The 55,838-nt window shown below is 65.1% G+C and carries 54 protein-coding genes, 2 pseudogenes and 1 riboswitch; of the genes and pseudogenes, 28 read left to right on the forward strand and 28 right to left on the reverse strand.

What is annotated here, in order from left to right; all coding sequences use genetic code 11:
* Window positions 1–168 precede the first annotated feature (168 nt).
* Window positions 169–681, forward strand: coding sequence for a FlxA-like family protein (locus tag AAHM38_RS04565; protein ID WP_103519207.1), 513 nt, complete (start codon window positions 169–171; stop codon window positions 679–681).
* Window positions 682–837: 156 nt separating this feature from the next.
* Window positions 838–2,454: a COG3904 family protein gene (locus AAHM38_RS04570; protein ID WP_116575285.1), complete on the forward strand. Its 1,617-nt coding sequence runs from the start codon at window positions 838–840 to the stop codon at window positions 2,452–2,454.
* Between the two features lie 9 nt (window positions 2,455–2,463).
* On the opposite strand, the gene AAHM38_RS04575 is transcribed toward AAHM38_RS04570, so the two are convergent.
* Entirely contained in the window at window positions 2,464–3,171 is a 708-nt protein-coding gene (locus AAHM38_RS04575) for a GNAT family N-acetyltransferase (protein WP_103519209.1), read from the reverse strand.
* 376 nt (window positions 3,172–3,547) lie between these two features.
* Between AAHM38_RS04575 and AAHM38_RS04580 the strand changes: the two genes are divergently transcribed.
* Window positions 3,548–4,144, forward strand: coding sequence for a hypothetical protein (locus tag AAHM38_RS04580; protein ID WP_257019769.1), 597 nt, complete (start codon window positions 3,548–3,550; stop codon window positions 4,142–4,144).
* 416 nt (window positions 4,145–4,560) lie between these two features.
* Here the strand turns inward: AAHM38_RS04580 and AAHM38_RS04585 are convergent, their stop codons facing one another.
* Both AAHM38_RS04585 and AAHM38_RS04590 read right to left on the reverse strand, forming a co-directional pair.
* Window positions 4,561–5,115: an NADPH-dependent FMN reductase gene (locus AAHM38_RS04585; protein ID WP_116575287.1), complete on the reverse strand. Its 555-nt coding sequence runs from the start codon at window positions 5,113–5,115 to the stop codon at window positions 4,561–4,563.
* A 43-nt stretch (window positions 5,116–5,158) separates the two neighbouring features.
* Window positions 5,159–6,376 carry a cation:proton antiporter domain-containing protein gene (locus AAHM38_RS04590; protein ID WP_116575288.1) on the reverse strand — a complete coding sequence of 406 codons (1,218 nt, stop codon included), beginning with the start codon at window positions 6,374–6,376 and terminating at the stop codon, window positions 5,159–5,161.
* A gap of 239 nt (window positions 6,377–6,615) precedes the next feature.
* On the opposite strand from AAHM38_RS04590, the gene AAHM38_RS04595 reads away from it, so the two are divergent.
* From AAHM38_RS04595 to AAHM38_RS04615, 5 genes are all read left to right on the forward strand, one after another.
* Complete coding sequence (locus AAHM38_RS04595) at window positions 6,616–7,377, forward strand: CoA transferase subunit A (RefSeq protein ID WP_009240443.1); 762 nt, start codon at window positions 6,616–6,618, stop codon at window positions 7,375–7,377.
* A gap of 28 nt (window positions 7,378–7,405) precedes the next feature.
* Entirely contained in the window at window positions 7,406–8,080 is a 675-nt protein-coding gene (locus AAHM38_RS04600) for a 3-oxoacid CoA-transferase subunit B (protein ID WP_116575289.1), read from the forward strand.
* 9 nt (window positions 8,081–8,089) lie between these two features.
* The gene (locus AAHM38_RS04605) at window positions 8,090–8,725 is read left to right on the forward strand and encodes a 2-hydroxychromene-2-carboxylate isomerase (RefSeq protein ID WP_116575290.1); all 636 of its coding nucleotides are present in this window, start codon (window positions 8,090–8,092) and stop codon (window positions 8,723–8,725) included.
* Entirely contained in the window at window positions 8,718–9,422 is a 705-nt protein-coding gene (locus AAHM38_RS04610; RefSeq protein WP_009240440.1) for a Crp/Fnr family transcriptional regulator, read from the forward strand. The genes AAHM38_RS04605 and AAHM38_RS04610 overlap by 8 nt, the downstream gene beginning before the upstream one ends.
* A 93-nt stretch (window positions 9,423–9,515) precedes the next feature.
* Window positions 9,516–9,770, forward strand: a complete 255-nt coding sequence (locus AAHM38_RS04615) for a hypothetical protein (RefSeq protein WP_009240439.1) — start codon at window positions 9,516–9,518, stop codon at window positions 9,768–9,770.
* 196 nt (window positions 9,771–9,966) lie between these two features.
* Here AAHM38_RS04615 and AAHM38_RS04620 read toward each other — a convergent pair whose 3' ends face one another.
* The 4 genes from AAHM38_RS04620 to AAHM38_RS04635 form a co-directional block, all read right to left on the reverse strand.
* Window positions 9,967–10,704: an aspartate/glutamate racemase family protein gene (locus AAHM38_RS04620; protein WP_039375101.1), complete on the reverse strand. Its 738-nt coding sequence runs from the start codon at window positions 10,702–10,704 to the stop codon at window positions 9,967–9,969.
* Between the two features lie 30 nt (window positions 10,705–10,734).
* Window positions 10,735–12,150 (reverse strand): dihydropyrimidinase, encoded by a 1,416-nt coding sequence (gene hydA / locus AAHM38_RS04625; protein ID WP_116575291.1) that lies wholly within the window; start codon window positions 12,148–12,150, stop codon window positions 10,735–10,737.
* A gap of 21 nt (window positions 12,151–12,171) precedes the next feature.
* On the reverse strand, window positions 12,172–12,900 hold the full coding sequence (locus AAHM38_RS04630) for a maleate cis-trans isomerase family protein (protein ID WP_116575292.1): 729 nt from the start codon (window positions 12,898–12,900) through the stop codon (window positions 12,172–12,174).
* A gap of 162 nt (window positions 12,901–13,062) precedes the next feature.
* Window positions 13,063–14,370 carry an MFS transporter gene (locus AAHM38_RS04635; protein WP_103519218.1) on the reverse strand — a complete coding sequence of 436 codons (1,308 nt, stop codon included), beginning with the start codon at window positions 14,368–14,370 and terminating at the stop codon, window positions 13,063–13,065.
* Window positions 14,371–14,585: 215 nt separating this feature from the next.
* Here AAHM38_RS04635 and AAHM38_RS04640 point away from each other — a divergent pair, with 215 nt between their 5' ends.
* Window positions 14,586–15,368 carry a GntR family transcriptional regulator gene (locus AAHM38_RS04640; RefSeq protein WP_009240434.1) on the forward strand — a complete coding sequence of 261 codons (783 nt, stop codon included), beginning with the start codon at window positions 14,586–14,588 and terminating at the stop codon, window positions 15,366–15,368.
* The gene (locus AAHM38_RS04645) at window positions 15,365–16,213 is read left to right on the forward strand and encodes a fumarylacetoacetate hydrolase family protein (RefSeq protein WP_004627818.1); all 849 of its coding nucleotides are present in this window, start codon (window positions 15,365–15,367) and stop codon (window positions 16,211–16,213) included. Before AAHM38_RS04640 ends, AAHM38_RS04645 begins: the two co-directional genes overlap by 4 nt.
* Before the next feature lie 18 nt (window positions 16,214–16,231).
* Here the strand turns inward: AAHM38_RS04645 and AAHM38_RS04650 are convergent, their stop codons facing one another.
* The 3 genes from AAHM38_RS04650 to nirK are packed head-to-tail and all read right to left on the reverse strand — an operon-like array spanning window position 16,232 to window position 19,120.
* Window positions 16,232–16,816: an SCO family protein gene (locus AAHM38_RS04650; protein WP_004627821.1), complete on the reverse strand. Its 585-nt coding sequence runs from the start codon at window positions 16,814–16,816 to the stop codon at window positions 16,232–16,234.
* Window positions 16,813–17,604 carry a formylglycine-generating enzyme family protein gene (locus AAHM38_RS04655; RefSeq protein ID WP_103519220.1) on the reverse strand — a complete coding sequence of 264 codons (792 nt, stop codon included), beginning with the start codon at window positions 17,602–17,604 and terminating at the stop codon, window positions 16,813–16,815. The genes AAHM38_RS04650 and AAHM38_RS04655 overlap by 4 nt, the downstream gene beginning before the upstream one ends.
* Before the next feature lie 16 nt (window positions 17,605–17,620).
* Entirely contained in the window at window positions 17,621–19,120 is a 1,500-nt protein-coding gene (nirK, locus tag AAHM38_RS04660; RefSeq protein WP_009240432.1) for a copper-containing nitrite reductase, read from the reverse strand.
* Window positions 19,121–19,391: 271 nt separating this feature from the next.
* On the opposite strand from nirK, the gene AAHM38_RS04665 reads away from it, so the two are divergent.
* From AAHM38_RS04665 to AAHM38_RS04705, 9 genes are all read left to right on the forward strand, one after another.
* Window positions 19,392–19,682: a DUF2249 domain-containing protein gene (locus tag AAHM38_RS04665; RefSeq protein WP_004627827.1), complete on the forward strand. Its 291-nt coding sequence runs from the start codon at window positions 19,392–19,394 to the stop codon at window positions 19,680–19,682.
* Between the two features lie 32 nt (window positions 19,683–19,714).
* Window positions 19,715–21,991, forward strand: coding sequence for a nitric-oxide reductase large subunit (locus AAHM38_RS04670; RefSeq protein ID WP_116575293.1), 2,277 nt, complete (start codon window positions 19,715–19,717; stop codon window positions 21,989–21,991).
* A 146-nt stretch (window positions 21,992–22,137) separates the two neighbouring features.
* Window positions 22,138–22,860, forward strand: coding sequence for a GntR family transcriptional regulator (locus tag AAHM38_RS04675; RefSeq protein ID WP_116575294.1), 723 nt, complete (start codon window positions 22,138–22,140; stop codon window positions 22,858–22,860).
* 53 nt (window positions 22,861–22,913) lie between these two features.
* Window positions 22,914–23,708, forward strand: coding sequence for an ABC transporter ATP-binding protein (locus tag AAHM38_RS04680; protein ID WP_116575295.1), 795 nt, complete (start codon window positions 22,914–22,916; stop codon window positions 23,706–23,708).
* Window positions 23,698–24,594, forward strand: a complete 897-nt coding sequence (locus tag AAHM38_RS04685) for an ABC transporter permease (protein WP_116575296.1) — start codon at window positions 23,698–23,700, stop codon at window positions 24,592–24,594. Before AAHM38_RS04680 ends, AAHM38_RS04685 begins: the two co-directional genes overlap by 11 nt.
* Window positions 24,595–24,888: 294 nt before the next feature.
* A complete protein-coding gene (locus AAHM38_RS04690) occupies window positions 24,889–25,917 on the forward strand; it encodes an ABC transporter substrate-binding protein (protein WP_116575297.1) in 1,029 nt (342 codons plus the stop codon).
* Between the two features lie 35 nt (window positions 25,918–25,952).
* Entirely contained in the window at window positions 25,953–26,351 is a 399-nt protein-coding gene (locus tag AAHM38_RS04695) for a DUF488 domain-containing protein (RefSeq protein ID WP_103519225.1), read from the forward strand.
* 29 nt (window positions 26,352–26,380) lie between these two features.
* Window positions 26,381–26,911, forward strand: a complete 531-nt coding sequence (locus AAHM38_RS04700; RefSeq protein ID WP_103519226.1) for a DUF3455 domain-containing protein — start codon at window positions 26,381–26,383, stop codon at window positions 26,909–26,911.
* A gap of 135 nt (window positions 26,912–27,046) precedes the next feature.
* Entirely contained in the window at window positions 27,047–27,265 is a 219-nt protein-coding gene (locus AAHM38_RS04705) for a DUF1059 domain-containing protein (RefSeq protein ID WP_116575298.1), read from the forward strand.
* A 7-nt stretch (window positions 27,266–27,272) separates the two neighbouring features.
* Here AAHM38_RS04705 and AAHM38_RS04710 read toward each other — a convergent pair whose 3' ends face one another.
* The gene (locus tag AAHM38_RS04710; protein WP_039374894.1) at window positions 27,273–27,914 is read right to left on the reverse strand and encodes a helix-turn-helix transcriptional regulator; all 642 of its coding nucleotides are present in this window, start codon (window positions 27,912–27,914) and stop codon (window positions 27,273–27,275) included.
* Between the two features lie 116 nt (window positions 27,915–28,030).
* Window positions 28,031–28,468 (reverse strand): multidrug/biocide efflux PACE transporter, encoded by a 438-nt coding sequence (locus tag AAHM38_RS04715; RefSeq protein ID WP_009240422.1) that lies wholly within the window; start codon window positions 28,466–28,468, stop codon window positions 28,031–28,033.
* Between the two features lie 115 nt (window positions 28,469–28,583).
* Here AAHM38_RS04715 and AAHM38_RS04720 point away from each other — a divergent pair, with 115 nt between their 5' ends.
* Window positions 28,584–29,468 (forward strand): LysR family transcriptional regulator, encoded by an 885-nt coding sequence (locus AAHM38_RS04720; protein ID WP_103519228.1) that lies wholly within the window; start codon window positions 28,584–28,586, stop codon window positions 29,466–29,468.
* Between the two features lie 4 nt (window positions 29,469–29,472).
* On the opposite strand, the gene AAHM38_RS04725 is transcribed toward AAHM38_RS04720, so the two are convergent.
* The 5 genes and pseudogenes from AAHM38_RS04725 to AAHM38_RS04745 all read right to left on the reverse strand — a co-directional run.
* The gene (locus tag AAHM38_RS04725) at window positions 29,473–30,354 is read right to left on the reverse strand and encodes a flagellar brake protein (RefSeq protein WP_103519229.1); all 882 of its coding nucleotides are present in this window, start codon (window positions 30,352–30,354) and stop codon (window positions 29,473–29,475) included.
* Window positions 30,355–30,505: 151 nt separating this feature from the next.
* The gene (locus tag AAHM38_RS04730; RefSeq protein WP_004627844.1) at window positions 30,506–30,895 is read right to left on the reverse strand and encodes a RidA family protein; all 390 of its coding nucleotides are present in this window, start codon (window positions 30,893–30,895) and stop codon (window positions 30,506–30,508) included.
* Entirely contained in the window at window positions 30,892–31,869 is a 978-nt protein-coding gene (locus tag AAHM38_RS04735; protein ID WP_116575299.1) for a threo-3-hydroxy-L-aspartate ammonia-lyase, read from the reverse strand. Before AAHM38_RS04735 ends, AAHM38_RS04730 begins: the two co-directional genes overlap by 4 nt.
* Window positions 31,866–32,507: a helix-turn-helix transcriptional regulator gene (locus AAHM38_RS04740; RefSeq protein ID WP_043416503.1), complete on the reverse strand. Its 642-nt coding sequence runs from the start codon at window positions 32,505–32,507 to the stop codon at window positions 31,866–31,868. The genes AAHM38_RS04735 and AAHM38_RS04740 overlap by 4 nt, the downstream gene beginning before the upstream one ends.
* A gap of 298 nt (window positions 32,508–32,805) precedes the next feature.
* Window positions 32,806–32,952, reverse strand: a pseudogene (locus AAHM38_RS04745) (short-chain dehydrogenase); the annotation flags it as partial.
* On the opposite strand from AAHM38_RS04745, the pseudogene AAHM38_RS04750 reads away from it, so the two are divergent.
* The 3 genes and pseudogenes from AAHM38_RS04750 to AAHM38_RS04760 form a co-directional block, all read left to right on the forward strand.
* Window positions 32,950–33,459 (forward strand): annotated as a pseudogene (locus tag AAHM38_RS04750) (LysR substrate-binding domain-containing protein); the annotation flags it as partial. The pseudogenes AAHM38_RS04745 and AAHM38_RS04750 overlap by 3 nt on opposite strands.
* Window positions 33,460–33,667: 208 nt before the next feature.
* Window positions 33,668–34,213: a sunset domain-containing protein gene (locus AAHM38_RS04755; RefSeq protein ID WP_103519232.1), complete on the forward strand. Its 546-nt coding sequence runs from the start codon at window positions 33,668–33,670 to the stop codon at window positions 34,211–34,213.
* 79 nt (window positions 34,214–34,292) lie between these two features.
* On the forward strand, window positions 34,293–36,035 hold the full coding sequence (locus AAHM38_RS04760; RefSeq protein ID WP_116575300.1) for a SulP family inorganic anion transporter: 1,743 nt from the start codon (window positions 34,293–34,295) through the stop codon (window positions 36,033–36,035).
* A gap of 38 nt (window positions 36,036–36,073) precedes the next feature.
* Here AAHM38_RS04760 and AAHM38_RS04765 read toward each other — a convergent pair whose 3' ends face one another.
* The 3 genes from AAHM38_RS04765 to AAHM38_RS04775 form a co-directional block, all read right to left on the reverse strand.
* The gene (locus tag AAHM38_RS04765; RefSeq protein ID WP_103519234.1) at window positions 36,074–37,840 is read right to left on the reverse strand and encodes a virulence factor; all 1,767 of its coding nucleotides are present in this window, start codon (window positions 37,838–37,840) and stop codon (window positions 36,074–36,076) included.
* Entirely contained in the window at window positions 37,837–40,470 is a 2,634-nt protein-coding gene (gene mprF / locus AAHM38_RS04770; protein WP_103519235.1) for a bifunctional lysylphosphatidylglycerol flippase/synthetase MprF, read from the reverse strand. Before mprF ends, AAHM38_RS04765 begins: the two co-directional genes overlap by 4 nt.
* 284 nt (window positions 40,471–40,754) lie before the next feature.
* Window positions 40,755–40,949 (reverse strand): hypothetical protein, encoded by a 195-nt coding sequence (locus AAHM38_RS04775; protein WP_009240412.1) that lies wholly within the window; start codon window positions 40,947–40,949, stop codon window positions 40,755–40,757.
* A 294-nt stretch (window positions 40,950–41,243) separates the two neighbouring features.
* Between AAHM38_RS04775 and AAHM38_RS04780 the strand changes: the two genes are divergently transcribed.
* The 4 genes from AAHM38_RS04780 to AAHM38_RS04795 all read left to right on the forward strand — a co-directional run bounded on the left by AAHM38_RS04780 (window position 41,244) and on the right by AAHM38_RS04795 (window position 45,323).
* On the forward strand, window positions 41,244–42,761 hold the full coding sequence (locus AAHM38_RS04780; RefSeq protein WP_103519236.1) for a sensor domain-containing diguanylate cyclase: 1,518 nt from the start codon (window positions 41,244–41,246) through the stop codon (window positions 42,759–42,761).
* Between the two features lie 87 nt (window positions 42,762–42,848).
* Window positions 42,849–43,013 (forward strand): hypothetical protein, encoded by a 165-nt coding sequence (locus AAHM38_RS04785; RefSeq protein ID WP_165835774.1) that lies wholly within the window; start codon window positions 42,849–42,851, stop codon window positions 43,011–43,013.
* Window positions 43,014–43,109: 96 nt separating this feature from the next.
* Window positions 43,110–44,483, forward strand: a complete 1,374-nt coding sequence (locus AAHM38_RS04790; protein WP_116575301.1) for an amino acid permease — start codon at window positions 43,110–43,112, stop codon at window positions 44,481–44,483.
* 105 nt (window positions 44,484–44,588) lie between these two features.
* Window positions 44,589–45,323, forward strand: a complete 735-nt coding sequence (locus AAHM38_RS04795; protein ID WP_116575302.1) for a hypothetical protein — start codon at window positions 44,589–44,591, stop codon at window positions 45,321–45,323.
* 48 nt (window positions 45,324–45,371) lie between these two features.
* Here AAHM38_RS04795 and AAHM38_RS04800 read toward each other — a convergent pair whose 3' ends face one another.
* From AAHM38_RS04800 to AAHM38_RS04830, 7 genes are all read right to left on the reverse strand, one after another.
* Complete coding sequence (locus tag AAHM38_RS04800) at window positions 45,372–46,676, reverse strand: O-acetylhomoserine aminocarboxypropyltransferase/cysteine synthase family protein (protein WP_116575303.1); 1,305 nt, start codon at window positions 46,674–46,676, stop codon at window positions 45,372–45,374.
* Window positions 46,677–46,916: 240 nt separating this feature from the next.
* Complete coding sequence (locus AAHM38_RS04805; RefSeq protein WP_116575304.1) at window positions 46,917–47,846, reverse strand: amidohydrolase family protein; 930 nt, start codon at window positions 47,844–47,846, stop codon at window positions 46,917–46,919.
* Window position 47,847: 1 nt separating this feature from the next.
* Complete coding sequence (locus AAHM38_RS04810; protein WP_116575305.1) at window positions 47,848–49,173, reverse strand: MFS transporter; 1,326 nt, start codon at window positions 49,171–49,173, stop codon at window positions 47,848–47,850.
* A gap of 76 nt (window positions 49,174–49,249) precedes the next feature.
* On the reverse strand, window positions 49,250–50,620 hold the full coding sequence (locus AAHM38_RS04815) for an MFS transporter (protein ID WP_371316212.1): 1,371 nt from the start codon (window positions 50,618–50,620) through the stop codon (window positions 49,250–49,252).
* A 55-nt stretch (window positions 50,621–50,675) separates the two neighbouring features.
* Entirely contained in the window at window positions 50,676–51,626 is a 951-nt protein-coding gene (locus tag AAHM38_RS04820; RefSeq protein ID WP_116575331.1) for an SMP-30/gluconolactonase/LRE family protein, read from the reverse strand.
* A gap of 5 nt (window positions 51,627–51,631) precedes the next feature.
* Window positions 51,632–52,582 carry an NAD(P)-dependent oxidoreductase gene (locus AAHM38_RS04825; RefSeq protein ID WP_116575307.1) on the reverse strand — a complete coding sequence of 317 codons (951 nt, stop codon included), beginning with the start codon at window positions 52,580–52,582 and terminating at the stop codon, window positions 51,632–51,634.
* Window positions 52,582–53,280 (reverse strand): RraA family protein, encoded by a 699-nt coding sequence (locus tag AAHM38_RS04830; protein WP_116575308.1) that lies wholly within the window; start codon window positions 53,278–53,280, stop codon window positions 52,582–52,584. Before AAHM38_RS04830 ends, AAHM38_RS04825 begins: the two co-directional genes overlap by 1 nt.
* 171 nt (window positions 53,281–53,451) lie before the next feature.
* Between AAHM38_RS04830 and AAHM38_RS04835 the strand changes: the two genes are divergently transcribed.
* Window positions 53,452–54,162 carry an IclR family transcriptional regulator gene (locus AAHM38_RS04835; protein WP_009240402.1) on the forward strand — a complete coding sequence of 237 codons (711 nt, stop codon included), beginning with the start codon at window positions 53,452–53,454 and terminating at the stop codon, window positions 54,160–54,162.
* A 39-nt stretch (window positions 54,163–54,201) separates the two neighbouring features.
* Here AAHM38_RS04835 and AAHM38_RS04840 read toward each other — a convergent pair whose 3' ends face one another.
* A complete protein-coding gene (locus tag AAHM38_RS04840; RefSeq protein WP_116575309.1) occupies window positions 54,202–55,482 on the reverse strand; it encodes a voltage-gated chloride channel family protein in 1,281 nt (426 codons plus the stop codon).
* Window positions 55,483–55,559: 77 nt separating this feature from the next.
* A riboswitch (Fluoride riboswitch) is annotated at window positions 55,560–55,637 on the reverse strand.
* Window positions 55,638–55,838 lie beyond the last annotated feature (201 nt).

Here is a 55,838-nt window from a genome sequence, read left to right on the forward strand (position 1 = left end):
GTAAACCCGTAAACGCCTAACAAACCCGAGACGCAGGCGGCATTCGTACACCTTACACGCCATAAATTGTTCTTTCTGAAGAAATAATGTTCTTTCTGACAGAACAATAAGATTCAAGACTCGCCAGACTTATTAGCCTGGAGGCTAAAGTTTTCCGCCCGCCATCCGATGAAAGGCGTACTGATCAGCGAGATGGCCATGCAACTTTCCTCCCCTTCCGTTTCTACAGCGACCGCCGGCGCATCGGGCAGCGGGAGCACCTCGGCCGTTGACATCGAGCGCCTGCAGCGTCAACTCAAGAACCTGCAGAAGTCGATGCAGGATCTGCCTGCGCAAAATCTGCCGCCCGATCAGGCACGCGAGCAGGCCCAGTTGCTCAGCCAGCAGATCCAGATCGTGCAGGCGCAGATCGCGCGCCTTCAGGCGCAGAACGGCCTCGAGCAAGCGGAGACGCGGCTGGAGAACCGCCACAACGCCTCCAAGAACGCCTCGGGCACAGCCAATACCGATGCGGCCGCCAAGGCCCGCACGACAGACAAGGTCACCAGTTCGTCCACCGTAAGCGACACCCGTCAGCACACCCGCGAGGCAGCGCAGGCGCAGGCGGCACAGTCTGCCCACCCCGCCAGCGCAGAGGCCATCACGCCGGCCAAGCCGCCGCTGGTTTCCGTCAGGGCTTGACGGGCGCAGCGCGGCAGCGGCTCTTTTCGCGATGACGCCGTTGCCCTCGCCTGACCGCCTCGCTTATCACCCCCTCCCATCGGGGGGACGCCAGCTTGCGGTGCGGACAGCGACAATCGCCGCGCCGCCATCCTGTGTGCGGCATCGAGAACACGCATGACCTCCGCCGCCAGCGACGCCGCCCTGCCTCCGACCGCCCCCACCGATCCGCATCCGGAACGCACGCCATCGCGTAATTTCTTTGCGCGTCACTGGCGCGGCGATTACAGCCTCGCCCGCTCGTATTGGCTGCATACCGCGCTGATGCAATTTGGCGTGGTGGCGCTCAGCGCCGGCGTCACGCACGCGCTGGCGCATAACGCGCCCGCGCGCGCTGCGTCCTCCGCGCTGCTCGTGATTTACGTGATGGGATTGGCGCTCTGGATCTGGGCGGTGGTGGGCACCTGGCGCGCGGCCGACCGGGAGCAAGCGCGCAACCGGCATGCCGGCCTGTCGAACCCATGGCCGCTGATCGCCAAGGTGATGATCGTGCTGGGCGCTGTCGGCACCAGCTCGCGCGTCGTCAACGATGGGCCCCGCCTGAGCGCGCATCTGCGCACCGCACTGGGTGAACAAGCCGCGTCGCCATTTGCGGTGATACCGCAACGGGATGGCCGCGCCATCCTGTTCAGCGGCGGCATCAACGATGGCGCCGCCGATGCGCTGGAGGCCGCGCTGCGCAAGGCGCCAAACGCCACCGCCGTGGTGCTCCGCTCCGAAGGCGGGTGGCTGCGCGAAGGGACGCTGGTGGCAGACGTCATCCGCCGACATCATCTGCGCACGTATGTTGAGCGGGCCTGCGCCTCGGCCTGCACGATCGCCTTCCTGGCAGGCGAAGACCGCGCCGCCGCACCTGGCGCGCGACTCGGCTTCCACCGCCCGCGCGCGGTTGGCGCCGAGCACGACCAGAGCCCCGGCGCCACCGACAGCGAACTTTGGCGTGCCTATTCAGATGCCGGGTTGCCCGATGCCTTTGTGCGCCGCGTCCAGGACACACCGTTCGACCAGATGTGGTTTCCCACCGCGCAGGAACTGCTGGCCGACCATGTCGTCACGCGCGCGTCGCCCGGTGGCGAATACGCAACCATGGCCACGCAGTTGAATACCCGCGAAGCGCTGGCCGCAGAGCTGCGCAGCGCGCCGCTGTACGCAGCGTTGGAGCGTAAATACCCGGCGCACTTCAGCCGGTTGATCGACACGCTGTGGCCAGAGCTGCAGCGCAACGTGACCGATGCGCAGGCCATGACGCTGCTACGCGAGCAGACAGGCAAGCTGTATCGCGCACTGATTCCGACTGCGCCAAATGCATTGCTCTTTGCCAACGCCCAACTCACGCTTGAGCAGGCGCAGGCCCTGCAGCGGGTGAGCCCTGAAGCCTGCGTCGCTTATCTGGATGGCACGCCTGGGGCAAGCGCCGCTGCCGCGCGTCTGCCGCGCACGCTCGTCACGCGCGAGCAGACGTTGTTCTCCGACCTGATGCAGGCTGCCGACCCGGACCACGCGCCGGTTGTCACGCGCGCGCAAAGCCTGCCGGTGCCGCAACTGGCCGTGGCTGCGCTTCCGCCGGCTCAACAGCGCGTGCTGACCGTCCCCGCGCTGCGGCACTCCACGCCGCCGGCCGAGCGCTGCCAGGCGCTGATCGGCTTTTCCCGCTCCATCCTGGCGCTGCCGGAAGCCGAACGCGCGCTGGCGCTGCGCGGCATGTACGCCGATACGTCCGCGCCCGGTTCCTAGCAAGGCCCTTCAGGCTGAACGCAACGCAGCCAGCGACGCGCGCTGGCGCCCATCTTCATCAAAGTTCTCAGGCGACAGCCATTGCTCGAATGCGGCCCGCGCCTGCGGCCAATCGGCATCGATGATGGAAAACCACGCGGTATCGCGGCTGCGGCCCTTGTAGACCACCGCCTGGCGGAAGATACCTTCGAACTGAAAGCCCAGCCGCTGCGCAGTCTGCCGCGACGGCGCGTTCAGGCTGTCGCACTTCCACTCGTAGCGCCGATAGCCGAGGTCTTCAAAGACGTGCTTCATCAGCAGGAATTGCGCTTCCGTCGATGCCGGCGTGCGTTGCAGCAGCGGCGAGAACGTAACCGCCCCCACTTCCACCACGCCGTGTTCTGGCGTGATGCGCATCAGCGCCAGCGTGCCGACCGGCCGATCATTGCGCGCGTCGATCACCGCGTACTGCAGCGGATCTCGCTTCGCCGCAATGCGCTCGATATAGGCGCGGTGTGCGGCGATATCGGTAAATGGGCCCTCCACCATGTATGTCCAGACGCGGTCGTCCTGGGCCTGGCGGAACGCATCGAAGAGCGCGTCGGCGTGACGGGCGGCGTCAAGCGGCTCCAGCCGGCAGTAGCGGCCGGCGAGCGGCGTATGCGGCGGCAGCGGCCGGGCCGACCAGCCGGACATCGGCGCGCCGATGGGTTGCTGATAAGCGTTGAGCGTAGTCATGCGTGGAACCCGCACCGAAAGCAACAAGGACCTCTCACCCTACCTAACTTTCTGGCCCTATGAAAAGAGCCATGGATGGGCATGCCGATAGAGCCACATCAACACACCTCCGGCCGGATTAAACCGTTCGATGCCCCGCCACACGCCGCTAGCGCACCTGCATGCGAATCGATATGTTGGTGGCGGGGGAAGACAGCGCCACGTAGAGGCGCGGGCATACGTATTGCTGTGCAGGGGTATGCACACGCCCACGGAATCGTCCGCCATCTTTTCTGCCAGGAGCCCGCGAGTGGCGCCGTTTATTACAGAGTGGTATCGCCGCTGGGGCCGCTGCGTCCGATACATATGCGCAGCCGTATGGATCACCTTTGCCGGCATGGCTCCGTGGAGCCTGACCGGGGCGGCGCCGAAATTCGCCTACCCGGTCACGCAGCGCGTCGACGCCAGTGCGAGCCTCGCATTGCCGCGCACGTGGGGCCCATTGCGGCTGACCAGCGAAACGCCCATTCCGTCCATTGCGGCGACCATCAACTCGCCGTTCGGTCCGTCACGGCTCGTGTTTGCACAGCAAACCGTGGCGCCGGAGAGCTTCGCGCTGGTCACGGTGCGCAAATCCGATTTCGACAAAGGCACGCCCGATTACCTCGAAACCCTGCGGCCACGGGATCTGGCCATCCTGCTCAACCACATGGAATCACGCGTGCATGGCGATCGCCCGGCCTGGGCCGCCCGCCTCGTGCGCGGCAAGGCCCCGGCATTGCAGGTGCTTGCCGGGCGCCGGGTCCTCTACTGGGAAGGCGAATGGAGCACGTCCGCCGCCCGAACGGTCGTCGTGCGCGGGTATGCTTTCTTTGGTAACGGTGCGGTTTATCTCCTGCGCATATTCGGCACCGCAAGCGGCAGCGAACCGGTGGAATTTGCCGAAGAAGCGCGCTTTGCCGACCTGGTCGCCGCTACCTTCCACACGAAATAGCCGCCGAGCCTCTGCTGTAATTGTTGCAACGCAACAACAAGAGTAGCGCTGGCAACGGCGCCCGCTCCCAAGCGCAGGCCAGTCCACGCAAGGACTGAAATCTGTTGTTACTCTTGGAACAGTCTGTTCACGCGACGCCGTATTGTTCTTCCGCATTGCAACACCTACACTTCGTGACAGTTGTTCAGACATCGATTGCCTGAACAAGCAATGCAAGTGTTGTAAGGAGAACAATGATGAAATGGTTGGATATTGGCGCCGTCATGGCCGCCTGGATCGCGAGCTGCGTGGCAGCAGGCTGGCTCATCAGCGCCGCCGCTTTCCTGGCTTAACGCCCTGCCCTAAGGCATCGGGCAAAACGGCCGAGCGGGAACCCCTTCCCCGCGCGGCCCTGAACACCCCAGTTGATCGATTCGTCAGGCCGGCTTCTGCCCCGCCCACTCGACGAATCGGTCAACAAACCCCTGCAAGAACTGGCGCGTACGCGCATCCGTCACCCCGCCCTGGGCATCAAAGGGCTCCCCCGCAAAGTGGAAGAACACCTCCGGCAACGGTAGGATCTTCACGCCGACCGCCGCGAGCACATTGCGCAATTGCGCCTGCGACAGTGCCGTGCCAATTGCGCCTGGCGATGCACCCGCAATGCCTGCCGGCTTGCCGCCCCACACACTCTGGCCGTACGGCCGAGAACCCCAGTCAATCGCGTTCTTCAGCACGCCCGGCATGCCGCGGTTGTATTCCGGCGTGACGAATAACAGGGCATCCACGCCTGCCACCGCCGCCTTGAAGCGCTGCACCGGCTCGGGCAGGCTGGCATCCAGATCCTGGTTGTAGAGCGGCAGCTCCCCAATTTCGATGAACTGCGCCGTCGCGCCGGAAGGCAGCAAGCCTGCCAGCGCCTGCGCGAGCTGGCGATTGAACGACGCCTTGCGCAGGCTCCCGACAATGACTCCGATGGTCAGATTGCTCATGAACGCTCCTTAGGGGCAAAACGGTTCAGGACAGCCCTGATGCTCAATCCGCCGTTGCCGGCTCGGGGGCCACCTCGCGCTTGAGGCGGTTGATCAGGGCAAACATCAGCGGGTTCAGCAGGATCGACAAAATCGCCGCCGCCAACAGCAGCCCCCGTGCACGGTCAGGCAGGATTTCCAAGCTGATCCCCAGCCCAATCAGAATGAACGAAAACTCGCCGATCTGCGCAAGGCTGGCAGAAATCGTGAGCGCCGTGCGGTTGCCGTGACCAAACGCACGCACCACCGCAAACGCGGCCAGCGACTTGCCGACCACCACGATCAGCACCGTGCCGAGCACCGCCCAGGGGTCTTCAATCAGCACGCTGGGGTCGAACAGCATGCCCACCGACACGAAGAACAGCACCGCAAATGCGTCGCGCAAGGGCAGCGATTCTTCCGCCGCGCGCTGGCTGAATTCGGACTCGGCCAGCACCATGCCCGCAAAGAACGCGCCGAGCGCGAACGACACGCCAAACAGCACCGTCGCCCCATAAGCGACGCCCAGCGCCGTGGCCAGCACACCGAGGCGGAACAGCTCCCGGCTGCCCGTCATGACAATGCGTTCCAGCATCCAGGGGATCACGCGGCGGCCCACCACCAGCATCAGCGCGGCAAACGCCACCACCTTCGAGAGCGTGACCGCCAGCACCTTGATGATGTCCCATGCGCCGACCGCTGTGCTGCCTGCGCCGCCCAGCGCACCGGCCAAGGCCGGCAGCAGCACCAGCGTCACCACCATCACGAGGTCTTCCACGATCAGCCAGCCCACGGCGATATGGCCTTCGTGCGAGTTGTCGATGCCGCGATCCTCCAGCGCCTTGAGCAGCACCACCGTGCTCGCCACCGACAGCGCCAGCCCGAACACCAGCCCCGGGCCCCAATCCCACCCAAGCAGCCACGCCAGGCCCATGCCCATGAGCGTGGCCAACGCAATCTGCCCGATGGCACCCGGAATGGCGATGGCCTTGACCGCTAGCAGCTCCTTCATCGAGAAATGCAACCCCACCCCGAACATCAGGAGGATCACGCCCAGCTCGGCCAGTTGCGGCGCGAGGCTTTGGTCGGCCACGAAACCGGGCGTGAACGGCCCCGCCACCACACCCGCCATCAGATAGCCGACCAGCGGCGGCAGGCGCAGGCGCTGCGCGATGGTGCCGAAGATGAAGGCCAGCACGATGCCACCGATGATGGTAGAGATGAGCGGGGTGTCTACGTGCATGCGTTCGTGGAAAGGGGCGGGTTCAAAAACGGGAGGGCGGAAAAGCAGGGAAAGGGGCCGGGCCGGCCCTGGTGCGACAACGGCGGCGCGGATTTATTCACGTTGCGTCACAACTATAAGGATTGCCCTTTGCGAAACCTTACGAAGCAAATGTCATGCAGAAGACATCGCGCCGCAAACCCCGCTCCTACACTGCGCCGCAGACCCGCTCGCCCCGGGCGGCCCCAAGGAGACGACACATGCGCTACGCCAACAAAGTCCTTTCCGTGGACGAGGCCATCGCCCACGTCCGCAGCGGCAGCCGCCTGATGCTTGGTGAATTCGTGGGTGCCGGCGAGCCGGCCTGCTGCATCGAGGCGCTGCTCGCCAGCGGCATCGGGCAACTGACGCTCATCACCAACACGCCGGGCCTGCGCGGCGGTTTTCTCAAAGCCCGGCTGTTCAGCTCGGGCCAACTGGCCGAGTTCATCGGCACGCACGTCGGCACGACGGACGAATCGACGCAGGCTTACCTGACCGACTCCGTGCGCGTGGCCGAGTTCTTTCCGATGGGCACCTGGGCAGAAAAAGTGCGCGCCGGCGCGCTGGGCCTGGGCGGCGCCCTCGTGCCGGTGGGGGTGGGCATCCTCGACCAGCCCGGGATGTTTCCCAAGCGCGGCGCCCCCAAGCAGACGCTCACCGTCGACGGCACGACGTGCTTCGTGGAGCCGCCGCTGCGCGCCGACGTGTCGATCATCAAGGGCTGGCGCGCCGATACCTTCGGCAACGTGGAGTTTCGCGGCACGGCACTGCAGAACCAGCGCGACATCGCCATGGCCGGCGACTACACCATCGTCGAGGTGAACGAAATCGTCGAAGTGGGCACGATTCCGCCCGAGCGCGTGGGCTGCCCGGGTGTGTTCGTCAATGCGGTGGTGCAAGGGCTGTCGCTGGATGACCAGCATGCGCTCTACAGGCACCACTGGACGAAGCTCGGCCGCCTGCCCGCCGCCGAAGCGTGATCGTCAGACCCACAACGAGGAGACCGCCATGCAAGCCCTGCCCGAAACGCCCAAGCAACGCATTGCCGCCCGCTGCGCGCTGGAACTGCGCGCCGGCGAAGTCGTCAACCTGGGCCTGGGGATCCCCACGCTCACGGCCAACTACCTGGACGCCAATGCCGACGTCATCTTCCATACCGAAAACGGCGCCTTCGGCTTTGGCGGACGCCCGCCGCTGGACGCCATCGACAGCGACTTCACCAACGCCGGTTGCGAACCCATCACCCTGATGCCCGGCGCGGCGCTCATGGACCTTGCTACGTCGCTCGGTGCGATGCGCAATGGCTACATCGACGTGACGATCCTCGGCGCGTTGCAAGTGGATGCGCTGGGCAACCTCGCCAACTGGGCATGCGATCGCAACGGCAAATGGTGGCCCGGCATTGGCGGGGCGATGGACCTCTGCTACGGCACACGCAAGGTGATTGCCGCGCTGGCGCACACCGACAAACACGGCAACTCCAAGATCCTGCCGCGCTGCACGCTGCCGCTCACAGGCCGGCGCTGCGTGAAAGTCATCGTCACGGAGCACGCCGTATTCGACGTGACCGACGCCGGGCTGGTGCTGCGTGAAATCCTCTCGCATGCGACACTCGATGACATTCGCGCCATGACGGCAGCGCCCTTCACGCTGGCGCCGCTGCTGCAGATGCGCGCCGCCTGAGGAGACTGCATGCCCGCCACCGTCGATTGGTTCTTCGATGTCATCTCGCCGTTTGCCTACCTGCAGCTCGAACAGTTCGATGCGCTGCGGCAGGCCAACGACATCGTCATCCGCCCCCGGCCGCTCGTGCTTGGCGCGATCCTGCATCACTGGGGGCAGAAAGGCCCGGCGGAGATCGGAGCCAAGCGCGTGTTCACGTACCGGCATGCGCTGTTTCGCGCGCAGCAGCTCGGCATTCCGTTTCGCATGCCGCCCGCCCACCCGTTCAACCCGATCAAGGCGCTGCGGCTGACGATTGCAATGGGCGGCTCGCTCGATGCCGTGCGGGCGGTGTTCCGGCATATCTGGCGCGACGGCAACGATGTGGCATCGCCAGAAGGTTTTGCCGCGCTGTGCGAGGCGGTGGGCTTTGCAGAGGGCGCGGCCGCCGTCGAACAACCCGCCGTGAAAGATGCGCTGCGTGCGCACACCGATGCGGCCATCGCCCTCGGCGTGTTCGGGGTGCCCACGCTGGTGCACGACGGCGAGCTGTTCTGGGGTGAAGATGCGACCGCCATGTTCCTGCAAAGCTTGCGCGCCGACTGGCTCTCCACGCCCGAAGTGCAGCGCGTGAGCACGTTGCCGGTGGGCATTCAACGTGGCTGAGCACGAGCCCAGCTCGCGCCCCGGCATCAGCCGCGCGCGGCTGGCGCATATCGCGGCGTGGTCGATCGATCTGCACCCGGACGAAGCGGACCGCGCGTGCGCCGGCATCGTTGAGAAAACCTATGCGCGCGGCGCCTGCATCTGCCCAAAAAACACGTTGCTGGAAAGCTGGACGGGCGTGGTTACGGGTCTCATCAAGATCGGCACGGTGTCGCCCGAGGGGCGCAGCGTCACGTTTACGGGCGTGCCGGCCGGCGGTTGGTTCGGCGAGGGCACCGTGCTCAAGAACGAGCCGCGCCGCTACGACATCGTTGCGCTGCGCGATACGCGCATGGCCTTCATGGACCGTGCCACCTTCATGTGGCTGGTGGAAAACAGCGTGGCGTTCAACCGCTTCCTGGTCAAGCAGCTCAACGAGCGGCTCGGGCACTTCATGGCTCTGCTGGAATACGACCGCCTGCTAGATGTGACGCCGCGCCTGGCGCGTTGCATTGCGTCGCTGTTCAACCCGGTGCTCTACCCGGGCGCGGGCGATCACCTGGAGATCACGCAGGAAGAACTCGGCCTGCTTTCCGGCATGACGCGCCAAGTTGCCAACCAATCGCTCAAGGCCCTGGAGAAGGACGGTGTGGTCCGGCTCGAATACGGCGGCGTGACGGTCGTCGACCTCGATCGGCTGCGCAGCTACGGCGCCTGAAGACGCCACCTTTATTAACGAATCTTCATCCGGCGGAGCAGACCAGACCCGCTGGAATCGCGGCACAACAAGACAGGATCATTACGCTGCGGCATGCATCACCTCTTCCCGACGTATAGCCATTGGCGCTATCCAGCGCTGGCAGTGCGTGTGGCGGAGGTGGCGCGCGACCATGGGCCTGCCTCAAGAATCACCTTGGCCACATCCCGTGGCCGCGACTGCTACGGCACATGGCTTGTCGGCAGCGTCGTCACCTTGGCGCTAATCTTCCTGGCCATGGCGCGCTCCAGATCCGGCTGGGCACCGCAGGCGTTTGTGCAGGCGATGCTGGTTATGGTGCGCCTCTGAGCCATCGAGCCCACGACGCTTCCGGCTTACAGCGCCGAAGCAACCCTTGAGGTCATCCGCGCGTCAGGGCCAGCAGCGTCACCACGGCCGGCATGGCCGCTGCGGTAATGCCGGCCATGAGCGGGGCGCACCCCTCACCACAGCCCGGAGCGCCTCAGTTACAGCGCCCGCCCTTCGTACCGGCCAGACACGCCACCTAGGCCAGCATGGCAGCCAGCGCAGGAGGCAACCCGCGGTTTGGCTTGTGCGGCGGACGCGCAAAGCTGCCTTCCGCTGCACCGTTTGGCGCAAGCGCAATCAGGCTCTCGCAGTGGCGGATGGCGCTGGAGACGCCGTCCACGACCGGCACCGGAATGCGGTCCTTGAGTGTACGGGCCAGACCGGCGAGCGGCGCGCCGGCCACGATGATCACGTCCGCGCCATCTTCACGCACCGCTTGCACGCTGAGTTCCTCAAGACGTGCCGCGTGGTCTTCCTGCACGCTGCCGATGTCGCGTAGCGGCTGCTGCAAGGAGCGCACGCTCGCCAGCCGCGACGACAGCCCATTGGCGGCCACGCACTCGCGGTACCACGCCTGGATGCGGTTCGAAATGGCGATGATGGAAAAGCGCTGACCCAACAGGCAGGCGCTGGCCAGTGCCGCCTCGGTCATGCCCACCACCGGCACATTGCAGAGTTCCTTGATGCCGGCCAGGCCGGGGTCCCCAAACGCCGCCACCACCACGCCGTCGAACTGGCCGGCGTGCTCGGCAACGACGCACGCGGTGGCATAACCGCCCACCAGTGCTTCGAAGCGCGTTTCGATATAGGCCACGCCAAATGGCGCTGTCGCCATCGTGAGCGTGGTGCCGGGTGAAACGGAGCGACGCGCCTCCGCAAGGATCAACTCCGTCACGCTCTCGGAGATGTTGGGATTGACGACCAGAATACGCATGATGAAACCCTGAGAATCAAACCAGAAACGTCAGACCAGCGACGGCGCGCCCGCCGGCAGGAACTGCCCCCGCCCGGGTGCCGGTTCGAGGTACTTGCCGTTTTCGACCAGCATCTCGCCGCGCGAGAAGCAATGCACTGGCCAGCCCGTCACTTCAATGCCTTCATAGGGCGTGTAGTCGACCGCGTGATGCAACGCATCGTTGGTGATGCGCACGCGCCGCTCCGGATCCCACAGCGTGATGTCGGCATCGGCACCCACGGCAATGGTGCCCTTGCGCGGGTACAGACCGTACAGCCGTGCCGGGCGATACGACGTCAGTTCCACAAACTGATGCAGCGACAGCTTGCCGCGCGCGATGCCATCGAACAGCAGCGGCAACCGCGTTTCGATGCCAGGCACGCCGTTCGGAATATGGTCGAACGGTTGCGCCTTCCCCCCCAGCTTCTTGCCCTCCGGGTCGTCATAGTTGAACGGAGCGTGGTCGGAAGAGAACACGCTGAACACGCCCCCTGCCAGCGCGCGCCAAACAGCCGCCTGGTTTTCCGGATCGCGCGGTGGCGGGCTGCAGACGCACTTGGCACCTTCGTAGCCATCGTCACCGTGCAGGCCCATGTCTTCAGCGGTCAGGTAGAGGTACTGCGGGCACGTCTCGGCCAAAATCTGCAGGCCGCGGCTTTGCGCCCAGCGAATCTGCTCGATGGCTTCCTTGCCGGAGACATGCACGATCAGGATCGGCACGTCCACCAGCTCGGCAAAGGTGATGGCGCGGTGCGTGGCTTCACGCTCGACGGCAGCCGGGCGCGACAGGCCGTGGAAGCGCGGCGAGATGCGGCCTTCGCCCACCAGCTTCTCCGTCAGCCACGAAATGCAGTCGGCGTTTTCCGCATGCACCATCACCAGCGCGTTGTTTTGCTTGGCCACGTCAAGCACGTCCAGCATTTCGCGGTCGGACAGCTTCAGGTCGTCATACGTCATGTAGACCTTGAACGAGGTGTAGCCCTGGTGGATCAGCTCCGGCAGTTCGTGCTTGAGCACCTCGGGCGTGGGGTCGGCCACGATCAGATGGAAGCCATAGTCGGCTACCGCCCGGCCCTCGGCACGGCGGTGATAGTCGGCCACCGCCGCTTTCAGCGAGCCGCCCTTCTCCTGTGCCGCAAACGGGATCACCGTTGTCGTGCCGCCGCAGATGGCCGCGCGCGTGCCGGTGAAGAAGTCGTCGGCCATGCGCATGCCGTCAGGCATGGGCTGATCGAGGTGGCAATGACCATCGACGCCGCCGGGCAGCGCCAGCAGGCCACTGGCATCCAGCTCCCGCCCGCCGCGCGGCAAGCCGTGACCGAGCACGGCGATGCGGCCATCGCGCACCCCGATGTCGCAGGTAAAGCGGTCGGATGCGGTGACCACATCCGCGTTGCGAATCACCAGGTCGAGTTCCGTGGACATGCTTCGCGCTCCCTCATTCCGTTAAGCAACGTCCGCGAACAGGCGGCCCCAGCCGTGCAACTCGCGCGTGTCGACACCCGCCAGCCGCAGCGATTTCCACACGACGGTCGAGATGGTGTCGTACACCGGGATGCCCGTTTCCGCTTCCAGCGCTTCAACCAGATGCGCGGCCCGCAGGTTCGTGCAGAACGTGGTGATGGCGGCCGGCTTTTGCTGGGCCACTTCGCGCACCAGGGTACGGATCGTGTCTTCTTCCACGTCGGCAAAGCTGTGGTTGACGTGCAAGTCCAGATGACGCTCGGCCACGCACTTGAAACCGTGGCGCGCGTAGTTCTGCACGATGCGCTGCTGCACGTCATCCAGGTACGGCGTCACGAGGGCGAAATCGCGTGCGCCGGTCTTGGCCAGAATCTCGTTGAGCGCCAGCACCGAGGTGGTGGCCGGAATGCCGGTGGCTTCCGTGATCTGGCGGCACAGCGCCTCGTCCTTCTCAAAGCCGAGCCAGCCGGACGACGTGCCGTTCCAGGCGATCACGTCGACGTGCGCATCGGCCAGCAGCTTGGCGGCGTTCAGGATATTTTCCAGGTCGAACTGCCCCAGCGCCTGGTCGCGCAGCGAGATTTCCGTCACGGTAAAGCGCGAGAAATGCGCGCTGACGTTGGGCAGGCCGCTCACCATGGCGCTGGTAATGGGTTCCAGCGCCGTGTTGGATGATGGCGTGAGCATGCCGAGCTTGATGCGTTTTGTCATGGGAATCTTCTTCGTGGTTTGTAGGCCCCGGCACGCGCAGCAGCGGGCATCGGGGCTTGCTTGTTATGTTGATGAGTCGGGTCTCAGCTTGTCGCCGGAAGTCAGAAGCAAACGCCGCGCCGCAGGCGTAGATGGCATCGGCCTACGTGAGTGCATCGCACCTTAGACCGGCAGCTTCTTGCTGTAGTCGATCAGCAGCGTCGAACAGATGAACAGACCCGCACCGGCGGCTGCAAACAGCATCAGCGCCATGTCGTACGAACCGGTCGCCTGCACGATCAGGCCGACGATGATCGGCATGCCGACCCCTGCGAAGTTGCCGCCCAGGTTCATCGTGCCGCCCAGGAAACCGACACGCTTGCGCGTACCCAGGATCGACGGAATGCACCAGAACAGACCGCACCAGCGCAGGAAGAACAGCGTGGTCGACAACAGTGCCACGACGACGACCGGATCCTTGAAGCGCGCCACCGTGTAAATGGCGATCGTTGCCAGTACCGAAGCGATGCCAAACAGCGTGCGCAGCACCCGGGCTCGCGATGCGCCGGCGGCCATCCACTTGTCCGCAATCCAGCCGCCCACCATCTCGCCCACAAAGCCGGAGAAGAACATGGTGAACACGGCGCCGCCCATCTCCTTGATGTCCAGCCCGTGCACCTTCGACAGATAGGTCGGCATCCAGGTCAGCAGACCGTAGAACAATGCGTTGAAGCACATCCAGCCGAAGAACATGCCCCACACTGAGCGGTACTTGAAGAAGTCCAGCACGTTGCCGCTCAAGGCGGCGGGCTCGGCAGCCTGGTCGGCTGCGTGTGCCTCTTCAATGTAGGAGGCTTCAGCATCATTGACGGACGGATGCTCGCGCGGGTGGTTGCGGATGTACCACCACGCGAAGAGGCCTGCCACCATCGTGCCGATACCGGCCACCACGAACGACGTGCGCCACGAATTGAACTCGGCGATCAGCCCGGCGATGATGAGCGCGCCCAGTGCCGCGCCCAGCGGCGCACCGCCGTCGAGCAGCGTGGCACCGCGGCCGCGTTCGTTCTGTGTCATCCAGATGGCGTTGAGCTTGCCCCCGGCGGGGTAGATGGGTGCCTCAGCCGCACCCAGGCCAAGACGCGTGACCAGCAGCGGCACCCAACCGGTACACAGGGCCGCGATGGATTGGAAGAAGCCCCAGCCCAGCGTGGCACCGGCAATCACCACACGCGGGCCGAACCGGTCGGCGAGCATGCCGCCTGGGATCTGCATGAGCGCATACGTCAGAAAGAACGAACTCAGCAGTAAGCCTTGCACCGCGGGGCCGATGTTGAATTCCTTCGCGATCAGCGGCATCGCGACTGACAACGATGCGCGGTCGACGTAGTTGATGGAAATCAGCATCAACATCATCAAGAAAATCTTCCAGCGCACAGAGCTCTTCGTCTCCGTTAGCGCCATGGCCGGGGCCTGGCTTGCGGTTTCCATTACGCGTGTCTCCTGGTAGCTCGGAAAGCCCTTTCGAGAAGCGGGCTTGGAGGCCGGTCTTGACGCCGATCCTCCCGCCTTCGCCCACCGAAACGACCTCCTGAGTCGATTTGATTGGTTTGTGTTGCGCAACGTGGCTGAGTATAGGATACGTAATCTGTAATTACAACATCTGTAAGTTATTGATTTTATTGAACGTAAAAAGCACAATATCGGTGTGTGATAGCCTTTTGTGGTGCATCTTCCCCATTCTGGTGACGTCTGTGACCCAACCGCTGCTCCAATCCCCTCGCCTGCGTACGCTCGGCATGTCGGCCGAAATCGCCTCGCGTCTGCGCACCCTCATCGAAGAAGGCGAATTGCCGCCCGGCGCCCGTATCGACGAGCGTGCATTCTGTGAAATGTTCGATGTCTCCAAGACGCCGCTGCGCGAGGCGCTCAAGGTGCTGGTGGCCGAGGGTCTGGTGCTACATCGTCAGTACATCGGCTACCGCGTTGCGCCGCTCGATCTCGATGAACTGCGCGCGACCTTCGAAACGCTGCATGGGCTGGAATTCACGGCAGGAGAACTGGCGGCGGCCCGTCTGTCCGAGGTGGCTCTGGCGCGCCTGGAACGCAGGCACCAGGCGATGCTCGACGCGCACGCAGCAGGCCGGCGCACCGAGTACTTCCGCATCAACCAGGAAATTCATCAACTCATCATCGACGGCACAGCCAACCCCGTACTGGCCGGCATTTATGCGGCGTTGATGAGCAAGGTGCACCGCGCGCGCGGCGCAGCCAACGCGGACATGCTGCGCTGGCAGGAATCGCACGAAGAACACGAAGCCATCATGGCCGCCCTTCGCGAGCCAGGGCGCCCGCGCCTTGCACAAGTGCTGCGGCACCACTCCGAGAACACCGCCAAGGAAGTGCTGAGCGTCGTGGCAAACAGCCTCGCCGAGGCCAGCCGCACAACCCGATCAACCAAGGAATCCCCCAAGAAAGGAGCGCAATGAAACTCGTACGCGTAGGTGCACCCGGCGCAGAACGTCCGGGCCTGATCGATACGCAAGGCCGCGTGCGCGACCTGTCAGGCGTGGTCAGCGAGCTGGGGCCGCAGCAGTTGTCTGATGCCGCCCTCGCGCGACTCGCAGGCGTCGACATGGCGAGCTTACCGGTGCTGCCGGATGCCCGTTTTGGTGTGCCATGGACGGGCATCGGCAAAATCATCGCGATCGGCCTGAACTATGCCGATCACGCAGCCGAGGCCGGCTTGCCGCCACCCGCTGAACCCATCATCTTTCTCAAGGCCAACAGCGCACTGAACGGCCCCAACGATGCCGTCATGCTGCCGCGCGGCTCGGAAAAGACCGACTGGGAGGTCGAGCTCGGTGTGGTGATCGGCAAGACGGCGAGCGATGTTTCCCGCGAAGCAGCGCTCTCACATGTGGCCGGCTACTGCGTGGTGAACGATGTATCCGAGCGCGAGTTTCAGCTTGAGCGCGGCGGCACGTGGGACAAGGGCAAGGGCTGCGACACCTTCTGCCCCGTCGGGCCGTGGCTGGTCACGCGTGACGAAGTGCCCGACCCGCAAGCGCTTGGCCTGTGGCTCGACGTCAATGATGAACGTGCGCAGCGGGGCAACACCGCCACCATGGTATTTGGCGTGGCGCATCTGGTGAGCTACGTCAGCCGTTTCATGACGCTGCACCCGGGCGACCTCATTTGCACCGGCACGCCGCCCGGTGTCGGCATGGGAGCGAAGCCCCCGCGCTATCTCAAGGCCGGCGATACCATGCGCCTGGGCATCGACGGCCTTGGCGAGCAGATGCAGACGGTCGTCGCCTACACCAAAGCCTAAGCATGCGGCGCGGCGCGCTTAGCGCTGCGCCGCCACCAGCTTGCGCATCGCATCCACCAGTTTCGGATCGACCGCGCCCAGCGTATTGGTGCGCGCGTTGATGCGCCCTTCTGCGTCCAGCAGCAGGATCGTGCTCGAATGGTTGAAATCGCCATCTGCCAAGCGTCGGTACTGTACGCCCAGCAGCGCCGCCACCTCGCGCGTGCCGCTGGCGTTTGCGCGGGCGACTTGCCAGCGGTCGTCGGCGCCATGCGCGCTGGCCGTCTTCTTGAGCGCCGCAACGGAATCACGTTCGGGGTCGACCGTCACCATCAGCACCCGCACACCATCGTGCGCGGGCTTGCCGCCCTTGGCCAGGGTCGCGCGAATGGTCTCGAAGATCATCGGGCAGACCATCTGGCACGACGCATAGAACATGCTCACCAGCACCGGCTCGCCGCGCAGATCCGCCAGGTGAAAGACGCGGCCGTTCTGGTCGGTCAGCGCCACATCGGATTGATACAGCGAGGCCGAGGGCGCTGGCCCCGCAGCATGGGCACCGGCTGTTGCGCCGGCCAGCAGGAGCACCACAAAGGCGCGCCGGATAAAAGTCGTGAACATCATGGATGATCTCCATTGAGGGATCGGGCGCAGCGAAAGCCGAGGCTGCCTGTGGCGTCTGCGCCTTCAAGGGAAGACAGCAACGCCACGCGCATCAGCACGGCGTAGCTGTCGCGGCGGACGATGCTGATGGCACCGGCGCCGCAGAATTTCTGCTTGTCGGGGTCGCCCTGGGTGCGGCTGTCTCCGGCAATGAACAGTGCGTTGAAATCGTCGACCCATTCCCAGATCAGACCGTGCATATCGCGCACGCCATGGACATCCGCTGGACCGCCCACTGGTGGCAACACACGCGTGGCGGGCCGCTCGTACCAGCCGAGAATGCGTTGTGCCCATTGCGGGTCGTCGCGGGCGTCTGTGCGTGTGGCGTCGGCCGCGGCGGCGGATTCCCATTCCAGCCATGTCGGCAGCCGAGCGCCTTCGTTTTCGCAATAGGCACGGGCGGCAAACCAGCTCACGCCGGTCACCGGCGCTTGCGGCGACGCCTGCGCATCGGCGTGCGTCGCATCGGGCCAGTCGGCAAGGTAGGCCTTACCGGCAAAGACTTGCGGCACACGGCCACGCTGCCAGGCCTCGTGGCGTTGCACGAAGGCCTGGAACTCGCCGATGGTGACGGGCGTGGAGCGCAGCTCAAACGGCTCGATGCGCACCCGCTGCGGCTGCCCCGGCGCGTTCTGAGGCAGCACGCTGTCGAAGTCGCCGCCGGGCAACCGCACATAGGTGGCCCCGTGTGCGGTTGCACTGGCCAGCGCCATCAACATGGCAGCAATGTGCGAGGTCAGGCGGGACATGGTTGTGCGGATCCGCTCAATGTTCGGCCACGGCCTTGGCGGGCGCCGGCTGGGCACGCACCTTCTTGACGTCTTCTGCGCTCACGCGGCCGCCGGGGTTGTCCCAGCTGTTGAGCACGTAGGTCAGGATGTTGGCGACCTCGTCGTCATTGAGTTGTGTCATCGGCGGCATGACGGAGTCGTATTCCTGGCCATTGACCTTGATCTTGCCGTTCAGGCCATGCAGCACGATGTTCATCGCACGCTTGGGGTCAGCTGCCAGGAAATCCGACTTGGCAAGCGGCGGAAACACGCCCGGCAGCCCGGCGCCATTGCCCTGATGGCATACCGAACAGGTACCCGCAAACAGCGCGCGGCCGGCCTGCACCTGATCCTGCACCGTCAGCGTACCGCTCACCGACGCCTGGGTCGCCTTGGTGACGGCGCTCATGTTGGGCGCGGCACGATCGCCCAGGTACACCGAATCCAGTTCCTTGCCGGAATAGACCAGCTTGTTCTCCGCCCCATCGATCTTGAGGATGGCCATGGCGCCCTTGTTGAAGGCACGGAAGATCGAGTGGTCGACCAGCACATAGCTGCCAGGCACGCGCGCGGTGAACTTCACAACCGCCGCGCCACCCGCCGGGATCAACGTGGTCTGCACGTTCTTCTGCACGTTGGTGCCGCCCTCGTAGCGCACCTGATCGAAGATGGCGCCGATCACGTGGAAGCTGGAGACCAGGTTGGGCCCGCCGTTACCCACGAAGATGCGCACCGTTTCGCCCACCTTGGCGTGCAGCGCCTTGTCACCGGTGAGCGCGCCTTCCGCACCGTTGAACAGCACGTAGCTCGGGCGTTCGTCGATGGCCTTTTCCATGTCGAACGGCTGCAGGCCCTTCTCGCGGTACTTGCCGGCGGTGTAGAAATCGCCCTGCATGACGTAGTACTCGTGATCAACCTTGGGCAGGCCTTCGGGCGGTTCGACCAGGATCAGGCCGTACATGCCGTTGGCGATATGCATGCCCACGGGTGCGGTGGCGCAGTGGTAAACGTAAATGCCCTCGTTCAGCGCCTTGAAAGTGAACTGCGATTCATGGCCCGGGGCGGTAAAGCTCGATGCTGCGCCGCCACCCGGCCCGGTCACGCCGTGCAGGTCGATGTTGTGCGGCATCTTGCTGCTCGGGTGGTTCTTGAGGTGGAACTCCACCGTGTCGCCCTGCCGCACGCGGATGAAACTGCCAGGAACGGTGCCGCCGAACGTCCAGAAGGTGTAGCTGACCCCTTCCGAGATCTGCATTTCCTTCTCGACCACTTCCAGCTCCACGATGACCTTGGCTGGATAGGTCCGGTTGACCGGCGGCGGCACAAGCGGTGGACTCGTCAGGACGGCGTGGATCGGCTCCCCGCGTGGCGGCCCGAAGTCACCCGGTAACTTGGCGCTGGCGGCGCGGGCCGCAGTGCCTGCAAGCAGTGCGCCCAGCACCACAGAAATCAAGCCCGCGCGCATCAGGCTGCGGACGGTGTGAAGACGGCTCATTTTTTCCCCCGTGTATCGGTCTGGTGTCGTCCGCTCCACGTTAGGCCGCGGCGGCCATTAGGGCTTTGATACAGCGCAAACGAAAACCCGCCCCGACCGGCACATCCACCCCACCGCGTGGCACGCAAGCCCAGCCGTGGCCTGATTTGCGACTCAAGATACCCATAAAACAAGCATCTGACATACATCAATAACACCGGGGATTTCACTCACTAATATAGTTGCATCCTTAATGCATCTTTTTGATGCGACACCCACAGAGGGAATCCCCATGACACAGTCCGCCTCCACCATCCAGCTCGACCTCCGCGTGCTGGCGCCGCGCGAGCGCCATCCGCTGATCTTCTCCGCCTTTGGGGAACTCGGCATCGGGCAGAGCCTGGAGCTGATCAACGATCACGATCCGCGCCCCCTGCAGTCGCAGTTTCAAGTCGAGCGCCCGGGGCAGTTTTCCTGGGACTACCTTGAGCGCGGCCCAGGCACGTGGCGCGTTGCCATCACCAAGGTGGCGTCTGCCGCCAGTGCCGGCCACTGCTGCGGTGGTTGCGGTGGTGGCGCCTGAATTTCCGATTGCATCCTGCAAGGAACCTTGTCATGAAAACCAATCAAAGGCTGTGGCGGTGGCTCGGCCTGATCTTCATCCTGTCGTTCGGGGCATTGGGCTATCTGGGCCGGCAGATCTATCTGGCAGCGCCGCCGATTCCGCATGCCGTCGTCACCCCTGTGGGCGAGGTGCTCTTTACCGGTGAGCAGATCCAGCGCGGCCAGGAAGCCTGGCTGGCAGCCGGCGGCCAGCAGCTCGGCACCGTCTGGGGCCACGGCAGCTACGTTGCACCTGACTGGTCTGCCGATTGGCTGCACCGTGAAGCCACAGCGCTGCAAGCCATCCGCGCGCATCAGCAGTTCGATACCGATGCGCCGTTGACGACCGTGCAGCAAGCCGCCGTCGACGCCAGCGTGAAGGAGGAAATGCGCCGCAATACGTACGACGCAAATCACGACATCCTGACCGTGTCGCGTGAGCGCGCAGAGGCCATCCGCGGTGTGGCCCAGCACTTCGAGGCCCTGTTCGGCACCGATCCGTCGCTGGCAACGCTGCGCGATCAATACGCCATGGCCACCGGCGTGCTGCCGGAGGCGGCCGATCGTGAAGCCCTGGCGGCGTTCTTCTTCTGGACGTCGTGGGCCGCCGCTGCCGACCGCCCAGGCGAGACCGACATCTCGTATACGAGCAACTGGCCGCATGAACCGCTGGTGGGCAACACCATGACCGGTGGTGCCGCAGTGTGGTCGATGGTCAGCATCGTGCTGCTGCTGGGCGGTATTGCCGCCATGCTGTGGCTGCACGGCAGCAGCAAGCATGAAGAGGAGTCTGCGCCGCTGCCGGCCGATCCGTTCCTCAACGTGGTGGCCACGCCGTCGATGAAGGCCACGCGCAAGTACTTCTTTGCCGTGATCGGCCTGATGCTTGTGCAGATCGGCATGGGCGCCATCACCGCGCACTATGCGGTGGAAGGTGAATCGTTCTTCGGGATTCCGCTGGCGCAGGTGCTGCCTTACGTGATCAGCCGCACCGTGCACACGCAGCTTGGCGTGCTATGGATTGCCACGGCGTGGCTGGCCACGGGCCTGTACATTGCGCCGCTGCTGTCGGGGCGTGAACCGAAGTTCCAGAAGCTGGGCGTTGACCTGCTGTTCTGGGCGCTGATCTTTATCGTGGTGGGGTCCATCGCCACTGGCTGGCTCGGCACGCTGCAACATCGCGGTGCAGACTTCGGCTTCTGGGTCGGTAACCAGGGGCTGGAATACACCAGCATGGGCCGCGTGTGGCAAATCTTGCTGTTTGTCGGCCTGCTGTTCTGGGTCGTGCTGCTGGGCCGTGCCCTGTGGCCGGCACTGAAGACGCCGTCGGAATCGCGCGGCCTGATCGCCATGGTGTTCCTCTCGGCCACCTGCATCGGCGGGTTCTATTCGACTTCGCTGGTGTGGGGCCAACACACGCACTATTCGATGATCGAGTACTGGCGCTGGTGGCTCGTCCACCTGTGGGTCGAGGGCTTCTTTGAAGTGTTCGCCACCGCCGTCATCGCGCTCATCTTCACGCGCCTGGGCCTGATTCGCGCCAGCAGCGCCAACCGCGCCATCGTGGCCGAGACGATCGTGTTCCTGTTCGGCGGCATTCTGGGCACGCTGCATCACCTGTACTTCACGGGGACACCGACCTCGATCATCTCGGTGGGTGCAGTGTTCTCTGCGCTGGAAGTGGTGCCGCTTTCGCTGATCGGGCTCGAAGCGCTGCAGAACTATCGCCGCACGCAAGGCACACCGTGGCTCAATGCATACAAGTGGCCCGTGCTGTGCTTCGTGGCCGTGGGCTTCTGGAACACCGTCGGCGCCGGCCTGCTCGGCTTTGCCATCAACCCGCCCGCTTCGCTGTACTACGTGCAAGGTCTGAACATGACGGCCGCCCACGGGCACGCCGCGCTATTCGGGGTGTACGGCATGCTCGGTATCGGCTTGATGCTGTTCTGCCTGCGCGGCCTGTATGCGCGCAGCCTGCATGCCGATCGCCTGCTCAAGCCCGCGTTCTGGGGCCTGAACATCGGCTTGGCGATGATGGTATTCATGTCGCTGCTGCCGGCCGGCATCTATCAGGCCTGGGCGAGTGTCACCAAGGGCATGTGGTACGCCCGCTCGCCGGAAGTGGTGCACTCGAAAGTGATGGAAACGCTGGTCTGGCTGCGTGTGCCGGGTGACATCGTGTTCGCCATCGGTGCGCTTGTGCTGGCCTGGTATGCGCTGCGGCTGCTGCGCCGTCCGAAGGCCCAACAGATGGAGCCATTGCCGGCTTCGGCTCGCGCGACGCGTTAATTCCTCATCCAGCAGTCCTCCCAAAAACCCGCAGGGCCCGTGTCGATCTGACCGGGCCCTGCGGGTTTTCCTGTAATGCCCTCCGCCCCCCAACCTCCCTACAATGTCGAGTCATATAGATGAATAGTTGACCACTTTTGACACCCATGCCCGCCGATCTCCGCCTGCCCCGCTACCAGCAATTGCGCGACGATCTGGCCGCGCAGATCGCCCAACAGCACTGGCGCCCGGGCGACGCCATCCCGACCGAAGCCGAGCTTGCCAAGACGTACAACGTGGCGGTCGGCACCGTCCGCAAAGCCGTAGACGTACTGGTGGCCGAAGGGCTGCTCGAACGCTTCCAGGGCCGTGGCACCTTTGTGCGGCGTGCCAGCTTTGCCAGTTCCTTGTTTCGCTTCTTCCGCTTCCAGAGTGAAAGCGGCGAGCGGCGCATTCCTGAGAGCCGCATCCTCAAGCGGGACGTGCTGGATGCCCCGTCGGCACCGGCTGCAGGCCTGCAGATTGAAACCGGCGCACCGGTCATTCGCCTGACCCGGCTGCGCCTGCTGGATGGCGCACCCATGCTGGCCGAAGAAATCTGGTTGCCATATGACCGCTTTGCGTCGCTCGCCACGCTGGATCTCGACGCGTTTGGCGACCTGCTGTATCCGCTGTACGAATCGCACTGCGGCCAGATCATTGCGAGCGCCGAAGAAACGCTCACCGCCGAAGCCGTCAACGCAACGTATGCGCGCCTGTTGCGCATCCAGCCCGGCGATCCGGTGATGGTCATCGAACGCGTTGCGCGCGGCTACGACCGGGTGCCGCTCGAATGGCGGCGTTCGCGCGGCGCGGCGGCGCACTTCCGGTACCACGTGGATATCCGGTAGCGCCGCCTACGCTGCAACCCAATCCGACAAAAACACACACAGGAGACAACATCATGCAGGCCAACGCATCGACGGCCCCACCGCTGCTGGACGTGCGCGGCGTCACGCTGCAGTACAAGACACGCCAGCATCTGGTGACGGCCACCTACCGCGTCGACTTCCAGGTCTACCCCGGCGAGCGCTACATCCTGCTTGGCCCCTCGGGCTGCGGTAAATCGACATTGCTCAAGGCCATCGGCGGCTACCTCACGCCCACCGAAGGCGAGATCCGTCTCAAGGGCCAGCCCGTGAGCAAGCCCGGGCCGGATCGCATGATGGTGTTCCAGGAGTTCGACCAGCTCCTGCCGTGGAAGACCGTGAAGGAAAACGTGCTGTTCCCGCTGCTCTCCACGGGCAAGCTGGGCGCGCGTGAAGCCGAGGAACGCGCGCTGCACTACATCAACAAGGTCAACCTCACCAAGTTTGCCGACCATCACCCGCACATGCTGTCGGGCGGGATGAAGCAGCGTGTGGCGATTGCACGCGGCATGGCCATGGAGCCCGACGTGCTGCTGATGGACGAGCCCTTCGCCGCGCTCGACGCGCTCACGCGCCGCAAGATGCAGGACGAGTTGCTGCAGCTGTGGGACGAAACGCGCTTCACCGTGCTGTTCGTCACGCACTCGATTCCGGAGGCGATCCGCTGCGGCAGCCGCATCCTGATCCTGTCGCCGCATCCGGGCCAGGTACGCGCCGAACTGCCGAGCCTTGCGCGCGGCGATGATGACCCGGAGCGCTTCAAAGCCCTCGAAGCCGAGATCCACGACATGCTGTTCGCCCGCGCGGTGGAGGAAACCCATGCAGACTGAAACCCTTTCCATGCCGGCCACCACCGACATCAGCAACCGTGCGCCCGTCTACAGCACGCCCGTGGCGTTCGAGCGCATCGGCGTGGTCGAAAAACCGCTCTCCATTGCCGAGCGTTTGTACGAACAGGCATGGCTGCGCAAGCTCGTCATCCTCATCGTTCTGGCACTCGTGTGGGAAGGCGGCGCACGCTGGCTCGACAACCCACTCTTGCTGCCGACTTTTTCCGACACCGTGCAGGCGCTGTGGGCTGGGCTAGCCAGCGGCACGCTGTTTGCTCGCATCGGCACGTCGATGCAAACGCTGCTGGCAGGCTACGCGCTCGGCTTGGCGTTGTCCTGCGCGCTGGTCGTGCTCGGCATCAGCAACCGGCTCGGGCAGGACTTCCTGGAAACGCTCACCGCCATGTTCAACCCGCTGCCCGCCATTGCGCTGCTGCCAATCGCCCTCGTGTGGTTCGGCCTGGGCAACGGCAGCCTGATCTTCGTGATCGTGCATTCGGTGGTGTGGGCGGTGTCGCTCAACACGCATGCCGGTTTCCTGTCGGTATCGAACACGCTGCGCATGGTGGGCCGCAACTACGGGCTATCCGGCATGGGATACCTGACGAAGATCCTGATCCCCGCCGCATTCCCGTCCATCCTCACTGGCCTGAAGATCGGCTGGGCCTTCGCATGGCGCACGTTGATCGCCTCGGAACTGGTGTTTGGCGTCAGCTCCGGCCAGGGCGGCCTCGGCTGGTACATCTACGAGAACAAGAACCAACTGCAAATTCCCGAAGTGTTCGCCGGCCTGCTGACGGTGATCATCATCGGCCTGCTGGTAGAGAACCTCGTGTTCCGTACGCTTGAAGCCCGTACCGTCAAACGCTGGGGCATGCAGAACTGAACATGGGCGCAACGCCAGCGCCCAGACGGTGTGGCCGTACCCTGCCCTAGATGGCGCCTTGAATTTCTGTTGCAGGGAGGAAAAAGGAAGGGAAACTGTCTGAGCGAAGCGAGTTTTTCCCTTCCTCTCTCTGCGACATAAATTCAAGGGGTGGGTCGCCATCTCGGGCGCGCCTTTCTTTGCTTACTTTCTTTGGCAAGACAAAGAAAGTGAGTCGCCCCCGGCAGGGGGTGAAACAAGAAGCGCACCACCAACAAACATAAAGACCAACAGATCAACAAGGAGACAACACACATGCAGCACCCCCGCCGCACCATCCTCCGCCTGACAATCGCCGCCACGCTGGCCGCATCGCTCCTGGCCGGCGCCATCACCACCGCCCACGCAGAAGCCACCGAAGTCCGCATCTCCCACGGCTACGGCATCCTCTACCTGCCCATCATGGTCATGGCCAGCGAGCACTTCCTGGAAAAACAAGCCAAGGCCGCCGGCCTGGGCGACGTCAAGGCCAGCTACCGCGTGCTCGACGGCGGCAACGTCATCAACGACGCCATGCTCTCCGGCGCGCTCGACATCGCCTCGTTGGGCGTACCCGGCTTCCTCACGCTCTGGGACAAAACCCGCGGCAGCGCGATGGAAGTGCGCGGCCTGTCGTCGCTCAGCTCATCGTCGATGTACCTGATGACGCGTAACCCGAACGTCAAAACGCTGGCGGATTTCTCCGACAAGGACCGCATCGCCGTGCCCGGCATCAAGACCTCGCTGCCCGCCGTGGTGCTGCAAATGGCCGCCGCCAAAACCTTCGGCGACAAGCAGTTCAACAAGCTCGACCCGATCACCGTGCCGCTGCCGCACCCTGACGCCACCGCCGTCATGCTGGCCGGCGGCAGCCAGATCAACAGCCACATGGCGTCGCCGCCGTTCTCGTACACCGAAGCCGCGGCCCCCGGCCTGCACCGCGTGTTCAACACGGTGGACGTGCTCGGCAACATCACGCTGGACATGACCTACACCAGCAAGAAGTTCTACGAGGCCAACCCGAAGCTGTCGGCGGCATTTGTGGCCGCGCTCGATGAAGCCAATGCCCTCATCGCCAAGGACAAAACCAAAGCCGCGCAGATCTACATCGCCCAGTCGAAGGTGAAGAGTTCGCCGGAAGAGGTGAAGAAGATACTGGACGATCCGGATTCGCGCTTCACGACCACGCCGGTGGGCGTCGCACACTATGCTGAATTCATGCAGCGCGTGGGCACGCTCAAGAACAAGCCGGCGTCGTGGAAGGATCTGTTCTTTCCGACGGTGCAGAGCCGACAGGGCTCGTAAGCACGCCGCACGCAGCATCCACACGGAGACATTCCATGGCACTACGCATCGTCCGGCTCGGCGAGCCGCGTCACCCCGATGAAGGCTTGCGCATCGGCACCGTGCGGCGCCCACCGCGCGGCGTGCCCAAGGAAGAATTTTCCAGCCGCGATTTCTACGACGTGTGGATGCCGTTGCTCTCCCCCACGCCGGAACTCGTCAAGCAGGCCCTGGCCGCACAGAGCGCGCACGACGAGAAAGGCTGGAACACCTTCGTGCGACACTTCCGCACCGAAATGCGCGACGGTGATGCGGCACGATTGCTCGATATGCTGGCCGCACTTTCGCACCAGACCAACCTGTCGGTCGGGTGCTATTGCGAGGACGAGGCGCATTGCCATCGGTCGGTGCTGCGCGCGTTGTTGAAGGAACGTGGGGCGAAGCTGGCTCCGTGAACGATGTTTCCACCTGCACAAGGAAAACCATGCCGACCCTGCCCCGCACACCGCGCTGCGCAGTCTCATCTGCCCTCTTGCTCGCGCTGGCCATGACGGTCGCGCAGACGGTGACGGCGCAAACCGCCCCCGCCGCACTGCAACCGGCCGAGTCTCACCACACCGTCGCCACGCTATCGGCCACGGGGGTGCAGATCTACGTTTGCAAGCGCGACGGCGACAAGCCTTTGGCGTGGGTCTTCAAGGCGCCGCTGGCGGAGCTTTACGATGCGAGCGGCAAGCTCATCGTCAAACACGGTACGGGCCCAAGCTGGGAGGCCTCCGACGGCAGCAAGATCACAGGCAAAGTCTTGCAGCAGGCGCCCAACACCGCGGAAGCCGGTGCCATTCCGCTGCTGCTGTTGCAAGCCACGCATGCCGGCGGCGCGGGCGTGTTGGGCGGTGTGCGCTACGTGCAACGGCTGCAGACCCACGGCGGCATCGCGCCCGCACAGCCCTGCACGGAGGAAGGCCAGGAAGGCCGCAGCCCGTACCTGGCACAGTACGTTTTCCTTGACTGACGCAGCGTCGCACATACAGCGCCCTACCCCATACAGGGGACGCCGCTCTCCCCTGGCACCCCTATAACGAAGACACACGCGACCGGTTGTTCACCGCGTCGCGCCGTCGTCATTCGTCATTCCAGGAGGACCGCCATGGGCCGCCGCTACATCGATTGCCGCGCCTTCCCCAGCGAGACCAACTGCTCGGTCGCCATCAGCGCCGACAGCGATGCCGAGTTGCTGGAGGCGGCGGTACAGCATGCCGTTTCCATGCACAAGCACACCGATTCGCCCGAATTGCGGGCGCAACTGCAAACCCTTTTTCAGGACGGCACCCCCGCCGTGGCGCCACCCAAGACGGCCACCGCCTGATCGGCGCCTAGCGACGCGCCGACAGCGCGAGCATCAGCCGCACGACATCGCACTGGCTGTGGGTGTTGGTCTTGCGATAGACGTGCTTGAGATGCGTGCGCACCGTATCGAGTGAAATGCCCAGCGTGCGGGCAATGCAGGCCGGGTCGGAGCCGCTTGCGAGCAGACCGGCCACATCGGCTTCGCGGCGTGTCAGGTGGAATGCGTCGGTCAGCCAAAGGCTGGCCGGCTGCGCAGGCGAAATGCCAGCGCGCGCGGCAACGCGTTGCCAGCACAACGGCAGCGCTTGCGCAAAGTGCGGCAGCAACGCTTGTGGCGCCGCACCATGCTGCATGGGTTGCGGCACGCCCGCCTTGCGGTAATCGAGCCACACTGCGCCGCACACTTCGGCATCAGCCACGGGCCAGCCGTCGACGCCATCACCGCGTACCGCATGCAGCAGCACGTCGGCCGAGCGAGCGCCGCGCGATGCCGCCCAGTGCCACCTCCCATCGACGCGCCACCGGATCATGGCCGCAGCATGGTGCGCGCCGCACGCATCGCGCAGCACGTTCATCACGCCCACGGCGTCGCCCGCGCAGGCCGCCACGTAGCATTGGCGCAGCACGGTTGCCGAGGCATGAGGTGACGTGACAGAAAGATGCGGCATGAAGGCAATACGGGCGCAGCGGCTTGCGACCGCTGCGCCCGTTTCGAAAGGGACTTCATTATAGGAAGCGCGTCACCTCCCGCACTGCTCCTTTTGCCCTAAGCCCATCGCGTGGATCAGGCCAGCGCGCGGCGCGACATCCAGCGTGCACGCAGATGGTCGTACGCAAAGTTGAAGAAGAACGTGTACGGCAGGAACAGCAGCATGATGCCGATGTCGAGTACGAACGCTTCCCACAGCCCCACGTCGAGCCACCAGGCGGCCAGTGGCACCAGCATCAAGACCAGCCCAGCCTCGAACAGACAGGCATGGATCACCCGCAGGACCACGGTGCGCGGGAGCCTGTAGCGACGCTCCACGCGCTCGAAGATGGCGTTGAACACCATGTTCCACACCATCGCCACCGCCGCAAACATGAGCGTCATCACGCCCATTTCGGCCAACGGCAAATCCATCAGCCAGCTAAACAGCGGGGCGCAGATCAGCATGGCAACCAACTCGAACGTCAGCGCATGCACGAGGCGCTCGGCTGGCGTTTTTTGTATGACTTGCATTGCAATTACCTCCAAAGAACGAGGATCATTTTCATCGGAATTATCCGTATGATCCAGTTCATTAGTATCGGTTTTTCCGATATATTGGCCGGTGCACCACCATCTGGAGTGCTGAATGCGTCAATCACCCGAAGCCTTACTGGCCTTTGCCGAGGCCGCTACGCTGGGTTCCTTTTCCGCCGCAGCCCGAAAATTGGGCAAGCGGCAATCCACGATCAGCGAGGCGATCGCCAATCTTGAAATCGACCTCGGTCTGACGCTGTTCGACCGTAGCACGCGCCAGCCCACGTTGACCGAAGCGGGCCACGCGATGCTCACTCAGGTGCGCCGCGTGCTCGACGCCAGCGCACAGATGGACCGCCTGGCCGCACAGATGGCCGGCGGTCTGGAGGCGCGCCTGACGCTCGTCATGTCTGACACCTACCAATCCGATCGCTATGAGCAAACGCTGGCCACACTCGAGCAGCGCTACCCCGATCTTGAACTCGAATGCCTGATCGCCGAACACGAAGACGTGGTCGACATCATCCAACTGGGCCGTGCCCAGATCGGTTTGGTGGCCGCGCAGCCGGCATATCCGGCCGATATCGGCTGGGCGACCATTGCAGAGCAATCGGAGATCGGACTGTTCGTGGGGCTGCAGCACCCACTCGCCCGATACGGCGACGAGGAAGTGCCGCACGCCATCCTGCGCGAGGCGCGCGAGCTACGGCTGAACACCTTCGTCGACCCAACGGGGCCACGCACCGACGCGGTACCCGTGCGCAGCCTGCGCCGCTGGTCTGCACCGAGCTATCTGATGCTGCTGGAAATGGCCGTGCTGGGCTTCGGATGGACGGAGTTGCCGCGCTGGCTGGTGGACCACTTCGCGGCAGACCGGTTGCATGAAGTGCGTGCGCGGGGCTGGCCCCGCCTCGTGCCGGTGGACGCCGTATGGTCACGCAATCGCACACTTGGGCAGGCCGGCGCCTGGCTGCTCGAAACGATGCTGGCGGGCTAGGCGCTCACGCGTTTTCGTCCAGCCGTTCGATGATCAGATGCGAGAGTTGGGCGGTCTGCTCTTTCGTCAGCGTAAATTCCACGCCAAACGAAGGAAACGCAGACGCGGTTGTGCCCAGCGCAGGCGACCCACTTGCCACCCGGCCGGTCAGGGAAAACGTCTCCAACTGACCGTCCACGTAGGCATTGAAATCGAGGGCGAGTCCGTCACCGGGTTGGAACGCGGGGTTGGCGCTCTGCACCAGCGCACCGTTCAGGCAGATGTCGCGGATCACGGCCACGCGGTCCGCTGCCGACGCGGCCTGCCCCTGCGCGCGCACGCGCGCACCGATGCGAACCTGCACGCGCTTGGCACGGCGCAGCGGCATCTTCTGCATCTTGAGTGGCGCCGACAAGACCAGATACGGCGAGGGAAACTGTCCCACAGACACCACGCTGCACATCATGGTGAACACCGAGCGGCCGGAAAAACCGCGCAGTATCAGCACGTCTCGCGGCTCGGGCCGCAGCGTGCGCTTGGCGTCGGCTGGCTGCGTGACAAACAGCGCCTCTCCTTCGATATAACCGATCAGGCGGCACGGGAGCAGGCCACTTAGCGGTGCGGACTTCTCCTGCACCTGCAAGACGGTGCCCACCGTCAGGCCGGCCGACCCGAGCCGGGGCGGCGCTTCCGCGGGCGCGGTGGCAGGCACGGCGGCAATGTCATCACCTTCTGCCAGTGCCAGCACCGGGCCGTGGTGAAACAGAAGGCGAACGTCTTCGGCATCCGGCACGACAGCACCGGCGGGCAGCAAAAGCCGGCCCACACTGTCAGCCAGGGGAAACGGCAGCGGTTGACCGACCGGAACGTCTTCCTGCGTGAGTTGCCGCGTTTTCTGAAGGATCATGGGTGGCAAAGGATCGCGTCTGTCATGGGCGGGCCAAGGCAAATGCCTTGGCAGGTACCCCCGCCATTTTGTAACAATGGCCGGCAAATCGCCGGAGAGCAACTCGCATCAACCCTCCCCGCCTGACCTGCATCAACGGCAAGCGTTTTCGTCACCCAGCAACTGCAGTGGCCTCAATCTCGACAGCCAGCCCGTAGTGCAGCGTCGGTACCGGCACGACGGCGCGCGCCGGACGCAACTCGCCGATCCACGCGCTATAGAGCGCATCGAACGCGGGCCAGTGCGATTCCATGTCTGTCACGTACACGCGCACCTGTACCAGGCGCGAGCGGTCTGTGCCGGCAGCGGCAAGCACAGCGTCGAGGTTCGACAGCACCTGCCGCACCTGCGTCTCGAACGGCGCGTCAACGAGCTTTTCGCCGGTGGGCGTCACGGGAATCTGTCCGGCGACGAACACGAAGCCATTGGCGCAGACCGCGTGCGAGTAATGCCCCGCAGGCGGGCGCAGTTGCGGCGCGTTCAGGTAGCGTGCATCGCTCATTTCGCTGCCTCCGCGCCCAGCACAAGCTTGGCGAAGAGTTGCAAGTCCACATTGCCGCCCGACAGGATCACGCCGACGCGCTTGCCTCGCACATCGACCTTGCCGTTCAGCACCGCAGCTGCAGCCAGGCAGCCGGTGGGCTCGACCACCGCCTTCATACGCGAGGCGAAAAACTGCATGGCGCTGACGAGTTCTGCATCGCTCACGGTCACGATGTCGTCAACCAGTTCGCGAATCACGGCAAACGTGTAGTTGCCCAGGTGTTGCGTCTGCGCGCCGTCGGCCAGCGTCTTGGGTGTATCGATGTGGACGATCTCGCCCTTGCGAAAGCTCTGCTGGCCGTCGTTACCGGCCTCTGGCTCGACGCCGAAGATCTTGCACGCCGGGTTCAGTGCGCGCGCTGCCGTGGCGCAGCCCGAGAGCAGCCCGCCGCCGCCCAGCGGAGCGAGCAGCACGTCAAGCTGGCCGACCTCTTCGATCAGTTCCTTCGCCGCCGTGCCCTGCCCGGCCATCACGTGCGGATGGTCGTATAGCGGGATCAGCGTGAGGCCATTTTCTTCGGCCAGCTTGCGGCCGATGGCTTCGCGGTCTTCGGTGTAGCGGTCGAAGAACACGACCTCGCCGCCGTAGCCGCGCGTGGCTTCCACTTTCACGACGGGCGCGTCCTTCGGCATGACGATGACGGCGCGCATGCCAAGCAGCCTGGCCGACAGCGCAATCGCCTGAGCGTGGTTGCCCGACGAAAACGTGATCACGCCGGCCTTGCACTGCTCCGGCGTGAATTGCGACAGCGCGTTGTACGCCCCACGAAACTTGAACGCGCCCATGCGCTGGAAGCTCTCGGCCTTGAAGAACAGCTCGGCGCCACTCATGGCGTTGGCGGTAGCGGAGGTCAGCACCGGCGTCTTGTGGGCGACACCCTGCAGTCGGGCGTGGGCTGCAACGACGTCGTCATAGGAAATGGGCAGGCTCATGCGAGATCCTCGGGAAGATAGGTGTAGACGGTGGAGCGCGCCACGCCGAGTGTCTGAGCGACTTCGGTCAGCGCGCGGCGCAAGTTCAGCAGGCCGCTGGCGGCCAGTTCGCGCATGGCCTCTCGGCGCTGGTCGAGGGTCATGGCCATGGGTGTGGTGTTGCGGGCGGCAGCAAATTGTTCGAGCGCGATGCGCACGTCTTCCACGCGGCGGGAGCCGAGCGACTCGGGCACCGGCGGCGCAGCCACATCGACGCGCATCAGTTGCGTGAGGCCGGTGGTCACGGCATGCAGCATGGAGACATCCATGTTCAGGCAGATGGCCGCCACGTAATCGCCGCGACTGTTCTTCAGCCCGATCGACGTGCTCTTGGCCGGGCGCCCGTCGGGAAACCGGTTGGCGTAGTTCTCGATGACTTCCGGGAAGTCGGGGTCGGCCAGGCGCGCGAGTCCCAGTTCCGTCACGGCGTCGCCGACCTGGCGGCCGGACAGGTTGTTGGCGATGGCGACGACGGCATGATCGGGATCGGTCAGGTCGTGCAGGACGACTTCCACCAGCGGCGCCAGCGTCTTGCCCAGCGCCTCGACGATCTTGCGGCCTTCGCGCAGCAGAAGGCGGTTTTCTTCGATGGGCTTCATAGCACTGACGATACGTCAATTACTGACATTTTGTCAATGTCTGCCTCGATCTCTTCGCGCGCAACGTCTTCAATATCCGGGCGTACGGCAACGCACAGTCCTGCAACTGCATTCCCATTCAGCCCGGCCGCACACTGGCATTGCGCGTGGCACACAACTTCTGAACTTGGTTGGTCCAACAGAAGGCGCTTGTGTGGGCGCCCCCGTTTGTTCGCCGAAAATGCTGCCCGCGACGGGACGGCGAGCGGGCTTGTGAAACCCGCCCGCTCATGCCGGTGAGAGCGGCCAGCGGATGGGCTTAAGGCTGGCTCATGCCGCCGTCGGCAATGATTTCCGTGCCGACAATGAAGGCCGATTCGGGCGCCGACCGATGCAGCACCGTCGACGCAATCTCTTGCGGCCGGCCAAAATGGCCCAGCGGCTGGCCCTGGATCTGTGCGGCGGCCGAGCCGATCTCGTCATTGGTGCGACGAACGAGTCGCCGTCCATTCCCAACCTCGTGTGGTTCGAGCTGGGCGTGGTGGAATGGGTGTTTGCCTTATCGCCCCGGCATCCGCTGGCAGCCATCGACGCGCCCCTCACGCGTGAGGAAATCGCCCGGCATCGCGCCGTGGTGGTGGCCGATTCCGCGCGCACCACTGCCGGCCGCGCCTACGGCATGCTCAGCGGGCAGCCCACGCTCGCCGTGCCCAGCATGCGCGCCAAGACACTGGCCCAGCGCGACGGCCTGGGCGTCGGCTGGCTGCCGAGACACCGTGTCGCATCCCTGCTTGCGCGCGGCGATCTGATTGAAAAGCGCACTACCGATCCACGCGAGCCGAACCTGCTCTACGTCGGCTGGCGCAGCGGCGTTGGCGACGGTGAAGGCCGCGCACTCCAATGGTGGCTGGAACAACTACGGCAGCCCCGTCTGGCCAGGCGGCTGGTGCAGGGCACCGACACATTCGCCTGAAACTTCGCCGGGGCATCTGATGTTGCCTATGCTGGGATGGCGCCGGCGCCGCATTGGCCGTCTGCGCCTCCAGGCGTCGCCGACTGTTGCGGAATGATCAACGTTGCAGCGTTTGTCTTCTGACAAACCCTCGGGTTGGTCAACGCCCGCTGTCGGCCAGCGTTAATCGGTCACGCACGTATATTCGTGCCTCGTTGAGGGTCTCGTTATGAAACTGTCTGCGTTGATGTTTTCCATGGGTGCGCTGGTGATGGGCTCCGCCATTGCCCAGGGCACCGCCGCACCTGCCACCGCTGCGGCAGCTGCCCCGGCGGCCGTTCATGCGGTCTGCAAGGACGGCACGCCCTACAGCGGCGCGACGCTCAAGGGCGCCTGCCGCGGCCACGGTGGTGTCGACAAGAAAGCCAGCGCAGGCGGAGCCCCAGCCGCCGCGCCGGCCGCCCCCGCAGCAACGCCTGCCGCGCCGGCCCCGGCCAAACCCGCCGCAGCGGCTCCGGCTGCGCCTGCCGCCGCTCCCGCCCCTGCACCCGCAGCCAAGCCCACCGCCGCGCCTGCCAAGCCAGCCGCGGCCGCTGCTGGCACCGTTGCTCCCGGCGGCGGCCCGGACAAGGTGTGGGCCAATGCCAGCACCAAGGTCTACCACTGCCCGGGCGATCGCTACTACGGCAAGACCAAGCAGGGCGAATACATGACCGAAGCCGATGCCAAGGCCGCCGGCATGCGCCCGAGCCGTAACAAGGCCTGTACCAAATAAGACGCGCCTGTAGCAAAACCGTACGCCGCGGCCCACCGGGGTCGCGGCGTTGTCTATTTCAGCCGGACCACCGCGCCGCATGCCCCCAAGCAACGAACATCCCGCCACCGCCCTGCAACATCCGGAGAGTTTCGCCCCGCTGGATGCGCCGCCCCAGCCGCCACAGCAGCGCGTGGTGCGCGACGTCATCGCCGGATTCTCGATTGCGGGTCTGTTGCTGCCCGAAGCCGTTGCCTACGCAGGCATCGCCAGCCTGCCGCCGCAGGCCGGGCTGATCGCATTGCTGTGCGGTCTGGTGGTCTACTCGCTGCTCGGCACGAGCCGCTTTGCCATTGTCTCGGCCACGTCGTCGTCCGCTGCCGTGCTGTTTGCAACGGTGCTGTCGGAGCCCGGCGCCAGCGGCGCGACGGCGCTCACGATGGCCGCCGCGCTCATCATCGCGACGGGCGTGCTGTTCATCCTGGCGGGCGCGGCGCGGCTGGGCGGTATGTCGGATTTCATCGCGCGGCCGGTGCTGCGCGGTTTCACGTTTGGGCTGGCGCTGACGATTGCCATCAAGCAGTTGCCCAAGATCCTCGACGTGGCCGTTCATCACAGCGACACGCCCCGCGTTGCGCTCGACCTCATCGCCGGCGCGGCTGGCGCCAACCAGTACAGCACGGCATTGGGCGCCGTCGCACTCGCGCTGCTCTTCGGCCTCGGGCGCTGGGGGCGCATTCCGGCCACGCTGGTCGTCATCGTGCTGGCCATCGCAGCCGGCTACTGGATCGACTGGCATGCTCACGGCATTGCCGTGGTCGGCCATATCGACCTGCAAAACATCAGCTTCGGCGTACCCGACCTGGGCCGCGCGCAATGGATGCAGAGCGCCGAACTCGGTTTTGCGCTCATGCTGATCCTCTATGCCGAGTCCTACGGCTCGATCCGCAACTTCGCGCTCAAGCACGGCGACAGCATCTCCGCCAACCGTGACCTCGTCGCCCTGGGCTGTGCGAATCTGCTCTCGGGCCTGCTGCACGGCATGCCCGTCGGCGCCGGATATTCCGCCACGTCTGCCAACGAAGCCGCGGGTGCGCAATCGCGGTTCTCGGGGCTGTGCGCGGCGGCCGTGGTGGCGCTGATCGTGTGGCTGTTCCTGCCGCAGCTCGCGCGTATTCCCGAGCCGGTGCTGGCGGCCATCGTGATCTTTGCGGTGAGCCACTCGCTGCATCCGGCGGTGTTCAGACCTTACTGGGCCTGGCACCGCGATCGGCTCGTGGTGATTGCCGCATTGCTGGCCGTGCTGGTGCTCGGGGTGCTGCACGGGTTGCTCGCCGCAATCGGCGTGAGCTTGCTGCTCACCCTGCGCAAGCTTTCCGAGCCCAACGTAAGCGTGCTGGGCCGCCTGCGCGAGAGCCACGATTTCGTCGATGTGTCTCTGCACCCGGAGGCCAAGCCCGAGCCCGGTGTGCTGATCGTCCGGCCCGAAGTGCCGCTGTTCTTCGCCAACACCGAACGTGTGCTCGGCAAGGTTCGTGCGATGCTCCAACAACCGCACGAGCCCGTGCTGCGCGCCATCATGCTGAGCCTGGAAGAAACGCCGGACGTGGACGGCTCGGCCATCGAAGCGCTGCGCATCTTTGCCGCCGAATGTGCGGCGCGCGGACTGCAACTGATGCTGGTGCGGCTCAAGCCGCGTGCGCTGACCGCCTTGCAGCGCGCCACCGATGACACGCTGCGCACCGAGATGCTGCACGAGTTGAGCGTGGACGAATGTGTGCAGTCGCTGGCGACAGCGCCCAGCACACCTGCTGGCGCCCAAGTCGACAACGCCACGGCATAGGATGGTGCGCGAGGCGCGTCAGCCCCGGGACCGGCGTATCAGCGCGAGGCGTTGCCCGGTGCACGCGCGCCTTCAAGAATGATGCGCGCGAGCTTGGCGTAATCGCCATCAAAGTGATGGCCGCCCGGCAGCTTCACGAGCTGCACCTGCTTCGGATCCAGGCCCGGGCAATTGGTGTCCTTCTCTTCCTTGCCGTAGATGCACATGCCCAGGCCCGCCGGCAGCTTCTGGACCTCGGGCAGGATTGGCAGGCCGGATGCGCTGCTCGACACCCAGTTGGTCATGTGGAACTCAAAATCGGCACGCTTGCCCAGGCCCATCATGACCGCCAGCGCGACATGCTCGCGCGACGCCGCCGGCAACCGGTTGACGATGAAGGGCAGCACGTCTGCGCCCTGCGAATAGCCGATCAGCAACGCCTTCTGCTTCTTCCAGCGCGCAGCGTAAAAGCGCACGAGGCGGTCCATGTCTGCGGCGGCGGAGGCTGGCGTGCGCGGCGTCCAGAAATAGCGCAGCGAATCGATACCGACCACCGACACGCCGGACTTGGAGAGCGCCGCGGCGACCTCCTTGTCCAGCCCTGCCCAACCGCCATCCCCCGAGAGCAGCACCGCGAACAGTTCGGACGACGTACCGGGCTGCGCGGGCACCTCGATGATCGGCAAGTCGGAAACCGCCGCAGGCGGGGGCGGGGGCGGTGCTTTGCGCTGCGCGACAAGCTTGGCGAAGGCGGTTTTGAATGGCTCGGTGGCGGTCACGGGCGGCGCATTGGCAGCCGACGCGGCGGCCGGCAACGCCACCGATTGCGCCCCCGAAATCGTATCGATGAAGGCTTGCGTGGCACGCGCTTCGCACAGCGGACCGGAGCGCCGCGCAAACGACGTCGGTGCAGTCGATTGCAGCGCCACCCACGGCGCAGACAGCTTCGTGGCGGGCAGCAGGACCACGCCCGCGTTTTCTGGCGGCTTGACCCGCTTAGCCGTGGTGCGGCTCTCGCTCATGCGGCGGCTGAAGTGCACACCCTCGCCTTTGCACAGCGGCTTGTGCAGTTCCAGCACCGGGCAGAACTCCATCGACATGGCCCCGGCAAAGATGTTCGGGCGCGCCTGGGCAATCATGGCGTAGGCCAGCGCACCGCCTTCGTTGTCGCCAACGAGGATGGGCGGGTAGTAGCCGGGTACCTTTTCGTAGGCCTGCAGGAAGCGGCTGAAGTTTTCGAGATCGCCATCGGGGAAGGCGCAATCGCCCGGATCTGCCTCCAGGCTGGCGAACAGCGCAGGCGTCGACAGGCCTGCCACCAATGCGCCCTGCTGGGCGAGGCTTTCTGCCATGCGCGATGCGGCGGGCGTCCAGCCCAGATCGCCCGACAGCATCAGCACGACGGAGCGGATTTCGCCCTTCGGCTTGTAGACCGGCACATCGCGAAAACGCCCGTGCGTGACGAACTCGACCGCGCCCGGTGCGGCGGCGGGCGTAGCGGGCGCCACCACCGGCAGCGACAGCACGCCGCCGTTGGCAGCCTTGTTGGCCGTCACGGCCGGCCCGCTCATTTGCAGCCGAGGCGGCATGTCACCGCGCGGCGGCACTGCCACGACACCACTGGCGCCCGTCATGCCCACGGGAGGAATCAGCACCGCGCCCTGCACGGGCGTCGGTTTGGATGTAGGCGCAGGAGCGTCGGCGGCGATGGCCCAGGACGCTGCCAGCACCATGCCGACCGCACCCACATGCCCGGCCAAACGCAAGCCTTTGCGTAGCACTCCCCGATGCCGCGCCTCTTGCGTGCGCGGTGCTTGCCAACTCATTTGGAGATCACTCCCTTCAAGCCGCCGCCGATCAGCGCAGCGACGTCCGTCAATGTGAACAGCGGCGCGATACCGCCACGTGCGAGCAGGTAGCGGGCTTCCCACACGGGCTCGAATTTGTCCTTGAAATTGCGCAGCCCCCTGAAATTGTAGAAGCGCGCACCATGCCGGAACATCATCCGTCCGAAGCGGTGCCAGCGCGGCGCAAGCTGATGCTCAACCATGCCGGACATCGGCGCCATGCCCAGCCCGAAACGCTGATACCCCTGCGCCTGGAAGTGGAGGATGACCTTGCCGAACAGGAAATCCATCGTGCCGGGCGGCACGTCGCTGCGATAGCGCATCAGGTCGACGCTCGCCTCGATGCGCAGCACGTCAGGGCACATCAGCGTGGCAAACGCGAGGATCACGCCTTCGCGGCGCACCACGGCCACGGGCTGGCTGCGGATGTAGCGGTCGTCAAATGCGCCGAGCGAGAAGCCTTTCTCGCGCGCGTTCTGATTGCGCAGCCATTCATCGGAGATGGCCCGCAATTCGTCCAGGACGGTCGGCACGTCTGCCGTCGGGATGATCTCGAACGACAGCCCTTCGCGCTCGCCGCGCGTCACGCCATGGCGCAGGTTGGCGCGGCGCGAGCCCTTGAGGCTGAAGTCGGGCAGCGACACATACGCCTCTTCGCCCAGCTTGTAGGCACGCAGGCCGGCATCGAGATACAGCGGCAGCGTCTGTGGCCGCGTCTTGTAGAACGCGGCGCGCCCGCCATGCGCGTCGGCCATTTCGATAAAGCGCCAGATCAGCTCGGGCCACTCCTGCTGCGCGCCCACGGGGTCCGACAGCGCCACCCACGAGCGCCCCTGCTTGGCGTACATGATGAATGCATTGCCCGACGGCGAGAACAGCAGGCTTTTGTCGCCCATCAGCGCGAGCGTGGCGTCGGCGGCGGGCTGCTTGCGGACGATCTCGGCCGCGCGGGCGAGTTCTTCGTCGCTCGGGTAGGTGGTAACGCCCGGCTCCTTGCGAAAGAGCTGCCACATGCCGAAGCCGAGCCCCGTCACGGCAACGGCCATCAGCGCGCGGATCGAACGCGGCGCATCGCCGTCGAAGGTGAATTGCCACCAGAGCTGGTTGGCGTAGGCCACCTCGCGGTAGGCGAAGAAGAGAATCCACACACACGCCGCAAACACGCAGACCATGGCGAGCAGCCATCCCGCCTCCAACCGCTGCGAGAACAGCGACGACGGCCGGTCAAACTGCCGGCGCGAGACGACGAGCAGCACCGCCAGGGTCACCAGCACCGCCATCTCCGACACCGCAATGCCCTTGGGCAGCGCCAGCACGCCGGTGAGCAGCGACAGCACCAGCGCCGCCCACCATGCAGCATCCAGCCGGTGCAGCAGCCCGCGTGCGACAAACAGCATGATGAACCCGGCCACGCTGCCGATCATGTGCGAGGCTTCGACCACGAACAGCGGCACGTGCATGCGCAGGAGGTCTTCCGCTTCGTCGCTGGCAGGGGTGACGCCCGAGACCAGCAGCATTACGCCCGCCACCATCGTCAGCGCGGCCAGCAGCCCTGGCGACAGCTTGACCGCAGCGCGGCCGAACGGCGCCCCGGCGCCCGAGCGCAACTCGAACGCGCCGAGCATGGCCGCAGCCACGACAAGCGGCAGCAGGAAATAGATGACGCGGTAGAACAGCAGCGCGGCCAGCACCTCGGCCGGCGGCGCCTGGCCGCTGCAGCCAAGCAGGATGACGGCCTCGAACACACCAAGGCCCCCCGGGCTCTGGCTCAGCACGCCCAGCGTGACCGCCAGCGCATAGAACGCCACAAACGTCGGCAGGTCGACCGCGCCTGCCGGCATCAGCACCCACAGCGCCGCCGCGGCCGCAATCATGTCCGCCGCCGAGATCGCAAACTGACGCGCGGCCAACCCGGGCGGCGGCAGGCGGATCTCCCAGCGGCCGAAGAGCATCACATGGCGCTGGCGCATGCACAGCAGCAGCAACGCAACGACGCCCGCCAGCACCAGCAAGGCCACCACTTCGAGCAATGCCACTGGCAGATGCGTAATGGCGGCGATGTGCGGCGCGCCCCAGAGCAGCCCGACTGCGCCAAAGGCGGTGGTGGGCACGCCGAGCGCCCCGGCATCAAACGCAACCGCCTCCGTCACGCGGGCGGCATCGACCCCGGCCGCCGCGTACAGGCGCGTGCGCACCGCCCCGGCTGTCAACGAACCGAGGCCGATGGTGTTGCCCAGCGCGTAAGCGATGAACGAAGTGGTGGCGACCGTGGCGGGGGCGACGTGCGCGCCGGCATAGCGCAGGCCGGACGCGTCGTAGCCGGTCAGGGCGACGTAACTCAGCCCCGTGGCCAGCACGGCGAGCAACAGGTGCGAGCGCGGCGTGGCCTGCAGCGCGGCGACCATATCGGCGTAGTGCACGTGATCGAGCAGCGCATACAGGCTGTCGAACACCAGCGCGCCCAGCACGAGCACCACACCGATCACGATCCAGCCGGCGAGGCCTAGGCCCGATTTGGATCGCACGGGCGTGGCGGGCGCGGCAGGCGGGGGGCGGGCCGAAGATCGGCGCGATGTTGGACTGGCGTCGTTGGACGCGGCGTCAGGCATGGTGAAAAACGAAATCCTGCTGGCTTGGCGGAGTGCCGGGTCGAAGCGATATGCGAATCCGGACCCGAAGAAGTGGGAGAGCGCGGCAAGACAAACCGCCGAAGACCACGCTCCGCACGGTATCGACGTCTTGATTGGAGCCTGGCCTACCGGCACGGGCTTGTCGCGCGCGCCGGTTTTCTCTCGACCCGCGCTTCAGACGGCCCGTGTGCTGGATTCGCACGTTGTTTGCGGCCTACGTAATACGGCTGAAGCAGCCGATTCGTTGACACGCAGTCCGCATTTTACGGTTTGGGCGCGCTCCCCGGCGCCTTGGGCGGCACATCGGGCTTGCCGGCGTCGACGGAAACCGGGTCGCTCGCAGGAAAGGTTTCCTCAAGGCCCTCGTCGAGCAGGGCTTCCTCATGCGTATCGGCCACGGGCGGATGGGGGTTGGCGGGCGCCGGGGTGGGTGAGGCGCGATCGTCTGGCTCTGGCATGGCGTTCTCCAAGGATGCTTACCCAGAATAGGCAAAGCCGGCTTAACAGGATGACATGGAGGACAGCATGGGCATATGTCGGACCGGCGGTGGGTTCGGCGCCACGGGCGCGGCACTCAGCCGATGCTCAGCAAACCGTGCGCCAGCCGCCCCAGAAAGCGTTGCACAAACGGGATCGAATGGATACCCGCAAACGTTTTCTATGCTGACGAAGTCTTAGACAGTATTGCGTAGGAAGGAGGAGTCCGGTACACCATTGAAGCGATCGTTTTCAATATTTTCACAATTCTGCGCATGCCTTTACAGCGCGCCACTGGTGCACTCCTGCGGCGGCCTTCTCTGCTGATCATCGGCGCGTCGGCGCTGTCGCTGGTGCTGGCCGCGCTGACCGCGCTCTCGCTCTGGGAAATGCGCTCGGACGCACTGGCCCGCGCGCGCGATGCCGCCGACAACCTCGCGCTGATCCTGCAGCGCGACATTGCCCGCAACATCGAGGTGTACGACCTCTCGCTGCAGGCCGTGATCGACGGCGTACGCGACCCCGCCATGCTGGCGCTGCCGCCCAACGTTCGCCAGCTCGTGCTGTTCGACCGTTCGACCAATGCGCAGGACCTGGGCTCGCTGCTGGTGACCGACAAGGCCGGCGACGTGGTCATCGATTCGCACTCGGTGCCGCCCCGGCACATTTACCTCGGTGACCGCGATTATTTCCAAGTACATCAAGCCTCCGACGACGTCGGGCTGTATATCAGCGAGCCGTTCATCCCTCGCGCGAACGGCCTCGAGCGATCGCTGGGACTCAGCCGGCGCCTGAACGGCCCGCACGGCGAATTCAACGGCATCGTGGTCGGTACGCTGCGGCTGAACTACTTTCGGCGGCTGTTCGATGGCATCAACCTGGGGCCCCACGCCACCGTCACGCTGATCCGCACCGACGGCACGCTGCTCATGCGGCGCCCCTACAACGAAAAGCTCATCGGCCGCAACTTGGCCGATGCCACCGCGTTCCAGAAGCGGCTGCTCGCACCGGAAGGCTCGTATGTGGACATCGCGGGCATTGACAGTATCGAGCGGCTGTTCAGCTTCCGCCATATCGGCGACCACCCGCTGATCGTCACCGTTGGCCTTGCCACCGAAGACATCTACGCTGAATGGTGGCGGCGCGCGTGGGTGATCAGCGGCATCGTGCTGATGCTTGACGCGGTGTTCATCGTGCTGTCATTCCTCTTTGCGCAGCAGCTGCGCAAGCGGCTCGAGATGGAGCAGCAATTGCATCTGCTGGCCAATACCGACAGCCTGACCGGACTTGGCACGCGCCGCGCCTTGGATTCCGCCCTCGACGTGGAGTGGCGCCGCGCCAATCGGCATCACACCCCGATGGCGGTGCTGATGATCGACGTGGACGACTTCAAACCCTACAACGACAGGTACGGCCACGCCGCCGGCGACACCGCCCTGCGCACGGTGGCACGCTGCATCAACGACAGCATCAAGCGCCCCGGCGACTTTGCCGGCCGCTACGGCGGCGAGGAGTTCTGCGCCGTGCTCCCTAATACGGACCTCAGCGGCGCCGTGCGCGTGGCTGAAGCCATTCGGGCCGCTGTCTTGGCCGCTGACGAGCCCAACGCGGGAAGCGCATACGGCAAGCTGACGGTGAGCATCGGCGTGGCCGTGCATTCGGGCGTGGCCGCGGAAGACGACACGCTGGAAGACCTCGTTCGGCTGGCCGACGGACGGCTGTATGAAGCCAAGGCCGCCGGCCGCAACGTGGTCCTGCCCAGGCAGGAGCGGCCCAAGCTGGCTGTCGTCTAGCCAGCACCCGTCGGGCACCCCACTTTGGGGGCATGCCATCATCGGTCACCGCTTCTGCACAATGCGCGGGGCTTTCAGGAAACCGCCGTGAGCAAACCTCCGCATTCCCACTTCGATACGTCTGCGCTGCCGCGCGAGCATCAATTTGCGGCGTGGCGGGATGCCGTGAACGCGCGTGCGCAGCTCAAGAAGACGCTGCCGCAGGCGCGGGTAGACATTCCGATCCAGTACGCCAAGCCCGTGGCGCGCTGAGCGTCGTCGCCCGTTGCACAAGACGCCCCGCCTCCGCGCGGGGCGTTTTGCATGGGCGGCGTATCATCCGGGCCTTTCCCCAGTCAGGACAACACCATGAACAAGGCCACCGGCAGCTTCGAAGCGCTGGCCGCGCGCGAAGGCGGCCTGCAGCACCGCCTCTCTTCCGCGCAACTCACCATGATCGCCATCGGCAGCGCGATCGGCACCGGCCTGTTCCTGGGCAGCGGGGCGGCCATTCAGTTGGCCGGCCCGGGCGTGATCGCCAGTTACGCCATCGGGGCGTTGATCGCGCTGCTGCTCATGGGCTGCCTGGCGGAAATGGTGGTGGCGCATCCGACCACAGGCTCCTTCGGCGCCTATGCCGAGCACTATGTGAGCCCGCTGGCCGGCTTCCTCGTGCGCTATGCGTATTGGGCGGCCGTCGTCTTCGTCATCGGCGCAGAAGTGACCGCGGTGGCGGTGTACATGGCGTACTGGTTTCCGGGCGTACCGGCGTGGGTGTGGATCGTCGGGTTCTCGGCCGTGCTGGTGTGGATCAATGCCAGCAGCGTCGACGTATTTGGCGTGGCCGAATACTGGTGCTCGATGATCAAGGTGGTGGCCATCGTCGCGTTTCTGGGGGTAGCAAGCTACGCCATCTATCGCGCACCCGATGGCGGCCCGATCGGCTTTCACAACTACGTGAGCGCGGGCGGCTTCCTGCCGCACGGCTGGAATGGCGTGTGGTTCGGCGCGGTGGTCAGCATCTTCAGCTTCTTCGGTATCGAGCTGATTGCCGTGGCCGCCGGCGAGGCACGCGAGCCCGAAGCCGCCGCCACCAGTGCCTTCCGCTCAACGCTGTTCCGGCTGGTGTTCTTCTACCTCTGCACGCTCGCGCTGATGCTCGCCGTCGTGCCGTGGCAGCAGGCCGGCACGGGCAAAAGCCCGTTTGTGCGTGTGATGGAAATCCTCGGTATTGCCGGGGGTGCGGGCGTGATGAATTTCGTGGTGCTAACCGCGGCGCTGTCGTCGATGAACGCGCAGCTGTATGTATCGACGCGCATGCTGTTCAGTTTGGCGCGTAGCGGGCAGGCGCCTCAGGCGCTGGGCGCGGTGAGCCAACGCGGCGTGCCGCTGCGCGCGCTGGCGGTGTCCAGCTCCGGTGCGGCATTGGCGGCGGTGCTGAGCGTGGTGCTGCCGGGCCACTCGTTCCTGCTGATGATGTCGCTGGCGATGTTCGGAGCGCTGTTCACGTGGCTCGTCATCTTTGTGACGCACCTGCGCTTCCGGCGGGCCGCCGAGCGCGAGGGTCGCGCATTGCGCTTTCGCATGTGGGGTTTTCCGGTACTGACCACGCTTGGCGCGATCGCCATGGCGGTCATCATCGTGAGCACGGCATGGATGCCCGATTTCCGGATGACGCTGGTGGTGGGTGTGCCGTTTCTGGCCGTCATGGCATGCGTCCACGTAGGGATTCGGAGCCGCTAGTCGCTCGGGCGCCACACCCTACCTGTTGATGGGCTGGCGAGCGCACTTTTGCTGCGGAATGTGGGATACGATGCCTTTCTTACAAAGTGCTTATCACCGCCGCCCATGACTCTCGCGAAACAGTTCCTGGCCACCTTCGTACTTTCCGTCCCAGTGCTGGCTGCCGCGCAGTCTGCGGATGCCCCTGTCATCAAGAGCGGCGATCAGTGGACATACCAGACCACCATCGAGACAGGGCCGTCGGGGTGGAAGCAGACGCACGACACGTTCACCGTTGTGCGGACGACGGCGTCGAACATTTACTTCACGGTGCAGGCCAAAGGCGCGCCGACGGGCCCGATCGAGGTCATCGCCGGCGCTGATTGGAGTCGCATTCGCAACGTGGATGGTAAAGAGACAACCGTCAATCGTCCGCTTGCTTTCCCGCTGCAACCAGGCAAGAGCTGGGATGTGTCCTTTACCGAGCACAATCCAAACAAGGCCCATACCCTTGAGCAGTGGGACACGCACTACAAGGTCATCGGCTATGAGTCGGTAGAAGTGCCCGCCGGCAAATTCAACGCCATCAAAATTGAGGCGGAAGGCCAGTGGATAGCCGAACTGGCGCCATCCACGTCCGTTGTGCAGTCGGCCAACACCGCCGCGGGTGGCAGCACCATGGTCACGCAGACGCAACGCACCCAGCCAAGCAAGGCCACTGGGCGGATGTATAGGGCCGTGTGGTATGTGCCCGAGGTCGGCCGCTGGGTGAAGGCTGTTGATGAGGTCTACAACAGCGGAGGCGTGCGCAGCCAGCGCACGACGTCGGAACTGGAAACGCTCCAGCTCGCCGGGCGGTAAAGCGCCTGATTCGCCGAGCGCCACGAGGAGGCGCTCGGCGTTTCCACTTCAGGCGCGCGCCAGCGCCTTGTCCAGATCGGCCAGCAGATCATCGATATGCTCGATGCCGATCGACAGCCGGATCGTCTCCTGCCGCACACCGGCCTTGGCAAGCTCGGCTTCAGACAGCTGCCGGTGCGTGGTCGATGCCGGATGCGTTGCCAGCGACTTGGCGTCACCAATGTTCACCAGCCGCGTGAACAACTGCAGCGCATCCTGAAAACGCGCCCCGGCAGCAAAGCCGCCCTTCACGCCAAACGTGAGCAGCCCCGGCGCCTTGCCTGACAGGTATTTGTGCACGAGCCCGTGGTCGGGGTGATCATCCAGGCTGGCGTGGTTGACCCACTCCACCTTGGCATGCCCGCGCAGATGCCGGGCGATCTGCGCCGCGTTCTGCGTGATGCGGTCGATGCGCAGGCCCAGCGTTTCGATGCCCTGCAGGATCAGGAACGCGTTGAACGGCGACAGCGCCGCGCCGGTATTGCGCAGCGGCACCACGCGGGCGCGGCCGATATACGCCGCATCGCCGAGCGCTTCCGTATAGACGACACCGTGGTAGCTCACGTCCGGCTCGTTCAGCCGCTTGAAGCGCGCCTTGTGCTTGGCCCACGGAAACTTGCCCGAATCGACGATGGCGCCGCCCAGGCTCGTGCCGTGGCCGCCCAGATACTTCGTCAGCGAATGCACGACGATGTCGGCCCCGTGCTCAAACGGCCGGGCCAGGTACGGGGTCGGCACCGTGTTGTCGACGATGAGCGGCACGCCGTGGCGGTGCGCGATCTCGGCCAGCGTGGCAATGTCGGTGATGTTGCCGAGCGGGTTGCCGACGGTCTCGGCAAAGATGGCCTTGGTGCGATCGTCAATCAGCGCCTCGAACGATGCCGGATCGCGCGGGTCGGCAAACCGCGTGGTGATGCCCGACAGCGGCAGCGTGTGCGCAAAGAGGTTGTAGGTGCCACCGTACAACGTGCTGGCCGAGACGATGTTGTCGCCCGCCTCCGCAATCGTCTGGATCGCATACGTTACGGCCGCCTGCCCCGACGCCAGCGCAAGCGCCCCGATGCCGCCTTCGAGCGCAGCGATGCGCTTCTCCAGCACATCGTTGGTCGGGTTCATGATGCGCGAGTAGATGTTGCCCGGCACCTTCAGGTCGAACAGATCGGCGCCGTGCTGCGTGTCGTCAAACGCGAACGCAACGGTCTGGTAGATCGGCACGGCCACGGCGCGGGTCGTCGGGTCCGCGCTGTAGCCGCCGTGGACGGCCACGGTGTCGAGTTTCCAGGCAGGGGCAGTGGTCAGCGATTGCTGCGTCATCGTTGCGTCTCCGGAGGACTGATCTCCGGCGAGCATAGGGTGTGCCCTTCGGCGTGCGAACGACCGTTTTTGTCTTTGGTTATGCGTTCTGCCCCTCTTGCGCGCCCCCTGCAGCGCGCTCAGTCTGCCTTCGCGTGATCCACGCGCGCAGCGCTGCGTCTCGCACCTCCAGGACGGCGAATACGCCCAGCGCATCGAGCGCGGGAATCGCCTCGCTGGACTCGCATTGAGTTCTTGAACTCAAAAGCCGTAAAGCTTCACCGGATTCGACACAAAGATCATCTGCTGCCAATCCGCACGATCAATCCAGGCGGCCATCGTATCGAGCAGCGCGGCATCGTCGGGCTTGTGCGTCTTCTCCGTCGGATGCGGCCAGTCCGTGCCCCAGAGCATCCGCTCGGGCGCCATGTTGATGAAGACCTTGGCCACGGGCTCGACATCGGCATAAGCGGGCGCACCCGTCTTGGAATCGACGTAAGGACCGGACAGCGTGACCCACGTGTTGCCCTTGTCGACCAGGCGCTGCGCGGTGCGCATGGCGTCGGACTGCATGCCGCCCGGCTGGGGCACGTGCGCAATGTGATCGATGACAAGCGGACACGGCAGCGCAAGGAGATGCGGCTCCAGCGTGGGCAACTTGGCGCCTTGCACGACCAGCTCGATGTGCCACCCAAGCGCGCCGATACGTGACGCCAGCGGTGCGAGCATGTCGACGGTGGTGGCCCCCGGATAGCTCAGGTTGAAGCGGATGGCCCGCACACCTGCGGCGTGCATCTCGGCAAGCTGGGCATCGGTCACGGACGTATCGACCACCGCAACGCCGCGGGCATTGGGCCCGAAACGCCTGAGCGCATCCAGCGTGCAGCGGTTGTCCGTTCCGTACGTCGACGGCGTGACGACCACGTTGCGCTGCACGCCCAGACGCGCCTGCACCTTGCGGTACTGTTCGATGCTCGCGTTGGGCGGCCGCAGCGTGGTGCCTGGGGCGCTGGGGAATCGGTCATCGTAGATGTGCATGTGGCAATCCACGGCGCCCGCCGGCAGCTTGAACGTCGGCGGGGCGCTGCCGGTGGACCACAACTCTTCTGCTTCGGCAAGCCCCGGAACAGCGGCCGCCACGGCACCGGCACCCGCCATCTGCAGGAACCGCCTTCTGTTGAGTGCGGGCATGTCAGGCCGTCTCCGTCTTGTTCAGCATCTGCGCTTCTGGTGTGGAGCGACTCAACAGCAGCAGGGTGGCCACGCTCACCAGCGTCAGCACGGCCAACGGCATCAGCGCCAGGGCATAGCTGCCGGTGGCCTGCTTGACCCAGCCGTACACATTCACCATCAGGCCGCCGCCGATGAGGTTGGCGATCGCGTTGATGGTGGCCAGCCCCGCAGCGGCTGCACTGTTCGAGAGCATGCCGGAGGCCAGCGCCCAGAACGGCCCCTTGAACGAATAGGCTCCGACCAGCACCGCGCACAGCATCACCATGGTCGGCACGAGCGACCCGCTGAGCGACGTGCCGAACAGGCCCAGGCCGATCAGCAGCATGGGAATGGCGGTATGCCAGCGGCGTTCCTTCAGGCGGTCGGAGCGGCGGCCCCAGAACACCATCAGCACCGAAGCCACTGCATACGGCACCGAGTTCAGCAGCCCCGTCTGCATGACGGTCAACCCGAACGATTTGAGCAGTTGCGGCTGCCACACCGACAGCGTGCTGCCGGCAGCCGACGCACACACATCCACCAACGCGAGGCACAGCACGTAGCGGTTGCAGAACAGCTTCGCCAGCGGCATCTGCGCAACCTTCTTCGGGCCGCGCGTCTCACCGGCCAACGCATTCGTGAGCCACTGACGCTCGTCAGCGGACAGCCATTTGGCTTCTTCGGGCCGATTGGTCAGCAAGCGCAGGCAGGCAATGCCAAGCAGCACCGTCGGAATGCCTTCGAGGATGAACAGCCAATGCCAGCCGCGCAATCCAGCAAACCCGTCCATTTGGAGCAGCGCAGCCGAGATGGGCGAGCCGATGAAGCTCGCCGCCGGAATGGCGACCATGAACGTGGCCACAATGCGGGCGCGGTGCGTTGCCGGAATCCAATACGAGAGATACAGCAGCACGCCGGGAAAGAACCCCGCCTCGGCGGCACCCAGCAGAAAGCGCAGCGCGTAAAACGAGGCCGGGCCTTGCACCAGCGCCGTCGCAGCCGAGATCAGACCCCACGTGATCATGATCCGCGCGATCCAGATGCGCGCGCCGTAGCGTTGCAGCGCCAGATTGCTCGGTACCTCGAAGAAGAAGTACGACACGAAGAAGAGACTGCTGCCGAACCCGAACACGCCGGCCGTGAGCCCCAGGTCATGATTCATCTGCAGCGAGGCCATGCCCACGTTGCCGCGGTCGATGAAGGCCAGCAGGTAGCAGAGCATGAGAAATGGCACGAGCCGCCAGACCACCTTGCGCAGGGTCCGCTGCTCGATCTCGGTGACATCGGTACTGCCCGTCACTTGCATGTTTGTCTCCTGGCGCCGTCGTGTACTGCGCGGCGCTGTTTGAACGTCTAGGAAGAAAGGTACTGCGATCGCTCGATCAGCGGGTTATGGCTTCACCGGCATCGGCGCCGGGGTCGCCCAGCCAAGCGATGGACAACGCACCGATGAGCAGCACGGCCGACACCGCCAGCAGCGGTGCAGTAAAGCCATGCGAGAACTGCTTGATGGCACCGATCATCGACGGGCCGACAAAGCCACCAAGATTGCCCACGGAAACGATCAGCGCCAGGCCGCCCGCGGCCGCGCGGCCCGTGAGGAAGCTGGAGGGAATCGCCCAGTACGTAGCCTGGAACGCCAGGATGCCGCTCACCGTCACGCACAGCGCCGCGAGCTTGAGCGCCGGTGCATCCAAGGCCGTGCTGGCCGCCAGCGCTACCGCTGCAACCACCAGCGCGGTAGCCACATACGGGACGCGGTTCTGCGCGCGGTTCGCCGTGCGGGCCCACCACAGCATGACGACCGCACCCAGCGCATACGGGATCGCCGTGAGCCAGCCGACCACGGTGTGCTCGACACCAAACTGTTTGATGATCTGCGGCATCCAGAGGCCCACGCCGATGGAGCCCACGATGCCGCAGAAGTTGATGAACGCCAGCACGAAGACGCGCCAGTTGGTCATGGCATCGCGCAGGGTCGCGCCGTGTTTGCTGGCGATGTCGCGTTGCTCCATGGCGAGGCGGCGCGCGAGCACGGCCTTCTCATCGTCGGTGAGCCATGTCGCCTTTTCCGGCCGATCCGCCAGCACAAACAGGCATGCGATACCGAGCAGCACCGCCGGCAGCCCTTCGATCAGCAACAGCCATTGCCAGCTGCGCAGCCCATGCAGGCCGCCGAGTTCGAGCAGCGCGCCGGAAATGGGTGAGCCGATCATGTTCGCCACCGGAATGCCCACCAGGAAGGCAGCCGTCACCTTGGCGCGCCACTTGCCCGGAAACCAGTGCGTGAAGTACAGGTAGATGCCCGGCGTGAAGCCCGCTTCGGCAAGACCCAGCAGAAAGCGCGCCGCTGCAAAGCTCTTCGGCCCGACCACAAACGCCGTGGCCATCGAGAAGATGCCCCACGTGATCATGATCCGCGCGATCCAGATGCGCGCCCCCACCTTCTGCATGATGAGGTTGCTCGGGATCTCGAACAGGAAATAGCCGATGAAGAACAATCCTGCGCCGAACCCGAACTGCTCGGCCGTGAGGCCAATGTCCTTGTTCATGGTGAGCGCGGCAAAGCCCACGTTGGTGCGATCGAGATAGCTGATCACATAGCAGGCGAAGATGAACGGCAGGATGCGGCGGAACGCCTTGGCCAGCGTGCGTTCGCTCGCCTGGTAGTCCGCATCGGGCAGCGTGGTGGCGGAGCGCACATCCGCGCTATGCGCTGGCGTGGTGGCACTCAAAGTCTGGGACATTTGCATGGTCTCCTCCATCGCGCTTCTATGAGCGCTCAGGGTCGGGTATCGATGAGCTGGGCTAGGGCGTTGCTTTGGTCTGCTCTGCCCGATGCGGCAGCGGGGCGGCGATGTTCATCTCGGTCTTGAGCACCGTGCCGGACACCGATTCGGTCATGAAGAGCGTCTTCATTTCGGGGCCACCGAAGCACAGGTTCGTGAGCGATGCACCTTCGGGGCTGGTCAAGACCATGTCCGGCTCCGCACGGTGGTTCAGCACCCATGCGCGGCCGAGTCCGGGGTTGGCCACGAACAGCCGCCCCGCCGTGTCGATCGTCAAACCATCCGGGCCGCTCGGGCCGTACGACGTGAAGAACTGGCCGACCTTGCTGACAGAGCCATCGGCCTGTAACGGCACACGCCACACGCAGTTGCCGCGCGTCATGGCGACGTAGAGCACCTTCTCGTCGGGCGACAGCACGAGCCCGTTGGGGCTGGGGCAATTGCCGAGCAGCATGTCGAGCCTGCCTTCCGGCGAGAGGCGATAGACGCGACCCGTCGGGTCTTGCAGCCCCGTCTGGCCCTGGTCGGTGAAGTACAGGTTGCCGCGCGAGTCGAACGTCAGGTCGTTCACGCCCTTGAAGCGCTCGGAGTTGCGGCGCTCAAGATACGGCGTGACTTCGCCGCGCTTGATGTCGAGCAGCATCAGGCCGTTGCGGTAGTCGGTGATGAGCAGGTGCGCATCGTCGACGAACTTCATGCCGTTGGGCTCACCGTCGTATTCGGTCACCAGTTCCCAATCGCCCGCCATCGAGATGCGGAAGACGCGGCCGTGCGGGATATCGGTCACGTACAGATGACCGTGGCCGCGGCCGTCCGGACACCACACCGGTCCTTCGAGAAACGAATCGGTGGCTTGCCCGCCGCGATTGGCGCGTGCCCATTCCGTCTGGACATCGGGCTTGCGAAACTTGGCAGGCATGCGCGTGAAGACTTCGGCTTCACGCACCGCCGGTGGCGAGAGCAGGAACATGGACATCACGCCGCCGTGCGGGCACGTTCCTCGATCACTGCGAGCACATTGGCCGCGGCGCCCTTGCCCATGTTCACGTAGGCCGCGTCGCTCACGCCGCCGATGTGCGGCGACAGGATGACGTTCGCAACGCCCTGGAACGGGTGCGGCGTGGTCATCGGCTCCACGTCGAAGCTGTCGAGCCCTGCTGCACGGAGTTGGCCGCTGGCCAGCGCTTCCACCAGCGCGGCTTCGTCGATGAGGCCGCCGCGCGCCGTGTTGACCAGGATGGCGCCGGGCTTGAAACAGTTGAACGCGTCGCGGTTCAGCATCTTGCGGTTCTCGGCGGTCAACGGGCAGTGCAGCGACACCACGTCGGACTGCGCGTACAACTCACCGAGCGCCACCAGCTGGACGCCTGCCGGCGCCTCTTTCGTGTACGGGTCGAATGCAAGAACCTTCATCCCGAACGCCAGGCCGATGGCAGCAGCCCGGCGCCCGATCGCACCCAGACCGACCAGGCCAAGCGTGCGGCCATCCAGTTCGACCGACTTGTGCGTCGCCTTGTCCCAATGCCCAGCACGCATGCGCGCGTCGAGCTGCGGGACGGACTTCGCGCATGCGAGGATCAGCGCCCACGCATGCTCGGCCACAGCGGCCGCGTTAGCACCTACGGCAGCGCGCACCGCAATGCCGCGTGCCGCGGCGGCGTCCTGATCGATGACGTCGATACCGCTGCCGTGCTTGGAGATCACCTGGAGGTTGCCGGCGGCTGCATCCATGATGCGGGCGTTGACCTTGCCGTAGCGCACGATGATCGCCACCGGCTTGTGCCGCGCACAGAGCGCGACGATGTCGTCTTCGGTAGGCTGCTTGCCGGCAAAAACGACATCGAAATCGCCCAGCATGTCCAATGCTTGCGGTGCCAGGTCAGCCGCCGTGACGAGCAGGACAGGCTTGGTTGCAGTCGTGCTCATTACAGTGCCTCGCCTTCGGCCAGCATGCCCGCCGCGCGCAGTTCTTTCTCGAGCCAGCCGGGGCGCGTATCGCCCTTGCGGATCGCCGCAATGCGGGCCGCTTCGGCGTCCACCTTTTTCTGTGCGAGCACGAGAATGCGCTCAACGTCGGCACGCGGGATCACGACCACGCCATCCGCATCGCCCACCACCAGGTCACCCGGATGCACCGTCGCGCCGGCAGCCGACACGGGCAGGTTCACGCGGCCCGCCACGCTCTTGGTCGGCCCGCACGGGTTCAAGCCGGCAGCAAAGATCGGGAACGTGCCGTGCGCCAGCTCGTGCGAATCGCGCACCGCGCCATCGATGACAAACCCGGCGATGCCGGTGGCCTGCGCCTGCGTGGCCATGATCTCGCCGATCAGCGCGCAACTCTGGTCGCCCTTGCCGTCGACCACGATCACATCGCCGGGCTTGGCGACTGCCAGGGCGGCATGGATGGCGAGGTTGTCGCCTGGGCGAACTTCCACCGTGACGGCTGGCCCGGCCACTTTCATGGTCGGCGCGAGCGGTTTGACGCGACAGTTCAAGGTGCCACGGCGGCCGGCAACGTCAGCCAGGATGGCCGCCTGGAAGCGGGCCGCCGCCTCGACCAGCGCGGGTGAAACGCGCTCGATATCGCGAACGATGGCGGATGGGGTGTGCGAAGGGGTACTCATGAATAAAACCTGCCTCAGACTGTAAAGTTGTACTATGTACAACATGGGTGTACTCAGTGAAATCACTATAGCCACGGCAAGCGGGTCGATCCACTAGCGTTTACCCTTCCGCCAGATACAACAACGTTGTACATAGTACAATGCTGCCGTTCGTGAGTTCGGAGAGACGGAATGGGGAATGACGGCGTTGCCGCAGTGGAAAAGGCGTTGGCCCTGCTGGATTGCTTCAAGCCGGGGGCGGAAGCCCTGTCACTCGCGGCCCTCGCGCAAGCGTCGGGCATGCACAAGACCACGGTGTACCGGCTGATGAACTCGCTGGAACGCATGAGCTATGTCACCCGCTCCGAGTCCGGCGCGTACTCGCTCGGGCCACGCCTGCTGTATCTCGGCAAGCTCTACGAGCAGTCGTTCCACCTGTCTTCCGTGGTGGAACCGGTGCTGCACGCGCTGGCGGCCGCCACGCGAGAGAGCGCATCGTACTACGTCATCGATCACGGGCGGCGCCTGTGCCTGTTCCGCGCTGAACCGTCGGAAGGTCTGCGCGAGACGCGGCTGCCCGGCACGTCGCTGCCGCTGGACGACACGGCCATCAGCCATGTGCTGCGTTACTGGGGGCTGGGTGAAGCGCTGTATGACGGCACGCCCGAATTACCGCTGTTCACCTCCGGCGCGCGCGACCAGCACACGGCAGCATTTGCCACGCCCGTCTTCGGCTCCGGCGACAAGTTCATGGCCGCGCTCACACTATCGGGCGCAGCCTCACGGCTCGAAGCGGCGCGCACCACCGGCGATTTCGTCGCGAAGCAGTTGCAGGCAGCGTCCGAGCTGTCGCGCAAGCTCGGCGCAAGTACGGCATTGTGCGAACGCCTCTACGGCGCGTGACGTGAAGACGCTGCTCGAAGCCGAGCGCGCATCGCAGTGCTAAGGGCGCTCGGCGGATTCGGCCGGAACCTGCCCTGCCGGCGCTGCTTCGGTAGGTCGCTTCGCATGGCCAATGCGCTGCGCGTGATAGATGCCGGTGTGGCCTGAGAAGAGATAGCTCACCACGCAGGCAATGCCAGCAAATGTGCCGACTTCGGGGCCGAAGAGTTCCATCGCCATCAAGGTCGACGCGATGGGCATATTGGCGGCACCCGCAAACACGGCAACGAACCCAAGGCCCGCCAGCAGCGGGAAGGGCAACGGCAGCACGTAACCCAACGCATTGCCCAGCGTGGCGCCGATGTAGAACAGCGGCGTGACCTCGCCGCCCTTGAAACCGGACGCCAGCGTCACGATGGTGAAGGCCGCCTTGCCGGCAAAGTCGTAGGCGGGCAGCGGATTGTGGAACGCATCCACGATGACCGGAATGCCGAGGCCGAGATATTTGTCCGTCCCCAGCGCCAAGGCCGCCGCCACGACCACGCTGCCGCCCAGCACGGGGCGCAGCGGCCCAAAGGCGATGTGATGCGTCAACAGGCGGCTGAGCCGGTGCGTGAGCGCCGCGAACGTCATGCCCGCCAGACCGAAGACGATGCCGGCCACCACGACCAGGCCGATCGCGACGGGCGTGAGATGCGGCACAAACGGAATCGCATACGGCGTGTGGTGCACGCCCAGCAGCGGTGGCACCAGGTCGCCCACGATGGCCGCGATGAAGCACGGCAGGATCGCGTCATAGCGCAAACGGCCGATCGCAAGCACTTCCAGTCCAAATACGGCACCGGCCAGCGGCGTGCCGAACACCGACGCGAAACCGGCGCTGATGCCCGCCATCAGCAAGATGCGGCGGTCCGCCGGGGCCAATGAGAACAGCCGCGTCAGGTAATCAGCAAAGCTGCCGCCCATCTGCACGGCCGTGCCCTCACGCCCGGCTGACCCGCCAAAGATGTGGGTGACAACGGTGCCCAGCAGGATGAGCGGCGCCATGCGCTTGGGGACGACACGCTTGGGGTCGTGGATCTCGTCGATGAGCAGATTGTTGCCGCCTTCCACCGAGCGCCCCGTGTAGTGATAGAGCAAGCCAACGGCAAGGCCCGCCACGGGCAGGAACCACAGCAGCCAAGGGTGTGCGGTGCGCGTGTTGGTTGCCCAATCGAGCGCCAGCAGCAACACCGCAGAGCCAAGCCCGGCGAGCATGCCGACGAGCGAACCGAGCGAGAGCCAGCGCAGCAGATACCCGAACATGAGCAGCGGCTCGGAGCGTGTAGCCATTTTCTTCATGATGACCAGATTCGAAGAACTCAAACCTGAGCGACAGAACGTCGTTTGGGCGCGTGCCTACAACTTCCTTCGACCAGGAACTTGTAGGCATCATCAGCCGGTTGCGTGATCCGCAGACCGGCGGTTAAGGGAGGCATGCCCTCTCCACAACGGGGCGCATTGTGCCTGAAGGCGGCCGCGGTCACAACCGGGCACAATCGCGCGCGCCCGAGAAAAAGGCCCGCCTCGCATCACACCGGGCGGGCTTTTTGGCTTCAGGCATGCAGCTTACTGCCGCAGACCTTTCACGCGGTCTGCGGTGATATCGGCGGGTTGCCCCTCAAACCGAATTCCGGTGTCACGGCTCACGCGGCCAA

Origin of the sequence: Ralstonia sp. OTU4908, assembly GCF_038440115.1 — a bacterium.
Lineage (GTDB): Bacteria > Pseudomonadota > Gammaproteobacteria > Burkholderiales > Burkholderiaceae > Ralstonia > Ralstonia pickettii.

Coding starts and splice junctions, on each gene's coding strand:
- mprF (WP_103519235.1), bottom strand. CDS start 40,470: ATGCCTGACGCCGCGTCCAACGACGCCAGTCCAACATCGCGCCGATCT.
- AAHM38_RS04565 (WP_103519207.1), top strand. CDS start 169: ATGAAAGGCGTACTGATCAGCGAGATGGCCATGCAACTTTCCTCCCCT.
- AAHM38_RS04635 (WP_103519218.1), bottom strand. CDS start 14,370: ATGGAAACCGCAAGCCAGGCCCCGGCCATGGCGCTAACGGAGACGAAG.
- AAHM38_RS04600 (WP_116575289.1), top strand. CDS start 7,406: ATGCAAGCCCTGCCCGAAACGCCCAAGCAACGCATTGCCGCCCGCTGC.
- AAHM38_RS04820 (WP_116575331.1), bottom strand. CDS start 51,626: ATGTTCCTGCTCTCGCCACCGGCGGTGCGTGAAGCCGAAGTCTTCACG.
- AAHM38_RS04800 (WP_116575303.1), bottom strand. CDS start 46,676: ATGACGCAGCAATCGCTGACCACTGCCCCTGCCTGGAAACTCGACACC.
- AAHM38_RS04740 (WP_043416503.1), bottom strand. CDS start 32,507: ATGAAGCCCATCGAAGAAAACCGCCTTCTGCTGCGCGAAGGCCGCAAG.
- AAHM38_RS04680 (WP_116575295.1), top strand. CDS start 22,914: ATGCAGGCCAACGCATCGACGGCCCCACCGCTGCTGGACGTGCGCGGC.
- AAHM38_RS04570 (WP_116575285.1), top strand. CDS start 838: ATGACCTCCGCCGCCAGCGACGCCGCCCTGCCTCCGACCGCCCCCACC.
- AAHM38_RS04840 (WP_116575309.1), bottom strand. CDS start 55,482: ATGAAGAAAATGGCTACACGCTCCGAGCCGCTGCTCATGTTCGGGTAT.
- AAHM38_RS04725 (WP_103519229.1), bottom strand. CDS start 30,354: ATGATCCTTCAGAAAACGCGGCAACTCACGCAGGAAGACGTTCCGGTC.
- AAHM38_RS04825 (WP_116575307.1), bottom strand. CDS start 52,582: ATGAGCACGACTGCAACCAAGCCTGTCCTGCTCGTCACGGCGGCTGAC.
- AAHM38_RS04710 (WP_039374894.1), bottom strand. CDS start 27,914: ATGCCGCATCTTTCTGTCACGTCACCTCATGCCTCGGCAACCGTGCTG.
- AAHM38_RS04730 (WP_004627844.1), bottom strand. CDS start 30,895: ATGAGCGATGCACGCTACCTGAACGCGCCGCAACTGCGCCCGCCTGCG.
- hydA (WP_116575291.1), bottom strand. CDS start 12,150: ATGTCCACGGAACTCGACCTGGTGATTCGCAACGCGGATGTGGTCACC.
- AAHM38_RS04650 (WP_004627821.1), bottom strand. CDS start 16,816: ATGATGTTCACGACTTTTATCCGGCGCGCCTTTGTGGTGCTCCTGCTG.
- AAHM38_RS04620 (WP_039375101.1), bottom strand. CDS start 10,704: ATGCGTATTCTGGTCGTCAATCCCAACATCTCCGAGAGCGTGACGGAG.
- AAHM38_RS04780 (WP_103519236.1), top strand. CDS start 41,244: ATGCCTTTACAGCGCGCCACTGGTGCACTCCTGCGGCGGCCTTCTCTG.
- AAHM38_RS04765 (WP_103519234.1), bottom strand. CDS start 37,840: ATGAGTTGGCAAGCACCGCGCACGCAAGAGGCGCGGCATCGGGGAGTG.
- AAHM38_RS04590 (WP_116575288.1), bottom strand. CDS start 6,376: ATGCACGTAGACACCCCGCTCATCTCTACCATCATCGGTGGCATCGTG.
- AAHM38_RS04835 (WP_009240402.1), top strand. CDS start 53,452: ATGGGGAATGACGGCGTTGCCGCAGTGGAAAAGGCGTTGGCCCTGCTG.
- AAHM38_RS04665 (WP_004627827.1), top strand. CDS start 19,392: ATGACACAGTCCGCCTCCACCATCCAGCTCGACCTCCGCGTGCTGGCG.
- AAHM38_RS04805 (WP_116575304.1), bottom strand. CDS start 47,846: ATGCCCGCACTCAACAGAAGGCGGTTCCTGCAGATGGCGGGTGCCGGT.
- AAHM38_RS04775 (WP_009240412.1), bottom strand. CDS start 40,949: ATGCCAGAGCCAGACGATCGCGCCTCACCCACCCCGGCGCCCGCCAAC.
- AAHM38_RS04605 (WP_116575290.1), top strand. CDS start 8,090: ATGCCCGCCACCGTCGATTGGTTCTTCGATGTCATCTCGCCGTTTGCC.
- nirK (WP_009240432.1), bottom strand. CDS start 19,120: ATGAGCCGTCTTCACACCGTCCGCAGCCTGATGCGCGCGGGCTTGATT.
- AAHM38_RS04675 (WP_116575294.1), top strand. CDS start 22,138: ATGCCCGCCGATCTCCGCCTGCCCCGCTACCAGCAATTGCGCGACGAT.
- AAHM38_RS04830 (WP_116575308.1), bottom strand. CDS start 53,280: ATGAGTACCCCTTCGCACACCCCATCCGCCATCGTTCGCGATATCGAG.
- AAHM38_RS04815 (WP_371316212.1), bottom strand. CDS start 50,620: ATGCAAATGTCCCAGACTTTGAGTGCCACCACGCCAGCGCATAGCGCG.
- AAHM38_RS04695 (WP_103519225.1), top strand. CDS start 25,953: ATGGCACTACGCATCGTCCGGCTCGGCGAGCCGCGTCACCCCGATGAA.
- AAHM38_RS04645 (WP_004627818.1), top strand. CDS start 15,365: ATGAAACTCGTACGCGTAGGTGCACCCGGCGCAGAACGTCCGGGCCTG.
- AAHM38_RS04715 (WP_009240422.1), bottom strand. CDS start 28,468: ATGCAAGTCATACAAAAAACGCCAGCCGAGCGCCTCGTGCATGCGCTG.
- AAHM38_RS04630 (WP_116575292.1), bottom strand. CDS start 12,900: ATGACAAAACGCATCAAGCTCGGCATGCTCACGCCATCATCCAACACG.
- AAHM38_RS04655 (WP_103519220.1), bottom strand. CDS start 17,604: ATGTCCCGCCTGACCTCGCACATTGCTGCCATGTTGATGGCGCTGGCC.
- AAHM38_RS04705 (WP_116575298.1), top strand. CDS start 27,047: ATGGGCCGCCGCTACATCGATTGCCGCGCCTTCCCCAGCGAGACCAAC.
- AAHM38_RS04575 (WP_103519209.1), bottom strand. CDS start 3,171: ATGACTACGCTCAACGCTTATCAGCAACCCATCGGCGCGCCGATGTCC.
- AAHM38_RS04760 (WP_116575300.1), top strand. CDS start 34,293: ATGCCCCCAAGCAACGAACATCCCGCCACCGCCCTGCAACATCCGGAG.
- AAHM38_RS04690 (WP_116575297.1), top strand. CDS start 24,889: ATGCAGCACCCCCGCCGCACCATCCTCCGCCTGACAATCGCCGCCACG.
- AAHM38_RS04810 (WP_116575305.1), bottom strand. CDS start 49,173: ATGCAAGTGACGGGCAGTACCGATGTCACCGAGATCGAGCAGCGGACC.
- AAHM38_RS04585 (WP_116575287.1), bottom strand. CDS start 5,115: ATGAGCAATCTGACCATCGGAGTCATTGTCGGGAGCCTGCGCAAGGCG.
- AAHM38_RS04795 (WP_116575302.1), top strand. CDS start 44,589: ATGACTCTCGCGAAACAGTTCCTGGCCACCTTCGTACTTTCCGTCCCA.
- AAHM38_RS04790 (WP_116575301.1), top strand. CDS start 43,110: ATGAACAAGGCCACCGGCAGCTTCGAAGCGCTGGCCGCGCGCGAAGGC.
- AAHM38_RS04685 (WP_116575296.1), top strand. CDS start 23,698: ATGCAGACTGAAACCCTTTCCATGCCGGCCACCACCGACATCAGCAAC.
- AAHM38_RS04595 (WP_009240443.1), top strand. CDS start 6,616: ATGCGCTACGCCAACAAAGTCCTTTCCGTGGACGAGGCCATCGCCCAC.
- AAHM38_RS04670 (WP_116575293.1), top strand. CDS start 19,715: ATGAAAACCAATCAAAGGCTGTGGCGGTGGCTCGGCCTGATCTTCATC.
- AAHM38_RS04615 (WP_009240439.1), top strand. CDS start 9,516: ATGCATCACCTCTTCCCGACGTATAGCCATTGGCGCTATCCAGCGCTG.
- AAHM38_RS04735 (WP_116575299.1), bottom strand. CDS start 31,869: ATGAGCCTGCCCATTTCCTATGACGACGTCGTTGCAGCCCACGCCCGA.
- AAHM38_RS04720 (WP_103519228.1), top strand. CDS start 28,584: ATGCGTCAATCACCCGAAGCCTTACTGGCCTTTGCCGAGGCCGCTACG.
- AAHM38_RS04755 (WP_103519232.1), top strand. CDS start 33,668: ATGAAACTGTCTGCGTTGATGTTTTCCATGGGTGCGCTGGTGATGGGC.
- AAHM38_RS04580 (WP_257019769.1), top strand. CDS start 3,548: ATGGCTCCGTGGAGCCTGACCGGGGCGGCGCCGAAATTCGCCTACCCG.
- AAHM38_RS04700 (WP_103519226.1), top strand. CDS start 26,381: ATGCCGACCCTGCCCCGCACACCGCGCTGCGCAGTCTCATCTGCCCTC.